Origin of the sequence: Klebsiella sp. SWET4, assembly GCF_024296565.1 — a bacterium.
GTDB classification, from domain to species: domain Bacteria; phylum Pseudomonadota; class Gammaproteobacteria; order Enterobacterales; family Enterobacteriaceae; genus Klebsiella; species Klebsiella variicola.
The window spans coordinates 1-57,671 of record NZ_JANCOB010000006.1 but is presented as its reverse complement, the minus strand read 5'-3'; the positions used below and the strand labels follow the sequence as shown (position 1 = coordinate 57,671).

At 52.5% G+C, this 57,671-nt stretch carries 43 protein-coding genes and 1 pseudogene (1 of these 44 running past the window's edge); 30 read left to right on the top strand and 14 right to left on the bottom strand.

What is annotated here, in order from left to right; translation table 11 throughout:
• The 8 genes from dalT to NKJ21_RS15115 all read left to right on the top strand — a co-directional run.
• Positions 1–764 carry the 3' portion of a D-arabinitol transporter gene (gene dalT / locus NKJ21_RS15150; protein ID WP_008804068.1) on the top strand. 514 nt of this gene lie to the left of the window's left edge, so 764 of the gene's 1,278 nt are visible here — the last part of the coding sequence; its start codon lies off the left edge, out of view; the stop codon is at positions 762–764.
• A gap of 48 nt (positions 765–812) precedes the next feature.
• Positions 813–1,475, top strand: coding sequence for an HAD family phosphatase (locus NKJ21_RS15145; protein ID WP_022065383.1), 663 nt, complete (start codon positions 813–815; stop codon positions 1,473–1,475).
• 297 nt (positions 1,476–1,772) lie between these two features.
• Positions 1,773–2,927, top strand: a complete 1,155-nt coding sequence (locus NKJ21_RS15140) for a mandelate racemase family protein (RefSeq protein ID WP_023340528.1) — start codon at positions 1,773–1,775, stop codon at positions 2,925–2,927.
• 119 nt (positions 2,928–3,046) lie between these two features.
• Positions 3,047–4,669: an ABC transporter substrate-binding protein gene (locus NKJ21_RS15135; protein WP_254732969.1), complete on the top strand. Its 1,623-nt coding sequence runs from the start codon at positions 3,047–3,049 to the stop codon at positions 4,667–4,669.
• Positions 4,666–5,703, top strand: coding sequence for an ABC transporter permease (locus NKJ21_RS15130; RefSeq protein ID WP_004149062.1), 1,038 nt, complete (start codon positions 4,666–4,668; stop codon positions 5,701–5,703). Before NKJ21_RS15135 ends, NKJ21_RS15130 begins: the two co-directional genes overlap by 4 nt.
• Positions 5,700–6,605, top strand: a complete 906-nt coding sequence (locus tag NKJ21_RS15125) for an ABC transporter permease (protein WP_002912641.1) — start codon at positions 5,700–5,702, stop codon at positions 6,603–6,605. The genes NKJ21_RS15130 and NKJ21_RS15125 overlap by 4 nt, the downstream gene beginning before the upstream one ends.
• A complete protein-coding gene (locus tag NKJ21_RS15120) occupies positions 6,577–7,440 on the top strand; it encodes an ABC transporter ATP-binding protein (RefSeq protein WP_032731033.1) in 864 nt (287 codons plus the stop codon). The genes NKJ21_RS15125 and NKJ21_RS15120 overlap by 29 nt, the downstream gene beginning before the upstream one ends.
• A gap of 10 nt (positions 7,441–7,450) precedes the next feature.
• A complete protein-coding gene (locus NKJ21_RS15115; RefSeq protein WP_016161506.1) occupies positions 7,451–8,224 on the top strand; it encodes an ABC transporter ATP-binding protein in 774 nt (257 codons plus the stop codon).
• A 239-nt stretch (positions 8,225–8,463) separates the two neighbouring features.
• Here the strand turns inward: NKJ21_RS15115 and yegS are convergent, their stop codons facing one another.
• The 8 genes from yegS to NKJ21_RS15075 form a co-directional block, all read right to left on the bottom strand.
• Positions 8,464–9,360: a lipid kinase YegS gene (yegS, locus tag NKJ21_RS15110; protein ID WP_008804075.1), complete on the bottom strand. Its 897-nt coding sequence runs from the start codon at positions 9,358–9,360 to the stop codon at positions 8,464–8,466.
• 242 nt (positions 9,361–9,602) lie between these two features.
• Complete coding sequence (gene yegQ, locus NKJ21_RS15105; protein WP_008804076.1) at positions 9,603–10,964, bottom strand: tRNA 5-hydroxyuridine modification protein YegQ; 1,362 nt, start codon at positions 10,962–10,964, stop codon at positions 9,603–9,605.
• Positions 10,965–11,280: 316 nt separating this feature from the next.
• Positions 11,281–12,003: a two-component system response regulator BaeR gene (gene baeR, locus NKJ21_RS15100; RefSeq protein WP_004201558.1), complete on the bottom strand. Its 723-nt coding sequence runs from the start codon at positions 12,001–12,003 to the stop codon at positions 11,281–11,283.
• A complete protein-coding gene (baeS, locus tag NKJ21_RS15095) occupies positions 12,000–13,502 on the bottom strand; it encodes a two-component system sensor histidine kinase BaeS (protein ID WP_008804077.1) in 1,503 nt (500 codons plus the stop codon). Before baeS ends, baeR begins: the two co-directional genes overlap by 4 nt.
• Positions 13,499–14,914, bottom strand: a complete 1,416-nt coding sequence (locus NKJ21_RS15090; RefSeq protein ID WP_109849204.1) for an MFS transporter — start codon at positions 14,912–14,914, stop codon at positions 13,499–13,501. The genes baeS and NKJ21_RS15090 overlap by 4 nt, the downstream gene beginning before the upstream one ends.
• Before the next feature lies 1 nt (position 14,915).
• Complete coding sequence (mdtC, locus tag NKJ21_RS15085) at positions 14,916–17,993, bottom strand: multidrug efflux RND transporter permease subunit MdtC (protein WP_008804079.1); 3,078 nt, start codon at positions 17,991–17,993, stop codon at positions 14,916–14,918.
• Entirely contained in the window at positions 17,994–21,116 is a 3,123-nt protein-coding gene (locus NKJ21_RS15080; RefSeq protein ID WP_022065378.1) for an MdtB/MuxB family multidrug efflux RND transporter permease subunit, read from the bottom strand.
• On the bottom strand, positions 21,116–22,354 hold the full coding sequence (locus NKJ21_RS15075; RefSeq protein ID WP_012541067.1) for an MdtA/MuxA family multidrug efflux RND transporter periplasmic adaptor subunit: 1,239 nt from the start codon (positions 22,352–22,354) through the stop codon (positions 21,116–21,118). Before NKJ21_RS15075 ends, NKJ21_RS15080 begins: the two co-directional genes overlap by 1 nt.
• Positions 22,355–22,654: 300 nt before the next feature.
• On the opposite strand from NKJ21_RS15075, the gene NKJ21_RS15070 reads away from it, so the two are divergent.
• A complete protein-coding gene (locus tag NKJ21_RS15070; protein ID WP_047666799.1) occupies positions 22,655–23,929 on the top strand; it encodes a dicarboxylate/amino acid:cation symporter in 1,275 nt (424 codons plus the stop codon).
• A 274-nt stretch (positions 23,930–24,203) separates the two neighbouring features.
• Here the strand turns inward: NKJ21_RS15070 and NKJ21_RS15065 are convergent, their stop codons facing one another.
• The 5 genes from NKJ21_RS15065 to yegD all read right to left on the bottom strand — a co-directional run bounded on the left by NKJ21_RS15065 (position 24,204) and on the right by yegD (position 29,523).
• The gene (locus NKJ21_RS15065) at positions 24,204–24,815 is read right to left on the bottom strand and encodes a response regulator transcription factor (RefSeq protein ID WP_008804083.1); all 612 of its coding nucleotides are present in this window, start codon (positions 24,813–24,815) and stop codon (positions 24,204–24,206) included.
• 115 nt (positions 24,816–24,930) lie between these two features.
• A complete protein-coding gene (locus NKJ21_RS15060; protein WP_046621842.1) occupies positions 24,931–25,071 on the bottom strand; it encodes a small membrane protein in 141 nt (46 codons plus the stop codon).
• A 237-nt stretch (positions 25,072–25,308) separates the two neighbouring features.
• Positions 25,309–26,010 carry a response regulator transcription factor gene (locus NKJ21_RS15055; protein ID WP_012541069.1) on the bottom strand — a complete coding sequence of 234 codons (702 nt, stop codon included), beginning with the start codon at positions 26,008–26,010 and terminating at the stop codon, positions 25,309–25,311.
• A 14-nt stretch (positions 26,011–26,024) separates the two neighbouring features.
• Complete coding sequence (locus NKJ21_RS15050) at positions 26,025–27,881, bottom strand: sensor histidine kinase (RefSeq protein WP_254733009.1); 1,857 nt, start codon at positions 27,879–27,881, stop codon at positions 26,025–26,027.
• Between the two features lie 289 nt (positions 27,882–28,170).
• Positions 28,171–29,523: a molecular chaperone gene (gene yegD, locus NKJ21_RS15045; RefSeq protein WP_254732967.1), complete on the bottom strand. Its 1,353-nt coding sequence runs from the start codon at positions 29,521–29,523 to the stop codon at positions 28,171–28,173.
• A 137-nt stretch (positions 29,524–29,660) separates the two neighbouring features.
• Between yegD and alkA the strand changes: the two genes are divergently transcribed.
• The 4 genes from alkA (at position 29,661) to asmA (ending at position 33,815) form a co-directional block, all read left to right on the top strand.
• Complete coding sequence (alkA, locus tag NKJ21_RS15040; RefSeq protein WP_094955086.1) at positions 29,661–30,509, top strand: DNA-3-methyladenine glycosylase 2; 849 nt, start codon at positions 29,661–29,663, stop codon at positions 30,507–30,509.
• A gap of 114 nt (positions 30,510–30,623) precedes the next feature.
• Positions 30,624–31,265 (top strand): uridine kinase, encoded by a 642-nt coding sequence (udk, locus tag NKJ21_RS15035; RefSeq protein WP_002912442.1) that lies wholly within the window; start codon positions 30,624–30,626, stop codon positions 31,263–31,265.
• A 90-nt stretch (positions 31,266–31,355) separates the two neighbouring features.
• On the top strand, positions 31,356–31,937 hold the full coding sequence (gene dcd, locus NKJ21_RS15030) for a dCTP deaminase (RefSeq protein ID WP_004151145.1): 582 nt from the start codon (positions 31,356–31,358) through the stop codon (positions 31,935–31,937).
• Between the two features lie 30 nt (positions 31,938–31,967).
• The gene (asmA, locus tag NKJ21_RS15025; RefSeq protein WP_023322981.1) at positions 31,968–33,815 is read left to right on the top strand and encodes an outer membrane assembly protein AsmA; all 1,848 of its coding nucleotides are present in this window, start codon (positions 31,968–31,970) and stop codon (positions 33,813–33,815) included.
• A 397-nt stretch (positions 33,816–34,212) separates the two neighbouring features.
• Here the strand turns inward: asmA and NKJ21_RS15020 are convergent, their stop codons facing one another.
• Positions 34,213–35,796, bottom strand: coding sequence for a TerC family protein (locus NKJ21_RS15020; protein WP_012967582.1), 1,584 nt, complete (start codon positions 35,794–35,796; stop codon positions 34,213–34,215).
• 770 nt (positions 35,797–36,566) lie between these two features.
• Here NKJ21_RS15020 and galF point away from each other — a divergent pair.
• The 17 genes and pseudogenes from galF to NKJ21_RS14935 all read left to right on the top strand — a co-directional run.
• A pseudogene (gene galF, locus NKJ21_RS15015) lies at positions 36,567–37,541 on the top strand (GalU regulator GalF).
• A 315-nt stretch (positions 37,542–37,856) separates the two neighbouring features.
• Positions 37,857–38,486 (top strand): phosphatase PAP2 family protein, encoded by a 630-nt coding sequence (locus tag NKJ21_RS15010; protein ID WP_023322980.1) that lies wholly within the window; start codon positions 37,857–37,859, stop codon positions 38,484–38,486.
• A 958-nt stretch (positions 38,487–39,444) separates the two neighbouring features.
• Positions 39,445–40,878 (top strand): capsule assembly Wzi family protein, encoded by a 1,434-nt coding sequence (locus NKJ21_RS15005; protein ID WP_085163561.1) that lies wholly within the window; start codon positions 39,445–39,447, stop codon positions 40,876–40,878.
• Between the two features lie 145 nt (positions 40,879–41,023).
• On the top strand, positions 41,024–42,157 hold the full coding sequence (locus tag NKJ21_RS15000) for a polysaccharide export protein (protein ID WP_083565395.1): 1,134 nt from the start codon (positions 41,024–41,026) through the stop codon (positions 42,155–42,157).
• 5 nt (positions 42,158–42,162) lie between these two features.
• A complete protein-coding gene (locus NKJ21_RS14995; RefSeq protein WP_085448395.1) occupies positions 42,163–42,597 on the top strand; it encodes a protein tyrosine phosphatase in 435 nt (144 codons plus the stop codon).
• 18 nt (positions 42,598–42,615) lie between these two features.
• Positions 42,616–44,772, top strand: coding sequence for a polysaccharide biosynthesis tyrosine autokinase (locus tag NKJ21_RS14990; protein ID WP_130055765.1), 2,157 nt, complete (start codon positions 42,616–42,618; stop codon positions 44,770–44,772).
• Between the two features lie 71 nt (positions 44,773–44,843).
• The gene (gene wbaP, locus NKJ21_RS14985; protein WP_083565695.1) at positions 44,844–46,271 is read left to right on the top strand and encodes an undecaprenyl-phosphate galactose phosphotransferase WbaP; all 1,428 of its coding nucleotides are present in this window, start codon (positions 44,844–44,846) and stop codon (positions 46,269–46,271) included.
• Between the two features lie 67 nt (positions 46,272–46,338).
• Positions 46,339–47,667, top strand: coding sequence for an O-antigen polymerase (locus NKJ21_RS14980; protein ID WP_083565392.1), 1,329 nt, complete (start codon positions 46,339–46,341; stop codon positions 47,665–47,667).
• Positions 47,664–48,710 (top strand): glycosyltransferase family 1 protein, encoded by a 1,047-nt coding sequence (locus NKJ21_RS14975; RefSeq protein WP_254732965.1) that lies wholly within the window; start codon positions 47,664–47,666, stop codon positions 48,708–48,710. The genes NKJ21_RS14980 and NKJ21_RS14975 overlap by 4 nt, the downstream gene beginning before the upstream one ends.
• A gap of 1 nt (position 48,711) precedes the next feature.
• The gene (locus NKJ21_RS14970; RefSeq protein ID WP_162822630.1) at positions 48,712–49,791 is read left to right on the top strand and encodes a glycosyltransferase; all 1,080 of its coding nucleotides are present in this window, start codon (positions 48,712–48,714) and stop codon (positions 49,789–49,791) included.
• Positions 49,792–49,798: 7 nt separating this feature from the next.
• Positions 49,799–50,848, top strand: a complete 1,050-nt coding sequence (locus NKJ21_RS14965; protein WP_165369424.1) for an acyltransferase — start codon at positions 49,799–49,801, stop codon at positions 50,846–50,848.
• Complete coding sequence (locus NKJ21_RS14960) at positions 50,845–51,912, top strand: glycosyltransferase (RefSeq protein WP_083565383.1); 1,068 nt, start codon at positions 50,845–50,847, stop codon at positions 51,910–51,912. The genes NKJ21_RS14965 and NKJ21_RS14960 overlap by 4 nt, the downstream gene beginning before the upstream one ends.
• Positions 51,913–51,954: 42 nt before the next feature.
• On the top strand, positions 51,955–53,253 hold the full coding sequence (locus NKJ21_RS14955) for a flippase (RefSeq protein ID WP_083565382.1): 1,299 nt from the start codon (positions 51,955–51,957) through the stop codon (positions 53,251–53,253).
• A gap of 5 nt (positions 53,254–53,258) precedes the next feature.
• A complete protein-coding gene (locus NKJ21_RS14950) occupies positions 53,259–53,729 on the top strand; it encodes a serine O-acetyltransferase (protein WP_085448390.1) in 471 nt (156 codons plus the stop codon).
• 86 nt (positions 53,730–53,815) lie between these two features.
• Positions 53,816–55,477: a hypothetical protein gene (locus NKJ21_RS14945; RefSeq protein WP_139792135.1), complete on the top strand. Its 1,662-nt coding sequence runs from the start codon at positions 53,816–53,818 to the stop codon at positions 55,475–55,477.
• A gap of 191 nt (positions 55,478–55,668) precedes the next feature.
• Entirely contained in the window at positions 55,669–57,075 is a 1,407-nt protein-coding gene (gndA, locus tag NKJ21_RS14940) for an NADP-dependent phosphogluconate dehydrogenase (RefSeq protein ID WP_143887340.1), read from the top strand.
• A gap of 238 nt (positions 57,076–57,313) precedes the next feature.
• Positions 57,314–57,671: sugar phosphate nucleotidyltransferase (locus tag NKJ21_RS14935; RefSeq protein WP_254732963.1), on the top strand; the 358-nt coding region annotated here is incomplete at its 3' end.

Genomic DNA, 57,671 nt, shown 5'->3' with positions numbered 1-57,671 from the left:
TGGGGACTTTATGGCTGGCGCTGGCCTTCTGCGTCACCGGGGGCGTGATTGCCCTGGCTTCCCTGCGCCATATTCAAACGCCGCAGCATATGCAGAATCTCACCACTCGCCAGAAATTTTCCGAGCTGGGACGCGCCGCGACGCTGCTCTATACCAACCGCAATATTCTGCTGTCGAGCATGGTCAGGATTATCAATACCCTCTCGCTGTTCGGTTTTGCGGTCATTATGCCGATGATGTTTGTCGATGAGCTGGGCTTCACCACTTCAGAATGGCTCCAGGTATGGGCAGTCTTCTTCTTCACCACCATTTTCTCTAACGTGCTGTGGGGGATCCTGGGGGAAAAACTGGGCTGGATGAAGGTGGTGCGCTGGTTCGGCTGCATCGGGATGGCGCTCTCCAGCCTGGCGTTTTACTACATCCCTCAGCACTTTGGCCATAGCTTTGCGATGGCGCTGATCCCCGCCATCGCCCTCGGGATCTTTGTCGCCGCCTTCGTGCCGCTGGCCGCCGTGTTCCCGGCGCTGGAGCCGAAGCACAAAGGCGCGGCGATTTCGGTCTATAACCTGTCGGCGGGGATGTCGAACTTTCTCGCGCCGGCGATTGCCGTGGTGTTGCTGCCGTTCTTCAGCACCATCGGGGTGGTGATCGCCTACACCGCATTGTACGTGGTGGCCTTTTTCCTCTGCGCCTTTATCCGCGTGGAGCAGCCGGGGTTCTCCCACAAGGAAGCAACCGCCCGCGAGCAGGTTGAATTCTCTTAGGTGATGCGGCTGGCATGAAGCGCATGCCAGCCTTAATGAGGTGAACGAATGAGTATGCAGGCGGTTATTTTTGACATGGATGGCGTGATTATTGATTCCGAGGCGCTGTGGCGCCAGGCGCAGATTGACGCCCTCGCGCAGTGGGGGGCAACGGCGAGCGTGGATGAGTGTGAAACCCTCACCAAAGGCAAACGCCTCGACGAAATCGCCGGCACCTGGTGCCGCTATTTTCAGCTTGATCTCGACCCGCAGCGGCTTGAAGCCGCGATATTGCAGCGTATTACCGGCCTGATCGCCACCGAAGGCGAGCCGATGCACGGCGTGCATGAGGCGTTACGCTATTTTCGCGAGGCGGGCTATCAAATTGCGCTCGCCACGTCATCATCCCGCCAGGTTATTGCCGCTGTGCTGAACAAGCTCTCGCTCTGGCACTTTTTCGACGTGGTTTGCAGCGCAGATGATGAACCACGCGGCAAACCGCACCCGGCGGTGTACCTGACGACGCTGCGCAAGCTCAATCTCAACGCCAGCCAGTGTCTGGTGATTGAGGATAGTTACAACGGTTTTTGCGCGGCTCAGGCCGCTGGCATTCCCACGGCGGTGGTTGCCGAAGATAGCCGACAGGGGCGCTATCAGGCCGCTGTCGGCCGCTATCAAACCTTACCTGAACTGCTGGAAGCGCTTAACGCCGAGCCAGCGACGGTCGCATAACTTACGCTTTCGTGAGCGCAGAAAATCCCGGGATGTACACGGTCGGTCACTCTCTTTTCTGCGCTCACGCCCTTTTTTCTCCATGCCGATCCGCCTCACATTTCGCTCATCTTTTGTGAAAACAGTCACGTCTTGTTGTGCCAATGCCCAAATTTATGGCCTTGCTTAGCGGTGTTTGTCCGAGGCACTGCTACGTAATTGTGCTTAGATTATATATTGAAACGTATTTTCAATAATGTGAAACCGCTTTGCCGATTTACCTCTGTCGATCGGATTTGGCCGTGATAAGGATTGAGCATGAAAATTGAATCTGTGAATGTCACCGTTTTCCAGTATCCCACTCGTCGGGTTTCCGACAGCGCCGGGCACTCCCATCCGGGGGCTGAAAGCATGGCCAAAATGGCGATGCTGACCATCACCGCTGATGATGGGGCGCAGGGTTTTTCGTTTGCGCCTCCGGAAGTCGTGCGCCCGTTCGTGGTGAATACTTTTTTTCGCAAAGTGCTGGTGGGGCAGGACCCGTTTAACCGCGAGCGTATCTGGCAGGATCTTAACCACTGGCAGCGCGGCAGCGCACATCAGCTAACGGAACGCGCGCTGTCGTTTGTTGAACAAGCGCTGTGGGACCTGATTGGCCGCAGCCTCAGGATGCCGGTCTACAAGCTGCTCGGCGGCTATCGCGACACCGTCCCGGCTTACGGTAGCACCATGTGCGGCGACGATCTACCGGGCGGCCTGTCGACCCCGGAAGAGTATGCCGCCTTTGCCGAAAAGCTGGTCGCCCGCGGCTACAAGGCCATCAAACTGCACACCTGGATGCCGCCAATCTCTTTTGCGCCCAATCCCAAAATGGATATTAAAGCCTGCGCGGCGGTGCGCGAAGCGGTAGGGCCGGATATTGACCTGATGATTGATGGCTATCACTGGTACAGCCGCGCCGAGGCGCTGTGGATCGGCAAAGCGCTGGAAAAACTCAATTTCGCCTGGTTTGAAGAGCCGATGGAGGAGGATTCGCTGTCCTCGTACGCGTGGCTGGCGGAAAACTTGTCGATTCCCATCGTCGGGCCGGAGAGCTTCGGCGGCAAGCACCACATGCGCGCCGAATGGGTGAAAGCCGGAGCCTGCGACATTCTGCGCGCCGGCGCTAACGGCGTGGGGGGCATTACCCCGACCATGAAGGTGGCGGCGCTGGCGGAATCTTTCGGCATGGATTGCGAAGTCCACGGCAACGGCGCGGCAAGCCTGGCGGTGGTCGGCGCGATCCGTAACTGCCGTTGGTATGAGCGCGGCCTGCTGCATCCGTTCCTCGACTACGATGAACCGGCGGCCTATCTCAACAGCATTGTCGACCCGATGGATGATCAGGGATTTGTGCATTTATCACAACGTCCGGGTCTCGGCGAAGACATTAATTTTGCGTATATCGAAGCCAATACCGTTAGCCACGACTGATTTAAAAAAATAAATGCCCGATGGCGCTGCGCTTATCGGGTCTGCGGCCCGGTAGGCCGGATAAGGCGAAAATGCCGCCATCCGGCAACATGTACCCTACAGTACAGGCAAACAGAGATATGAAAAAAACCTCCTTACTGGCAGCGTGTATTCTCGCGCTCGCCATGTCGATGGGGAGCGGAGAGGCGGTGGCGAAAACCCCGCCCGACCAGCTGATCATCGGGATGAATATGAATAACCTGCTCACCCTTGACCCGGCGGCGATGACCGGTAACGAAGTGGTGGGGATCGTGGTCAACCTCTACGACTCGCTGGTGAAGCTTGACCCTGAGCAGCTCACCACCGTTAAGCCCGCGCTGGCGAAATCCTGGGATATCAGCCCCGACGGCAAAACCCTGACCTTTCATCTGCGCGACGATGTCAAGTTTCACTCCGGCAACCCGCTGACCGCCGCCGACGTCGTGTGGTCGATGCGGCGCATCCTGCACCTCAACCTGGCCCAGGCCTCGGTATGGAAATCCTATGGCTTCAGTAAGAAAAATATCGACAGCCAGGTCAGCGCGCCGGACCGCTTCACGGTGCAAATCGTATTACCCAAAGATAACGATCCGCAGCTGGTGATTTACTCGCTGGCGGCGCTGGGCAACCTCGGGGTGCTGGACAGTAAAACGGTGCAAAGCCACCAGCAGGATAACGATTGGGGCAACCGCTGGCTAACCACCCATGAAGCCGGTTCCGGGCCGTTTACGCTGGAAACCTGGCAGGCAAAAGAGGTGCTGCGCATGAAGCGCAATCCTGACTACTGGCGCGGCGAGGCGAAAATGAGCCGCGTGGTGCTGCGCCATTTCCAGGAGTCGCAAACCTTGCGTCTGATGATCGAAAAAGGCGACCTTGATATTGCCAACAACATGGCGGTTTCCGATATCAACGCCCTGCGCAGCGACCCGCAGCTGACCGTCGATGCGGTGCAGCGCGGCACCATGTACTACGTGGCGATGAGCATGAAAGAGGCGCACTTCGCCAATCCGAAAGTGCGCGAGGCGGTGCGCTATCTGATTGATTATCAGGGTATCAATAAAGCGCTGATGCCGGGCTACGGCGTGCTGCACCAGCGGCCTATCAAAGCGGGAATGCCGTCCACGCTGCCCGACCCTGGCTATAAGCTGGACGTGCCGCGGGCGAAAAAGCTGCTGGCGGAAGCGGGATATCCCAACGGCTTTGATACCACGCTGCGGGTACTCTCCGATCAGCCATTTCTTAACATCGCTATCGCCGTGCAGTCGACGCTGATGCAGGCGGGGATTAACGCCAAAATCATCACCGGCACCGGTAACCAGATCTACGGCGCAATGCGCGAGCGTAAATTTGACCTGCTGGTAGGTCGCGGCGGCAGCGGGATGGAGCCGCATCCGCACTCCAGCCTGCGCGCGCTGGTCTATAACCCGGATAACAGCGATAAGGCGCGCCTGACCAACTTCCAGGGCTGGCGTACCGGTTTTTACGACCCGCAGCTTAATACGATGATTGACCAGGCCCTGCTGGAACGCGATCCGCAAAAACAGGTGGCTGACTACCAGGCCATCCAGACACGCTACGACCAGCTGGTTCCGGCTTTAATTCCGCTTTCGCAGATGGTTGATTCGGTCGTCGTGCGCAACGAGGTACGGGAGTATCAGCCGCACCCCTCCGCCACCACTTTTCTGCGTGACGTCTATAAAGTCCGCGAAGGAGATAAAGGATGAGTACCGCAATCCTTGCGCCCGGCTCACGCGGCCGGCGCTTATCCAAACGGCTGCTGCAGGTGGTGATTACGCTGTTCGGCCTGCTGCTGCTGACCTTTACCATTGGCCGCGTCATGCCCATCGACCCGGTGCTGGCGATTGTCGGCCCGGATGCTGACCAGAGTACCTATCAGCAGGTTTACCAGCAGCTGGGGTTTGATAAATCGCTGACCACCCAGTTTGGCATCTATTTCGTCAACCTGTTGCACGGCGATCTGGGCAACGCGCTGCTGACCGGGAAACCGGTGGTGGACGATATTATCCGCGTCTTCCCGGCCACCATGGAGCTGGCAACGATGGCGATTATTGTCGGCGCGGGTCTTGGTATTCCGCTGGGCGTGTTGGCGGCGGCGCGGCGCAATAGCGTCTCCGATTATGTGGTGCGCATTATCAGCCTGGCGGGCTACTCGACGCCGATCTTCTGGGTCGGAATGATGGGACTGCTGGTGTTCTATGCCTGGCTTGGCTGGGTAGGCGGCGCCGGGAGGGTAGATCTCGGGCTGGATGGTGTGGTGCCGCGCCGCACCGGCCTGATGACCGTTGATGCGCTGCTGGCAGGCAACGGCCAGGTGTTCTGGAACGCTATTAATCATCTGATTCTTCCCGCCTCGCTGCTGGGTTTTCACTCGCTGGCTTATATCAGCCGTATGACCCGCAGCTTTATGCTGGCCCAGCTGTCGCAGGAGTTCATTATTACCGCGCGGGTGAAAGGGCTGACCGAGCGTCAGGTTATCTGGAACCATGCGTTTCGTAACATCCTCGTGCAGCTGCTGACGGTAGTGGCGCTGGCCTACGGCGCGCTGCTGGAAGGCGCGGTGCTGATTGAAACCGTCTTCTCATGGCCGGGTTTCGGCTCCTACCTTACCGGTAGCCTGCTGCTGGGCGATATGAATGCGGTGATGGGCTGCGTGCTGCTGGTGGGCGTGATCTTCGTGATGCTCAACCTGCTCTCCGACATGCTGTATCAATTCTTTGACCCGAGGACAAAATCATGACCGTTTCTCTGGATTCGCCGCTTTCGGGCGGTGCGGGCGAAGGCCGTCAGCGGCTGCAACGCGCGGCGGCGCGGGCCGTCGGGTTTATCGGCAAAATGGCGCGCAATCCGCTCACGGCCATCGGCGGAGGCATTATCTTTCTGCTGCTGGTGGTGGCGATTTTCGCGCCGCTGATTGCGCCTTATAACCCGCTGGTACAGGACCTGAATAGTGCGCTGGTCGCGCCGAATGCACAGCACTGGTTCGGCACCGATGAGTTTGGCCGGGATATCTTTAGTCGTCTGGTGTACGGCTCCCGCATCACGCTCTATATCGTGCTGCTGGTCTCGGTGACCGTCGGTCCGCTCGGGCTGCTGCTGGGCGTCAGCGCCGGCTATTTCGGCGGTAAAGTCGATATGGTACTGATGCGCGTCACCGATATTTTCATCTCCTTCCCGAGTCTGGTCCTCGCGCTGGCGTTTGTCGCCGCTTTAGGACCGGGGCTGGAGCACGTGGTTATCGCTATCACGCTGACCGCCTGGCCGCCGATTGCCCGTCTGGCGCGCGCCGAAACGCTCTCTCTGCGCCAGGCCGATTTTATCTCCGCCGTGCGTCTGCAGGGCGCTTCATCGGCCCGCGTCCTCTGGCGCCATATCGTGCCGCTGTGTCTGCCCTCGGTCATTATCCGTATCACCATGAATATGGCCGGGATCATTCTGACCGCGGCCGGCCTCGGCTTTCTCGGCCTCGGCGCGCAGCCGCCAGAGCCGGAGTGGGGAGCGATGATCTCCAGCGGGCGCACTTATATGATGGAGTGCTGGTGGGTCGTAACCATTCCGGGGCTGGCGATTCTGATCAATAGCTTAGCGTTCAACTTCTTAGGAGATGGCCTACGTGACATCCTCGATCCCCGCAGTGAATAATGTACCGCTGCTCGACGTGCGCGATCTGTGCGTCGACTTTGTTAACGGTAGCGCGGTGACCCACGCCGTGCGCGGCGTCTCCTTCCAGCTGGGGCATGAGAAGCTGGCCATTGTCGGCGAGTCCGGTTCGGGTAAGTCCACCGTTGGGCGCGCGCTGCTGCAGCTGCATCCGAAAAAGGCCCGCGTCAGCGCCAGCCGGATGCAGTTTGCCGACCTCGATCTGCAGCATCTTAGCGAAGCGCAGATGCGCGGCGTACGCGGCAAACGTATCTCTATGATTATGCAGGACCCGAAATATTCGCTTAATCCGGTGGTCTGCGTGGGTAAGCAAATCGCCGAGGCCTGGCTTACTCATCATCCCGGGCGCAAAGATGAGGCGAAAGCCAGGGCACTGGAGATGCTGGAGGTGGTGCGTATTCGCCAGCCGGAGCGCGTTTATCAGCTTTATCCGCATGAAATATCCGGCGGACAGGGGCAGCGCATCATGATCGCCATGATGCTGATTACCGACCCGGAACTGATCATTGCCGATGAGCCCACCTCCGCGCTGGACGTGTCGGTGCGCCTGCAGGTGCTGGGCCTGTTGGATGACCTGGTTCAGTCGCGCGGGCTGGGGCTGATTTTTATCAGCCACGATATCAACCTGGTGCGCAGCTTCTGCGACCGCGTACTGGTGATGTACGCCGGACGGGTAGTGGAGTCCATCGCCGCTAAAGATCTCGATAACGCCCGTCACCCCTACACTCAGGGATTGATTAACTCGCTGCCGGATATGCAGCATCGTCGCCCGATACTGCCGGTGCTGCAGCGTCAGGCCAGCTGGTTAACGGATTAAGGAGCGGATAATGATTGAAGTTCAACATCTCAACCTCGCGTTTGGCGAGGGGGAGAAGCGTAACCAGGTGCTGTATGACGTCAGTTTCCACGTTAAGCCCGGCGAGATCTACGGTCTGGTAGGAGAGTCCGGTTCCGGTAAAACGACGGTGCTCAAGTGCCTGGCGGGGCTGTTTACCCACTGGCAGGGGGAACTGACCATCGATGCTCAGCCCTTAGGGCATGAAATTAGCCGCGAGCGCTGCCGTCAGGTGCAGATGGTATTTCAGGACCCCTACGGATCGCTGCATCCCCGTCACACCATTGGCGATATCCTCGAAGAGCCGCTGCAGATCCATCGTTTCAATGACCGCGACCGGCGGATCAATGCGCTGCTGGATAAAGTTGGCCTCAACCGCGCTTTTCGTGAGCGCTATCCGCATCAGCTCTCCGGCGGGCAGCGGCAGCGCGTGGCGATAGCCAGAGCGCTGATTCTTGAGCCTCAGGTGCTGCTGCTGGATGAGCCGACGTCGGCGCTGGATGTGTCGGTGCAGGCTGAGATCCTTAACCTGCTGGCGGAATTGCAGCGGGAGGCGAAGCTCACTTACCTGATGGTCACCCACGATCTCGGGGTTATTGCCCACTTATGCCAGAAAGTGGCGGTGATGCAGTACGGGAAGATCCTCGAAACCCTGACGGTCGATGCGTTGGTCAGCGGCGAGGCGCGGACGGCCTATACGCAGATGCTGGTTAACGCCAGTCGGCAATATACGCGCGAAATGGCGCGCGAGGTGGCGGACTACTAAGCTTGATGGCGCATTGTCTCACGGCAGATGCGCCCATTTTAATGGGTAATTATTTGATATTATAGGAGTTTGAGGTTGTAGATATCGTCTATTAATGTAAGTGCGGTGTTTGGATCGATATCCTGCCCAGGTTTTTCCTGCAGCCGCAGGTGCCGTTTTACCTTAACATTCAGAGGCTCAATCAACGAACCCGGCTGCTGTATACCAGCCGGGCGCCGTCTTTGCTTTGCGAAGCCTGATCAACGTAGCAGCGGGCAGTCGGGCGGCAGCCGGCAGCGCAGGGCCGCCGGTAACAGCTCCATGCGGAAGGTTTTGCCGCTGAGCGGCTCGCCGTCGAGGTTAAACGTCATCTCATGGGGGGCGGTGATCTCAAACCATGAGGAGACACCGTCAACAATATTCGGCGAGTTTTCCGGATTCGCCAGGGTGCTGAACAGGGCAGGGATCAGCTCTTCGCCGGTGAAAATGCGCAGATGCAGCAGACCATCGTTAATCAACGCCTCCGGGCATAGCTGCTGGCCGCCACCGGCCTGGCGGCCGTTGCCGATGCCGATGACCAGCGCATCGCCCTGCCAGTGAAAGTTCTCCCCGCGGATCTCGCAGCGGTCCGGCTTCAGAGTATCCATACGCATCAGACCATGGATTAAATAAGAGACACCGCCGAGCGCGGCTTTGAGTTTTTCCGGCGTTTCGGTGGTGATTCGGGTGCCGAACCCGCCGGTCGCCATATTAATAAAGCCGGTTTTATCATTCACCCGGGCGATATCTATCGGCACATCGCGGCCGACGATCGCCAGCTTGAGGGCGCTGGCCAGATCCTGCGGAATGCCGACGCTGGTGGCAAAGTCGTTGGCCGTGCCCAGCGGTAAAATCCCCAGCGCCATCTTGCTACCGCGCTCCACCAGCGCGGTCGCCACTTCATTAATGGTGCCGTCGCCGCCGCCGGCGATCACCGTTTCAACGTTCAGCTGCAGGGCTTCATCGATAAACCGCACGGCATCGCCCTTTTCCCAGGTGACGCGGACGTGAATATCGATCCCTTCGTCGCGTAACAGGTTAACCGCCTCGCGTAACTGCGGTTCATTGGCACCTTTGCCGTTAAGGATCAGTAAGCTGGCAGGAAACGTAGACATCATCAAGGGAACCTTTATTGCTTAATGTTGCATAAAGTGTACCGCATGACGAAAGCGAAGACCGGAGGAGAGGCAAAAAAATAAGCCCGCGTAAGGGAGATTACGCAGGCTAAGGAGGTGGTTCCTGGTACAACTAGCATTTATGGGTTATGTTTTTCAGCGAAATGGATGATACCTGTTTCGATCGAAACGGTATGTGATCCGATTCTAATATCCTTACATCATGAAAAAATAACGCAAATTAACTAGTTACCGTGCGGATTTCTGGTTGTCTGACCAGTGAAGTTGCGCATCAGCAGCGCATACTGCAGGGGCAGGTCGTCCGGCACAGGCAACCATACGGTATAGCCGTCGCCCGGGGCCACCGGCATGGCTTCGCCTTTGCCATTTTCCATATGCTCGAGGGTGAAGTTGACGTTACCTTGCGGGGTCATCAGCTCGAGGCTGTCGCCGACGCTGAACTTATTTTTGACCGCCACGGCCGCCAGCGGGCCGTTACGCTCCCCGGTGAATTCGCCGACAAACTGCTGGCGTTCGGAGAGGGAGTAGCCGTACTCGTAGTTCTGGTAATCGTCATGGGTATGGCGGCGCAGGAAGCCTTCGGTGTACCCGCGGTGGGCCAGTCCTTCCAGGGTCTCCAGCAGGCTGGTATCGAACGGTTTGCCGGCGGCGGCATCGTCGATGGCCTTGCGGTAAACCTGAGCGGTGCGCGCGCAGTAGTAGAAGGATTTGGTGCGGCCTTCGATCTTCAGCGAGTGAACGCCCATCTGGGTCAGACGCTCAACATGGGCGATAGCCCGCAGATCTTTCGAGTTCATGATGTAGGTGCCGTGCTCGTCCTCAAAGGCGGTCATGTACTCGCCTGGACGTTTGGCTTCCTCAATCATAAAGACTTTATCGGTCGGCGCGCCGATGCCGAGAGTGGGCTCCACGGTCTGCACCGGGATCGGCTCATATTTGTGGACGATGTTGCCGACGTCGTCCTCTTTGCCTTCCGCCACGTTGTATTCCCAGCGGCAGGCGTTGGTGCAGGTCCCCTGATTCGGGTCGCGCTTGTTGATATACCCGGAGAGCAGGCAGCGGCCGGAGTAGGCCATGCACAGCGCGCCGTGGACGAAAATCTCGATCTCCATCTCCGGCACCTGGCGGCGAATCTCTTCGATTTCATCCAGCGACAGTTCACGCGACAGGATCACGCGGGTGAGCCCCATCTGCTGCCAGAATTTGACCGTCGCCCAGTTGACAGCGTTGGCCTGCACTGAAAGATGGATCGGCATCTCCGGGAAGTGTTCCCGCACCAGCATGATTAAACCCGGATCGGACATGATCAGCGCGTCCGGCCCCATCTCCACCACCGGCTTCAGATCGCGAATAAACGTTTTCAGCTTGGCGTTATGCGGGGCGATGTTGACCACCACATAGAATTTTTTACCCAGCGCGTGGGCTTCATTGATGCCGAGCTGCAGATTTTCGTGATTGAATTCGTTGTTACGCACGCGCAGCGAGTAGCGCGGCTGGCCGGCATAAACGGCATCGGCGCCATAGGCGAAAGCGTAGCGCATATTCTTCAGTGTTCCCGCCGGGGAGAGGAGTTCTGGTTTAAACATGGTGTTCTCGTTCTGATGACAGGTCAGATTCGCCGCACCTGGTGCGGCGAGTTGGGGAGTGTCCCCACATTAAGGGCGGGCATTGTAGCGCCGCGGCGAAGGGGAGTAAATATCAGATGGGTATCTTTCAGTATGGCTAATTTGTTTGCCATTTTGAACCTGGGCAGTGCTCACACTGACAGCACTCATAACGCCTGGGGGGATAGGCTCTGGAGTTCCCCGGGTTGCGGCGTAAACGCCTTACCCGGGCTACGGTGTGCAGATGGCGGTGAACGTGTAGCCCGGCTAAGCGCAGCGCGAGCCGGGAAAAGGCTAACTACGCCAGTCGGCAGGCGTCTGCTTCCCAGCGATAGCCAACGCCATACACCGCGCGAATAAACGACTGCTCGGCGTCCAGCGCCTCCAGCTTGCGCCGCAGGTTTTTGATGTGGCTGTCGATGGTGCGGTCGGTGACTACCCGATAATCGTCATACAGATGGTTGAGCAACTGTTCGCGGGAGAAGACCTTGCCCGGCTCCTGGGAGAGGGTTTTCAGCAGCCGGAACTCGGCGGGAGTGAGGTCCAGCAGCTTGTCGCGCCAGGAGGCCTGAAAACGACCTTCGTCGACAATCAGCGGGCTCTGGGCGTCCAGCGCCTGCAGATCGCGCTGCGGCTTGCAGCGGCGAAGAATGGTTTTCACCCGGGCGACCACTTCCCGCGGGCTGTAGGGCTTGCAGATATAGTCGTCGGCGCCAATTTCCAGCCCCAGCAGTCGGTCGATCTCTTCGATTTTCGCCGTCACCATTACCACCGGAACATCGGAGAAGCGGCGAATTTCCCGGCACAGCGTTAAACCGTCGGTGCCGGGCAGCATCAGGTCCAGCAGGATCAGGTGCGGCGGCGTCTGCCGAACGTAGGGCAGGACCTTGTCGCCGTGGTTAATCAGCGTAGGCGCATAGCCGGCGGCTTGCAGATAATCAATCAGCAGCTGGCCGAGCTTCGGTTCATCTTCCACGATAAGAATGCGTGGGGTGTTTTCATCTACAGGCAATTCAGTCATACGTCTCTCGGTAAATCATGTTCCAGAGGTAACTCAACTTTAATGCTAACCCCGCCAAAAGGCGAATGGTCGGCACGCAGGGTGCCGCCGTGGGCCGCGACAATATTGAGGCAAATCGCCAGTCCGAGGCCGGAGCCGCCGCTGGCGCGGTTGCGCGATCCTTCCGCCCGGTAAAAGCGCTCGCACAGACGGGCCAGCTGCTCATCGCTGACGCCGGGGGCGCTGTCGGCGAAGTCAATCACCAGCATCCGGCCGCTGCGGCGGGCGGTGATGTGCAGGCTGCCGCCGCTGTCGGTATAGCGCAGGCTGTTCTCCAGCAGATTGTTGAAGAGCTGCATCAGGCGGTCGCGGTCGCCGAAGATCATCGCCTGCTCGGGGAGCGACACCTGAATGCTCAGCTGCCGGCTGGCGAAGCGCTCGCGAAAAGCGCCCGCGGCCACCTCCAGCAGGGTGATGATATCCAGCGACGTTTTCTGGTAGGCCAGCGCCCCCTCGTCGGACATCGACAGCTGATGGAGGTCGTCCACCAGCTTGGTGAGGGTAGCCACCTCGGCCTGCAGGGAGGGGATGGACTCGGGGGTGAAGCGCCGGACTCCGTCCTGAATCGCCTCCAGCTCGCCGCGCAGCACCGCCAGCGGAGTACGCAGCTCATGGGAGATATCGGCCATCAGATCGCGACGCATCTGCTGGTTGCGCTCCAGGGTGCTGGCGAGCTGGTTGAAATCCTGCGCCAGGCGGCCGAGCTCGTCGCCGCCGGTCACCGTCACGCGGGTGGAAAAGTCGCCCGCCGCCAGCTTATGGGTGCCTTCCACCAGCCGCTTCACCGGCGCCAGCAGGCCGCGGGCCAGCGGGAAAGTGGCCAGCGCGGCAAGCAGGGTGGCAAGGGCGACAATCAGCCAGCTGGTGCGCTTTTGCTGCCGGTCGAAGTTAATATCGGTATTGCGCGTCAGCCGCTCTACCGGCGAGGCGATCACTTTGCCTACCTCCACGCCGTTGACCACAATGCTGCGCTGGGTGCCGTCCTCCGGTACGCGCTCACGGGGCCCCACCAGCACGCGGCCCGACTGATCGACCACCCAGAACATGGTGCGCCAGCCGTGGGGCGGCATTTCCGGCCTCGGCGGCGGGGTGTCGCTGGAGCCGTCGGGCGGCCCATCCGGCGGCGGCCCATCCGGCCCCTGACCCTCCATCGGACCCGGCTTCATGCCGTGTCCCGGTGGCGAACGGTCGTCGTTATCCCGTTCGAAGGTGCGCAGCAGCTGGAAGATAAAGCGGTCGTTGTTGCGCAGAAACGCCCAGCTGCCGTGCTGGGCATACTGCTCGCTCAGCGCGTCGCTGAGCATGGTTAACCGCTGCTCATTACCGCGCTTGATGTAGTCGATAAACCCACGTTCGAAACTGATACGCACCGCCCAGTGCATGCTGATCAGCAGCACGATGCAGGTGGCGAAAATAGCGAGGAACAGCTTACCGGTAATGCCCGGGCGCCAAAATTTCACGATCCACTCCTGTTGCGTCGACGGATGACGGTATTACTGCCGACGTCATCCGGTACCCGGGAAAAAATGAGCGCCGGGAGGGCGATGATCGCCGCCATGCTCAGATAGGTATAGAGAAAGACCTGATGGGTGCTGGCGGCGTCGAGGCTCATATGCTGCTGGCCATACAGCCCCAGCAGCAGCCCGGCGATGGTCACGCCGATACTCATCGACAGCTGCATCACCATCGACAGCAGGCTGTTGCCGCTGCTGGCCAGATCGTCCGGGAGATCTTTCAGCGTCAGGGTATTCATTGAGGAGAAGCGGCTGGAGTTGATCATCCCCTGCAGAAACAGGACCAGCGGCAACGCGTAATACCAGCCGGCCAGGGCGCTAAACATAAACAACAGGCTGACCGCCGCCAGGCCCAGGGTGCTGGCGACCAGCACCCGACGGTAGCCAAAGCGGTTGACCACCTGGACCACGATCCGCTTCATGCCCATGCTGCCGAGCACCATCGGGATCATCATCAGCCCGGCGTGAAAGGGGGAGAAGCCGAGGCCGATCTGCAGAAACACCGGAGTCATAAACGGCAGCATGCCGCTGCCGATGCGTCCGGCGAAGCTGCCGCCGAGGCCGAGGGAGAAGGTGCGGTTACGAAACAGGTTGAGGCTGAACAGCGCCCGGGCGTTACCGCGGGCGTGCCACAGGTACAGCAGCAGGGCGGCGAGGCCGACGGCCACCAGCCCCGCCAGCCAGCGTGACGATATACCGAGCCCTCGCTGACCGTCCAGCGCCAGGGTCAGGGTCGCCATCCCGGCGGCCAGCAGCAGAAAGCCGGAGAGATCGAAGCGCCGGGTCTGCAGGGTGTAGTTGGGCATCAGGCAGAGGGTGGCGATGGCGCCGACGATCCCCACCGGGATATTGATGAGGAAGATCCAGTGCCAGGAGGCATACTCCACCAGCACCCCGCCCAGCGCCGGGCCGAGCAGCGGGCCAACCTGGCCCGGCAGGGTGACGAAAGTCATCGCCGCCATGTACTGATCGCGTGGGACGATCTTCATTACCGTCAGGCGACCAACCGGCACCATCATCGCGCCGCCGATCCCCTGCAGCACCCGCGCCATCACCAGCTGGTCAAGGGTGCTGGCCTGGGCGCAAAACAGCGACCCGGCGGTAAACAGCACGATGGCGGTGAAGAAGATATTGCGCACCCCGACCCTGTCGGCCAGCCAGCCGCTGGCCGGCAGCATGACCGCCACCGTCAGGACATAGGAGACGATGATCATATGCATATGCAGCGGGCTCTCCCCGAGGCTTTTGGCCATCGAGGGGAGGGCGGTGTTAACGATGGTGGTGTCCAGCGACTGCATAAAGAAGCCGAACGCCACTATCCATAGCTGCCAGCGCACGCTGGCCGGGAGGTCTGTCATGTTATTCGCTTACCGGTTGAGAGGAGTGACGCGAAAAACGCAACCGCAGACGGTCAAAGAAAAGATAGACCACCGGCGTGGTGTAGAGCGTTAACAGCTGGCTCATCACCAGACCGCCGACGATGGTGATCCCCAGCGGCTGGCGCAGCTCAGAGCCATCGCCCCCGGAGAGCACCAGCGGCAGGGCGCCGAACAGCGCCGCCAGGGTGGTCATCATAATCGGCCGGAAACGCAGCAGGCAGGCCTGGAAAATCGCCTCTTCCGGCGCCAGATTGCCGGTGCGCTGCGCCTCAAGGGCAAAATCGACCATCATGATGGCGTTTTTCTTCACGATGCCAATTAATAACATGATCCCGATAAGGGCGATTAGGCTGAACGGGGCATCGAATATCTCCAGCGCCAGCAGGGCGCCCACCCCGGCGGAGGGCAGCGTCGAGAGGATGGTCAACGGATGCACATAGCTCTCGTAAAGCATCCCCAGCACGATATAGACCGTGGCGATGGCCGCGAGGATCAGGATCACCTGCGCGTTCATGGTCTGCTGAAACACCTGAGCGGTACCGGCAAAGGAGCCGCGCACGCTCGACGGCACCCCGAGCTGGGTCATCGTGCGGTTAATGGCGTCGCTGGCTTCCGACAGCGAGCGGCCGGTGGGGAGGTTAAAGGAGATAGTGGACGCCGCCGACAGCCCCTGGTGGTTCACCGACAGCGGGGCGTTGGCCGGCTGCCATTTGGCGAAATAAGCCAGCGGGATCGGCTTGCCCTCGCTATTGATAACAAACATCTTGTCGAGGGCGCTGACGTCCTGGGTGTAGGCCGGATCCACCTCCATCACCACCTTATATTGATTGAGCGGCTGGTAGATGGTGGAGATCTGCCGCTGGCCGAAGGCGTTGTTCAGCAGGTTGTTGGCGTCCTGGACGCTGATGCCGAGGCGCGACATCGTATCCCGGTCATAGACCAGGTCCATTTCGGCGCCATTGTCCTGCTGATCCGAGTTGACGTCCGCCAGCTCAGGCAGCGCCGCCAGTGCTTTGCGGATCTTCGGCTCCCACTCGCGCAGCGCCGACAGGTCGTCGGACAGCAGGGTGTACTGATAGCTGGCGTTCGACTGCCGGCCGCCGACGCGAATATCCTGCACCGCCATCAGGAACAGGTTGGCCCCGGGCTCGTTGGCCAGCTTTTTGCGCAGCCGGTCGATCACCTGCTGCGCCGTCTCGTGGCGCTGGTCGCGCGACTTGAGGGTGATAAACATCATCCCGCTGTTGACCCGCGAGCCGCCGGTAAAGCCGGTGACGTTATCCACCGCCGGATCTTCACGAATGATCTTCATAAAGTCCTGCAGCTTGCCGCGCATCGCCTGGAAGGAGATGCTCTGGTCGGCCTGAATGCCGCCCATCAGCACCCCGGTGTCCTGCTCCGGAAAGAAGGTTTTCGGGATCGAAATGTAGAGCCAGACGCTGAGGGCGATGGTGCCGAGCACCACCAGGCCGGTCAGCCGGCTGTGCCTGAGCACCCATTTTAACGATTTCCCATAGCCGCCCTGCACGGCCACCAGCAGGCGGCCAAAGCCGCGGTTGCGCGTCGGCTGGTGGGGCTTACCGCTTTTCAGCAGCCAGCCGCACATCATCGGTGTCAGGGTGAGGGACACCGCCAGCGAGATGCCGATCGCCACCGACAGGGTGACGGCGAACTCGCGCAGCAGGCGGCCGGGCAGGCCGCCCATCAGCAGCAGCGGCAGAAACACCGCCACCAGCGACAGGCTCATCGACAGCACGGTAAAGCCGACCTCGCGGCTCCCCTGCAGCGCCGCCTGCAGGGGTTTCATCCCCGCTTCCAGATGGCGGGAGATATTCTCCAGCACCACGATAGCGTCATCCACCACGAAGCCGGTGGCGATGGTCAGAGCCATCAGCGACAGGTTATTGAGGCTGAAGCCGCACAAATACATCGCGGCGAAGGTGCCGATTAAGGAAACCGGGACGGCGACGGCCGGGATCAGCGTGGCGCGCCCCGAGCGCAGGAACAGGAACACCACGAGGATCACCAGCGCCACCGAAATCACCAGCGTCTGCTCCACCTCCTCCAGCGAAGCACGGATGGTCGGCGAGCGGTCCTGGGCGATCTGCAGGTCGATAGCCGCCGGAATGGTCTGCTGCAGCTCCGGCAAGCGGGCACGGATGCTGTCCACTGTCTGGATAATATTGGCTTCCGGCAGTTTGCGGATCATCAGCAGGATCGCCGGTTTGGCGTTGGTCATCCCGGCGTTGCGCACGTCCTGCACCGAATCCGAGACGGTGGCGACATCCCCCAGTCGCACTGCGGCGCCATTCTGGTAGTGGACGATCAGCGGCTGATAGTCGGCGGCGGTCTTCAGCTCATCGTTGGTCTGCACCTGCCAGCGGTGCGCGCTGTCCTCCAGCGCCCCCTGCGGTTTGCGCACGTTAGCGTCGCTGATGGCGGTGCGCACCGCGTCCAGCGACACGCCCTGGTTGAACAGCGCCTGCGGGTTGAGGTCGACGCGCACCGCCGGCAGGGAGCTACCGCCGACGTCGACATCACCCACGCCGTCGATCTGCGCGATGGTCTGCGCCAGCTGGGTGGAGGCGAAATCATACAGCTCACCCTGGGAGTAGGTGTCCGAGGTCAGCGTCAGGATCATGATCGGCGCATCCGACGGGTTGGCTTTGCGGTAGGTCGGCCGGCTGGGCATCCCGCTCGGCAGCAGGCTTTGCGCGGCGTTGATCGCCGCCTGAACGTCGCGCGCCGCGCCGTTGATATCGCGGTCGAAGTTAAACTCAAGAATGATGCGCGTACTGCCCAGCGAACTGGAGGAGGTCATCTCATTGACCCCGGCAATCCGTCCCAGGGAGCGTTCCAGCGGGGTGGCCACCGATGAGGCCATGGTTTCCGGGGAGGCCCCCGGCAGCGAGGCGCTAACCATGATCACCGGGAAGTCCACCTGCGGCAGCGGGGCTACCGGCAGCAGCCGGAAGCCGAGAATGCCGCACAGGGTGATGGCCAGCGAGATGAGGATTGTCGCCACCGGGCGGTAAATGAAGAGGGCGAAAAACTTCACTTACGCCTCCTCTTCCTGACGCGGGAAGCGGCGCTTCAGGTGCAGCGACAGGCGGTCGAACAGCAGATAGATCACCGGGGTGGTGAACAGGGTCAGCACCTGGCTGAGCATCAGACCGCCGACCATGCCGATCCCCAGCGGACGCCGCAGCTCCGCGCCGACGCCGGTGCTCAGCATCAGCGGCAGGGCGCCGAGCAGGGCGGCGAGGGTCGTCATCAGGATCGGCCGAAAACGCAGCAGGCAGGCCTGGTAGATCGCTTCCCGCGGCGGCATGCCCTGTTCGCGTTCGGCGGCCAGCGCGAAGTCGATCATCATGATGGCGTTCTTCTTCACGATGCCGATCAGCAGAATGATGCCGATGATGGCGATCACGTCCAGCTCGCTGCCCGCCAGCCACAGCGCCAGCAGCGCCCCGACCCCGGCGGTGGGCAGGGTGGAGAGGATCGTGATCGGATGGATAAAGCTTTCATACAGCACCCCCAGCACGATATACATCGCCACCACCGCGGCGACCACCAGCCAGACAGTGCTGCCGAGCGCCGACTGGAAGGCCAGCGAGCTACCCTGGAACTGGGTGCGGATATCGGTCGGGAAATCCAGCGACTGTTCGGCGGCGAGGATCGCGTCCACCGCTTCGCCCAGCGAATAGTTGTCCGGGACGTTAAACGAGATGGTGGTCACCGGGAACTGATCGAGGTGGTTCACCGACAGCGGGGTAAAACGCTGCTCCACCGTGGCGATGGCGGTCAGCGGCACGATGCCGCCGTCGCTGCTGGTCAGGCGGATATTATCCAGCGCCGCCAGGCCCGGCGTCGCCTCGGTATCCTGCTCGAGCACCACGCGATACTGATTCGCCTGAGTGTAAATGGTGGAGATCAGCCGCTGGCCGAAGGCGTTGTACAGCGCGTTATCGACATCGGCCATTGAGATGCCGAGGCGGCTGGCGCTGTCGCGATCCACCTTGATATAGGCGGCCAGGCCTTTGTCCTGCCAGTCGCTGCTGACGTCGGCCAGCTGCGGCTGGGCCTGCAGGCGGCTGAGCAGCGGCGGCACCCAGGTGCTCAGCGCCTCGAGGGAGTTTGCCTGCAGGGTGAACTGGTACTGGGTGCGGCTCACCGTGGTGTCGATGGTCAGATCCTGGGTCGGCTGCAGGTAGAGCGCCACGCCCGGGACGCCGTCCACCGCCTGCTGCAGGCGGCTGATCACCGTCTGGACGCGGTCATCGCGTTCATCCAGCGGCTTGAGGTTGATCTGCAGACGGGCGCTGTTCAGCGCCGGGTTGGTGCCGTCGACGCCGACGAACGAGGTCAGGCTCTCCACGGCCGGATCCTTAAGGATAATGCTGGCCACCTGCCGCTGGCGCTCGGCCATGCTGGCGAAAGAGACCGACTGCGGCGCCTGGAGGGTGCCCTGAATAATGCCGTTATCCTGGATCGGGAAGAAGCCTTTCGGGATAAAGACCCACAGGATTATCGACAGCGCCAGGGTGCTCAGCGCGACGCCGAGCGTCAGCCACGGATGGTTCAGCACCCGGCTCAGCCAGCGGCCATAGACGGCGATCACTCGGTCGAAGAAGCGCTCGCTGGCCCGGGAGAAACGGTTCTGCTTGCGCAGCGATTCGTGGCTTAACATACGGGCGCACATCATCGGCGTCAGGGTCAGGGAGACCACCGCCGAGATAAGAATAGCGACGGCAAGGGTGACGGCGAATTCGCGGAACAGACGGCCGACGATATCGCCCATAAAGAGCAGCGGGATCAGCACCGCGATCAGCGAGAAGGTGAGGGAGATAATGGTGAAGCCGATTTCCCCGGCGCCTTTCAGCGCGGCGGCCAGCGGCTTCTCGCCTTTTTCGATATAGCGCGAGATGTTCTCGATCACCACGATGGCGTCATCCACCACAAAGCCGGTGGCGATGGTCAGGGCCATCAGCGTCAGGTTATTGATCGAGAAGTCGAGGAACACCATCACCGCGAAAGTGCCCACCAGCGACAGCGGCACCGCGACGCCGGGAATAATGGTCGCCGGGACGTTGCGCAGGAACAGATAGATGATCATCACCACCAGGGCGATGGCCAGCATCAGCTCAAACTGGGTGTCGCGCACCGAGGCGCGAATGTTGGTGGTCCGGTCGGAGAGGACCTGCACCTTCACCGATTTCGGCAGGCTCTCGGTGAGCTGCGGCAGCATCTGGCGAATGCTGTCGGCGGTGTCGATGATGTTGGCCCCCGGCTGGCGCTGGACGTTCATCACGATGGCCCGCTGCTGGTTGGCCCACGCCCCGAGCCAGCTGTTTTCGGCCCCTTGTTCGACGCTGGCGACATCGCCGAGACGGATCGGCGCCCCGTTCTGATAAGCGATGATCAGCCGGCGATAATCCTCAGCGGACTGCATCTGATCGTTAGCGGAAAGCGTCACCGCGCGGGCCGGGCCGTCGAGGCTGCCTTTCGCCGAGTTAACGTTGGCGCTGGTGATAGCGGTACGCACGGTTTCGCTGGTCAGGCCGAGGGCGGCGATGGCCTGGGCGTTAAGCTTCACCCGCACCGCCGGGCGCTGGCCGCCGGCGAGGGTCACCAGACCGACGCCGGAAACCTGGGAGATCTTCTGCGCCACCCGGGTCTCCACCATGTCCTCTACCTGGGTCATCGGGATCGCGGAGGAGGTGACGGCGAGGGTCATGATCGGCGGATCCGCCGGGTTCACCTTGCTGTACACCGGCGGGTTGGGCAGATCGCTCGGCAGCAGGTTGGTGGCGGCGTTAATGGCCGCCTGCACTTCCTGCTCGGCGACGTCCAGCGGCAGGGTCAGCTGGAACTGCAGCGTGACGACCGAGGCGCCGCCAGAGCTTTGCGACGACATCTGCTTAAGGCCGGACATCTGGCCGAACTGGCGCTCCAGCGGGGCGGTGATAGCGGAGGTCACCACGTCCGGGCTGGCGCCCGGATAGAGGGTAACCACCTGGATGGTCGGGTAATCGACCTCCGGCAGGGCGGAGACCGGCAGGAAGCGGTAGCCGATGATCCCGGCTAACAGGATCGCCACCATCAGCAAAGTGGTGGCGACCGGACGCATAATAAACAGCCGGGACGGGCCGCCGGTGCGGCCTGGGGGTAACACCTGCATCAGGAACGCGCTCCGTGTTTACCGCTCTGGCGCGGAGCGGGCTGCGCCTGCTCGCTGCCGCTGGCGGTGACAACTTCCACCTTCGCCCCCTCGGTCAAGCGGTCAATCCCGTCGGTGACCACGCGATCCCCGGCAGAAAGCCCGGCGCTGATGACCACTTTCTGGCTGTCCTGGATGCCGGGCGTCACGCTGTGTTTGCTGACCTTGTTCTCGTCGTTCAGCACCCACACAAAATGCCCTTCGTTGCCCATCTGCAGGGCGGCGGCGGGGATCACCACCGCGTTCTCTTCGGTATCCACCAGCAGGCGGGCGTTAACGAACTGGTTGGGGAACAGCGCGTCGTCCAGATTGCTGAAGCGCGCCTTCAGCTTGATGGTCCCGGTGGTGGCATCGATCTGGTTGTCGAGACTCAGCAGCTCGCCGACGCTGATTTTCTGCTTATTGGTGCGATCCCAGGCTTCGACGCTGAGCGCTTTGCCCGCTTTCTGCGCCTGCACCACCGTGGCGATGCTGTTTTCCGGCAGGGTGAAGACCACATCGATCGGGTGCGTCTGGGTGAGAACCACAATCCCGGTGGTATCTCCGCTGGAGATCTGGTTGCCAATATCCACCTGCTTTAAGCCGACGCGGCCATCAATCGGCGCGGTGATGCGGGTCCAGTCGAGCTGCAGCTGGGCGCTGGCGACGGCGGCTTCATCGGCCTTTACGGTGCCAGCGGATTCCACCACCAGCGACTGCTGGGTGTCGAGCTCCTGGCGGGAGACGAGGTTGGTTTTCACCAGCTGCTGGTAACGGGCGAGATCGCGGCGGGCGTTCGCCAGGGTGGCGTTATCTTTCGCCAGCTGACCCTGCGCCTGGGCGAGGGCGACTTTAAACTGGCTGGGGTCGATCTGCGCCAGCAGGTCGCCGGCTTTGACCTGCTGTCCCTCCTGGAAGTGAAGGCTCAGTAGCTGGCCGTCGACCCGGCTGCGCACGGTCACGGTATTGGCCGCCGTCACGGTACCCAGCCCGGTGAGATAGCGTGGCACCGCTTGTTCGGTCGCGGTCGCCGCCTGCACCGGCGCCAGCGCGCCGCCGAAACGGCCATGACGCGCGCCGCCCGGCCCCTGCGGGCCTTGTCCTGCTGCGGGAGCGCTGCTGCCGCTCGTGCCACGATCGTGCCAGAACCAGTAGGCGGCTCCGGCGATAATCACTACCGCCAGCGCGGCGCCCCAACGACGTATGTTACTGCCTTTCATTAGTTTACGGTCTCATCCTGAAGCGTTTCGCTGAATGATACTAGTTTAGTGAGGGAAGGGGCCGTAAAAATGGAGGAATTATGAAAAGAAGGTTGAGAAATGTCTGGATAACCGCCGCGACGCCGGGCGGTCTCGTTGGAGATTTCCGGGGTGATATCAACTTTTAGTTTAAAAAAGTAAAAAATAGTTGTATCCGGGAGGGCTTTAATTAGATTTATGCGGTGAATAAATCAGTGCATTTTCATAATAATAACATATGCACTTAAAAATCAACGTGTTAAATAATCAGGGGTCATTGCTGTGGCAAACGCAAACAAACTCACGCTCTTCATCGTCATTTTTATGCTGATGGGGATCCTCTCCGGCGCGGCTATCCATGCCTACGCGACGCCGACCACCATCTCCGCCTGGGCGGACAACATTACGCTGCTGACCGATCTGTTTCTGCGGTTGATCAAAATGGTCATCGCGCCGTTGGTGTTCAGCACCCTGACGGTCGGCATTATGCGTCTCGGTGAGACGGCGACCATTGGCCGGGTAGGCGGGAAGGCGATGGTGTGGTTCATCACCTCCTCGGTATTATCCATTCTCGTCGGGCTGGTGATCGTCACCTTCCAGCACCCGGGCGCCGGGTTAAACCTGGCGGTGCCGAAAGAGGCGGTGGATACCGGCCTGGCGGTCAGCGGCATGAGCCTGAAAGGATTCCTGTCGCACACTATCCCCACCAGCATCACCGAGGCGATGGCCAACAACGAGATCCTGCAGATTGTGGTGTTCTCGATGTTCTTTGGCATCGCCGGCGCGTCGCTGGGCGAGAAGTTTAATGCCCCGCTGGTGGCGGCCCTCAATGTGGTGTCGCACATTATGCTGAAGGTGACGGGCTATGTGATGTACGTTGCGCCGCTGGCTATCTTTGCCGCCATTTCGTCGGTGATTGCCTCCCAGGGGCTGGGGATCCTGCTCAACTATGCTTCGTTCATCGGCGGTTACTACCTGGCGGTGCTGTTGACCAGCGCGGTACTGATCGCCGTTGGCTATATGGTGCTGAAAAAAGAGGTCTTCCGTCTGCTGAACATGCTGAAGGACCCGGTGCTGGTCGCGTTTACCACCAGCAGCTCCGAAGCGGCCTATCCGAAGACCCTTGAGCGGCTGGTGAAGTTTGGCTGCTCGCGCAATATCGTCTCGTTCGTCCTGCCCATTGGCTACTCGTTCAACCTCGTGGGCTCGATGGTCTACTGCTCCTTCGCCGCGATGTTTATCGCTCAGGCCTATAACGTACCGCTGAGCTTTAGCGAGATTACGGTCATGATGCTGACGCTGATGCTGGCCTCGAAAGGCATCGCCGGGGTGCCGCGCTCGGCGCTGGTGGTGCTGGCGGCCACGATCCCCAGCTTCAATATTCCGGTTGCCGGGATCCTGCTGCTGATGGGTATCGACCATTTCCTCGACATGGGGCGCTCCGCCATCAACGTGTTGGGTAACGGCATTGCCACCGCCATGCTGTCGAAAAACGAAGGTCTGCTGACCGACCAGGAAGCACAGCCGGACTGGGAAGCCGAGAAAGCGGAAGCCTGATCCTGCCGCGCCCTTTCACAGAGGGCGCCATTCCGCACGGAAAAAAAGACCCCTGACAGGCACGTCAGGGGTAATGTGACGAAGTATCAGTTTTCCTCGTAACTAGTCTTTTTTCTTATATAAAAACGCGCGGTAACGTTTTTATACCGAGGAAGCGTCAGAGTTTAACGTTATGTTCGGCAGCGCTGGCGCTTTTTTAGCATCCTGCGGCTATTTTCGGATTCCAGACAATATCACTACGGGAATATCTTATTCTCTTCTGTTCGCTATTTGCCTACCAGCGCTCACGTAACAGATTCATAAACTGGAAAAAGTCGTGATTATTATTCAGGCTGTATTTTTCCATAATCTTATTCTTATGGTAAGCGGCGGTGCGGGGACTGACGCGCTGCAGGGCAGCGATTTTACTCATGTCCAGCCCTTCAAGAATACCGTGCACCACAGCGGTCTGCGACCGCGACAGGACACGATGCGGGCAGCTGGCGCAGCTCAGTTCCCGGCTCGTGGCGTCAGTGGCCGACGGGTCCATACAATGCTGTAGTTCGCTTTTAATGATCGCCAGCAGTTGTGGAATACTGGCCGTTTTCAGCGAGACAAAAATGACTCCTTTCAGGCAATTAATCATGAAATCGTCTTCCGGCAGCTGGTCGTAGCTGTGGAGGATAATCAGGGAGCTGCCTTTTTTTCTGTTTTTAATCAGGGTATTGCACAGATAGATTTCACCAGGGATCACTTCGCATATAATAATATCTTCGTCTGACAGGTCGTTATTGCGCCAGGAGAAACGGGCCCGCATATCGTCCCGGGAGAGATCATTAACCATGGCGACCAGCGATTCACGTACAAAGGTGTTGCGGGTATTGATGGTGACATTAATGTTTCTCATGGCGTTATTTCCTTATGCAAAACATAACGCCATGCTGTGACAAATCCTCCGGGCGTATGCGGTGTGTTGATTTTATAAACGTACCTGTAATCGTTTTTAATTATTATAAAGTGAATTATTTACGACGCGTCGAACGCTTATCGTTAAACGTAAACTTCTGCCGTCTCCTGTCTTTTAGATAGGAAATAAAACTGTATACAGAGATGCTGAAGAAAAATATGCATAGCAATAATATTAACCACGTTTGCATGGCCATCGTTTTTACCTTATTTGTGCTGCATGGTGTCAGAATTTACCGCGAACGGCTATTACGTTTTGTTATATGTTTTCCTGTCCACTGAAAATCATACGACATCATCCTGATGTGCTAGCACTATAAGAAAGTTCTTAAGCGCGTCGTCAGTCTCATTCCTCTCATTTCTCTCAGAAAATGAGAAAAATTAACACTTGCGAGTTATTCACCCCCCGCGCAGCGGCCAGATCGCGCTTTCGATCAGGAAATAAACGCCAGTCCTTTGCCAAAGATCGCTCGTACGGGCAGGTGGATCCCTTGCTGGCGCGCCTTATGGCGCAGGCGGCTAATCACCACGTCGATGCGGTGCAGGTCAGGCTCGCTGTCGTGGGAAAACAGGCAGGCATGGAGGTCCAGCTTGCTGCACACCTCGTTGCGATTGCGCATTAACAGCTCCACCAGACGGTACTCCTGCTGGGTTAACTCCAGCGTCCGGGCATCGGGAGAAATCAGTTTATCCTCATGCAGACGCCACAGTCCGGTGGCGGCGGATGACGCGGTGCCGGGCGCCTCCGATGGAAGGGCGGCGGGTCGATCCTGCTGCAGGCGGGCGCCAAGGGCGGTGAGGGTCTCCGCAAGGTGGGCGAAGTTAACCGGCTTAATCAGGTAAGCATCGGCCCCAAGACTGAGCGCCTGCAGTTTATCCTGCTGCTGGCCGCGGGCGCTGACCACCACCAGACCGTAATGCCCCAGCTCATGCAGGTAGCTCAGCACGCTGAAGCCATCTTCCCCGGGCAGGCCGATATCAATCAGCACGATGTCCACCGGATGGCTGTGCAGTTGTCGCCAGAAGGCTTCGGCGCTGCGCGAGCCCCACACCTCGAAGCCGCGATAGCCCAGCCAGGCCAGCAGTTCATCCAGCAGATCGGCGTTATCTTCAATTATCGCCAGCCGTAAAGCCATACGTCGTTCTCCTCTTAAGCAACTGTCGGGAGGGTGAGAATAAAGGTGCAGCCGTCCGGGCCATGCTCGGCCAGCCACAGTTTGCCATCATGAGCCTGCACGATCTGACGCGCAACATACAGTCCGAGACCGGTGCCGCCCGGCACCGGCGACGTGTGCTCGCCGCGACGATAGCGCTCAAAGATCAGTTCCGCTTGCCCGTCGGGCAGGCCCGGGCCGTGGTCGCGAATGCGCAGCTCGGTATGCCCGGCTTCGGAGCGGATATCGATGGCGATTTCACCGGGGGGCGAATACTTCACCGCGTTATCCAGCAGATTGGCGATGGCGATGCACAGCAGGCCGGCATCGGCCTGCAGTTGCGGGCTTTCCACCGCGCCGTGATGGCGGATGTTCAGGTAATGGTCGTGGGAGATGGCCACCACCGAGGCGGCCATGTTGATCACCGACAGCAGGGCGGTCTGCTGGCGATCGACGTGCAGGTCGTGTGAGGCGAGCCGGGCGTCGGCAAGGCAGTTATCGGTGAGCTGCACCAGACGGGTGGCGGCGCGCCCGATGCGATCGAAGCGCGCCTCCTGGCTGGCCGAGGCGGCCGAGAGGCGGAGATTTTCCAGCGCTGCCTGGATCACCGCCAGCGGCGTGCGGAATTCGTGCGCTACCATGCCCATAAACTGTCGCTGATGGAAGCTGGCTTCACGTTCAATCTGCAGCTCACGCGCCAGGCGCTGCTTCTGCTCCAGCTGGCGGTTTTCAGCGCGCACCCGCAGGATGGCAATGATCAGCACCGTAATGATGTGGACGATCAGCGCATACTGCCAGAGGGAATAGATCGCCATATGGAACGGGATTATCCCGTGGATAGACAACTGCACCAGCACCGCGGCGGCGACGTAGAACGGCGGCAGCAGACCCAGCAGCAGAGTGTTACGGTCGATGGCTTTTTTGCGCCACAGCCACCAGGAGGTGAACAGCAGCACCGGGGTGATAATGATGAAGATCACCCCTTCAATCTGCATCGCGAAGCCGTAAAACCCGAGCGGAATACTGACCTGCAGCACCAGGTTGAGCACCACCGCAGCGATCAGTAGCTGATGAAGCCGCGGCATATTCTTCTTCAAATCAAAAATCTCGCTGTGCAGCCAGAGGGCGGTGGCATAGCTGAACAGGGAGAGGCTGCTGATCATGAAGTCCTGGAACGGCAGCGCCGCGTGGCCGAAAAACCACTCCGGGAAGCCGTGCAGGGCAGCCACCAGCGGATAATTGAGCGAGAAAAGACAGATGCCCCACAGCAGACGCCGGCGCAGGGCCAGCGCCAGCCACAGCGCCACGCCGCTGGCGACGGCGGCCAGGCCGAAATAGAAGCTCCAGAAAGCGGTGTCGGCGGTCGCCCGTTGTACAAATTCCTGCGGCGAAGAGAGCGAGGCCAGCAGGATCAGAGTGCTGGTGCTCTGCAGGCGAAAGACCACCTCATAGCCGGCGGCGGTTGGCGGCGGGGGGATAATCAGCACGCTTTCCCGGTAGTGCAGGTCGCTCTCGCGGGCGACGTCGCGGTCGCCAAAGGTGCGCTGTTCCCAGGGGGCATCGCTGCCCACAGGTCGGTAGTAAATGGTCAGATGGTCGACAAAAGAGGGGCCCAGCTGCAGCCAGCGCGGCTCCCCGGCAAACCACGTTCCCGGCAGCTCGCTGCGCAGCCACCAGGTTTTTCGCGAATAACCAAAGGAGGGGATCTGCCGGGTGGTGGCGAGCTGGTCTGTGGGCAGGGCGGCGAAGCGATCGATGGTCATCTGGCCGCTGGCGTCCGCGTACCACTGGACCGGAATATCAATGCCCACCTGGCGCGTCGCCGCCTGCGCCTGTGGGGCGACCAGCAGCAAGAATAATCCACAGCTGAGCAGCCAGCCTGCCAGGAACTGCGGCCGGCAACGCCGGACCGCTGCGAAGATCGCAGACACCCTTTTCAATCACGCCCCCTTGCGGCATGCCAACGATACAGACCGCAGACATCTGGCTACGGTATGGATAATACGCCCCCGGAAGTGGGGAAGAGTGGACAGGCCTGTCCGGACGAACAGGCCATTTTGCGTGGGAGACCAGGAATATTCCAGCGTAATCTGCATCGGCAGGATCAGGACAGACCTGCTGCGCGGCGACGGTGGGCTGGGGTTAGCGGAAAACCACCTGCGCCCAGCGGGCCAGCCCGGCGGTTACCGAGCCAAAATCATCGCCACCGGCCAGCGGAATACCCGGCAGCTGGGCGGCCAGCGCCTTTTTGATCAGCGGCGAGCGGGCGCTGCCGCCGGTAAGATAGATCACGTCCGGGGTGGTCTGGCTGCTGTCGAGCGCGAGCTGCACCTGTTCCATAATGCGGGTCAACGGTTGATCCAGCTCGGCTTCCAGACCCTGCTGGGCGATGGCGGTGGCCAGCTCGTCCTGAATAAACGGCAGCGCGGTTTCGACGCTGGCGGCGCTGGAGAGGGCGATTTTGCTCTCTTCGGCGCTGCGCACCAGACGATAGCTGAGACGCTGGCGCCAGACCTTCAGCAGCAGAGCCACCTTGTCGGCATCCCGGGCGCTGCGCAGCAGATCGTTAAGCAGACGGCCGTTGGCGGTGCTGTAGAAATCGCTCTGCGCTGGCACGTCGTTGATGGCCACCGCGTTCCACCACGGGAGGATCGGCAGCGCGGTGCCTTTCTCCGTTTCGCCGCCCATACCGAGAAGGGGCATCAGGCATTTGAAGGCCAGGGCAATGTCGAGGTCGTTGCCGCCGATGCGGCAGCCGCTGTGGCCGAGCAGGCTCTGCTGGCGGTCGGCGCGCTCCCGCCACTGCGGGCCCATCAATAGCAAGGAACAGTCGGTGGTCCCACCGCCGATATCGACGACCAGCACCCGTTTTTCTTCATTGAGGGTGGCTTCGAAATCGAGCCCGGCGGCAACCGGTTCAAACTGGAAGACCACATCGCGGAAACCGGCACGGAGAGCCGCCCGCTCAAGGATCCCCTGCGCCTGGGCGTTCGCGTCGTCGCCGCCGAGGCCCTGGAAGTTAATCGGTCGGCCAATCACCGCCTGGTCGATCTGCTCGGGCAGCTGGCTTTCGGCCTGCAGTTTGATGTGCAGCATCATGGCGCAGACCAGGTCTTCAAACAGGGCCACCTGCTGCGGCTTCAGCCCGCTGGCGCCGAGGAAGGATTTTGGCGATTTAACGAAGTAGACCTCTTCCGGATCTTCAACATACTGATGCAGCGAGGCGAGACCGAACTGCACGCTGTTGCGCAGCACCTCGATGTCTTCGTCGCGGTTGGCGGCAATGGCCCGGCGCAGCAGCGCCTGGTTTTCATCGCTGTGGGTGGGGACGTCATGATGGCGATAGAGCCACTCGCTGACCGCTTCGCGCGTTGGCGCGCAGAGCATCGAGGGCAGCAGCGCGCTGCCGTTTTCCAGTGTCAACAGCTGAGGGGTGTTTTCCCGCATCACGGCCACCGAACAGTTGGCGGTGCCGTAGTCAAAACCAATAAACATCGTATGCAAAATCCCCATGCCGGTGAAGAAGGGGGGCGACTTTAGCGGATCGTCGCCAAGCCGACAACTGGAATTTAAAAGCAAGGCGCTGACGGTCAAGGGCGACTATCATTGAAACGCTATATAAAGGAGAGCTTATGGAGCTGTTACCCTGGACCCCGCCTTACGACTGGGCGTGGATGGTTGGTTTTCTGCAGGCGCGTGCCGTCGCCGGTGTCGAGCGCTTTGATGAAGGAGGCTATAGTCGCAGCTTTGGCGTTGAAGGGCATCGCGGGCTGATTCATCTGGCGCCGGACGAAGAGGCGCAGGGCCTGCGGGTGACCCTCTCCCCGGGGCTGCAACCGGTGGCGGAGATCTGCTATGCGCGAATTGGCCAGCTGTTTGATTTAGCCTGCGACCCGCGGCAGGTCGCCGGGGCGTTGGGCTCTCTGGCCCAGGCGCGGCCGGGGCTGCGCCTGCCGGGGGCGCTGGATGCCTTCGAACAGGCGGTGCGGGCGGTGCTGGGCCAGCTGGTGAGCGTGGCGATGGCCGCCCGGCTCACCGCCAAAGTGGCGGCTGGCTGGGGCGAACCGCTGACGGAGGCGCCCGGCTATGTGTTATTCCCGACGCCAGAGGCGCTGTCCCGGGCCGACCCGCAGGCGCTGAAGGCGCTGGGAATGCCGCTTCGGCGTGCGGAGGCGCTGATCCACCTCGCCCGGGCGGCGCTCAGCGGCGAGCTGCCCCTGACGGCGCCAGCGGACATCGACGCCGGGCTGCGTCAACTGCAGAGCCTGCCCGGGATTGGCCGCTGGACGGCAAACTACTTTGCTCTGCGCGGCTGGCAGGCGAAAGATATCTTTTTGCCGGATGATTACCTGATTAAACAGCGCTTTCCGGGAATGACCCCGGCCGCCATCGCTCGCTATGCCCGTCGCTGGCAGCCGATGCGATCGTATGCGCTGTTGCATATCTGGTATACCGACGACTGGATCCCGGCGGCGGAATAGCCGTCCGGGGCGCATACCACTGGTATCGGGACGCTGAAATCCCTATAATTGCCGCGTTTGGCGGTCCGCCGCCACCCTCCATCTCTATCCAGGTTAATCAGGTCGCAAAAATTTATGACTGATATGTCCCATCAGTGCGTCATTGTAGGTATCGCCGGCGCATCGGCTTCTGGCAAAAGTCTTATTGCCAGTACTCTTTATCGCGAATTGCGTGAACAAGTTGGCGACGAACATATTGGCGTCATTCCGGAAGACAGCTATTACAAAGATCAAAGTCATCTGTCGATGGAAGAGCGCGTCAAAACCAACTATGACCACCCGAGCTCAATGGACCACAGTCTGTTGTTCCAGCACCTGCAGATGCTGAAAAGCGGCCAGCCGATTGAACTGCCGGTCTATAGCTACGTCGAGCATACCCGCACGCCGAACACCATTCACGTCGAGCCGAAGAAGGTGATCATTCTTGAAGGGATCCTGCTGCTGACCGACGCGCGCCTGCGTAACGAGCTTAACTTCTCTATTTTCGTCGACACCCCGCTCGATATTTGCCTGATGCGCCGTATTAAGCGCGACGTTAACGAGCGCGGCCGCTCCATGGACTCGGTGATGGCCCAGTACCAGAAGACTGTGCGCCCGATGTTCCTGCAGTTTATTGAACCGTCGAAGCAGTATGCCGACATCATCGTGCCGCGCGGCGGCAAAAACCGCATCGCGATTGATATTCTGAAGGCCAAAATCAGTCAGTTCTTTGAATAACCTGGCCGAATTGTGTAACGTGCAAAGAGTAGCCCTGTTGCCCTCTCCGCCGCGAAGCGTGCGGGAAGCAGCCTTATAAGGAGAAAGCCCATGCGTCTGTGTGACCGAGATATCGAAGCCTGGTTGGATGAAGGGCGACTCGCCATCAATCCGCGCCCACCCGTTGAGCGTATTAATGGCGCGACGGTTGATGTACGGCTGGGTAATAAATTCCGCACCTTCCGCGGCCACACGGCGCCGTTTATCGATTTAAGCGGTCCGAAGGCCGAGGTCAGCGCCGCGCTGGACCGCGTGATGAGCGAAGAGATTGTCCTGCCGGAAGGGGAGGCCTTTTTCCTGCATCCGGGCGAACTGGCGCTGGCGGTGACCTATGAGTCAGTCACCCTGCCTGCCGATCTGGTGGGCTGGCTGGACGGACGCTCCTCACTGGCGCGGCTGGGGCTGATGGTGCACGTTACCGCGCACCGCATCGACCCGGGCTGGTCCGGCTGCATCGTGCTTGAGTTCTACAACTCCGGCAAACTGCCGCTGGCGCTGCGCCCGGGAATGCCTATCGGCGCGCTGAGCTTTGAGCCATTATCGGGCCCGGCGGCCCGGCCGTATAACCGCCGTGAAGACGCCAAATATCGCGACCAGCAGGGCGCGGTGGCGAGCCGAATCGACAAGGATTGATAACGTCAACGGGGTGTTGCTGAGGGTGCCATGAGACGAATACTGACAACGCTGATGATCCTGCTGGCGGTCATTGTCGCCGGGCTTACCTCGTTGGTATTGCTGGTCAATCCCAACGATTTTCGCGCCTATATGGTGCATGAGGTGGCAGAGCGCAGCGGTTATCAGCTTGAACTCGATGGCCCGCTGCGCTGGCATGTCTGGCCGCAGCTCAGCATTCTCAGCGGACGCATGACGCTGACCGCCCGGGGCGCCGAAGAGCCGGTGATCCGCGCCGACAACATGCGCCTCGACGTGGCGCTGCTGCCGTTGCTGTCGCACCAGCTGCAGGTGAAGCAGGTGATGCTCAAGGGCGCGGTGATCCAGCTGACCCCGAAAACCGAGGCGGTTCGCGATAGCGCTGCGCCGGTGGTGCCGCATGACAACACCCTGCCGCAGGCTCCGGAGGACCGCGGGTGGTCCTACGACGTGCGCCAGCTGCAGGTGGCCGACAGCGTGCTCTTCTTCCAGCATGAGAACGGCGAGCAGGTCACTGTGCGTGATATCCGCCTGCAAATGGAGCAGGATGAGAATCACCGGGCCACCGTCGACTTCTCCGGCCGGATCAACCGCGACCAGCGCGACCTGGCGCTGAGCTTCTCCGCTACCGTGCAGGGCGGCGACTATCCCCACTCCTTAAAAGCCGACTTTAGCCAGCTAAGCTGGCAGCTGCGCGGCGCCGAGCTGCCCCCTGATGGCATTAATGGCCAGGGCAGTCTGCAGGCCAGCTGGCAGGAAGATGGCAAAACTCTGCGCTTTGACAACCTGAATCTGATGGCCAGCGGCAGCACCCTTACCGGCAACGGCAGCGTGGTGCTGGGGGATCGCCCGGACTGGTCGCTGGATCTCCACGCGACCACCCTGAATCTCGACAGCCTGCTGGCGCCCTCCTCGCCAGCGACCGACAGCAGCGCCAGCCAGCAGGGCCAGAGCCAGACGCGACCGCTGCGTCCGGTGATCGCCGACAGCGATGAGCGCGAAGATTACCAGAGCCTGCGCGGCTTTAACGGCCGGATGGCCCTGAGCGCCGACCAGTTGCAGTGGCGCGGCCTGAACTTCACCCAGGTGCAGAGTGAAATCAGCAACCAGCAGGGGCTGCTGACGGTCAGCAAAATGCAGGGCAACCTCGACGGCGGGCAGCTCTCTCTCCCCGGCACTCTGGATGCCCGTGGCGACACGCCGCAGGCGGCGTTCCAGCCGGCGCTGCAGAATGTGGAGATCGGTTCGCTGATCAAAGCCTTTAACTATTCATTAAACCTGACCGGCAAGCTGTCGCTGACCGGCGAGTTTTCCGGAACGCGCATTGACGCGGATGATTTCCGCCGTCACTGGCAGGGGCAGGCCCAGCTGCAGATGGCCGATACCCGTACCGAGGGGCTGAATTTCCAGCAGCTGGTGCAGCAGGCTGTGGAGCGCAGCACCAACGTGCGGGCGCAGGAGAATTACGACAATGCCACCCGCCTGGATTCCGTGAGCAGCCAGCTGACGCTGGATAACGGGGTGGTGACGCTGAACCGCCTGCAGGGGCAGTCCGACGTGATGGCGATGACCGGCGAAGGTCAGCTTGATCTGCAGAAAGAGAACTGCGATATGCGCTTTAACGTGCGCGTGCTCGGCGGCTGGAAAGGGGAGGGCAAACTTATCGACCGCCTGAAACAGACCGCCATCCCGCTGCGCATCTACGGCGACTGGCAGTCGCTGAGCTACAGCCTGCAGGTCGATCAGATCCTGCGCAAACAGCTACAGGATGAAGCGAAGCAGCGTCTCAACGACTGGGTTGAGCGTAATAAAGGCAGCAAAGAGAGCAAAGACGCCAAAAAGCTGCTTGATAAGCTGTAATCTCCACCCCCGCGGCCCGGGCCTTCCGGGCTGCGAGATTGTCGTCAGAGGGTGTGCCACGTTGATGCCGGGTGGCGGCTACGCCTGACCCGGCCTGGGTTGTGCGCAAAATCATCAGCTTGAGTCGCTATCCATGTAGGCCTGATAAGCGAAGCGCCATCAGGCAGTGTGGCTGCTGTAGAGCATCAATTCCCCGTGATGAGAGAATGTCGTCAAAGTGTGATGTCACGATGATGTCGGGTGGCGGCTACGCCTGACCCGGCCTGGGTTGTGCGGTGGGGTTATTCCCCGGTTTATGTCGCCATCCCGTAGGCCTGATAAGCGAAGCGCCATCAGGCATGGGTTTGATTATCCATCCCACCGCCCGGGATACCCCGGGCCGTTTTATGCCTGACGATTACACCTCATAATCCAGCTCATCCTGTTTTACCGGCGGGACGATCTGCACCTTCTGCACCCGATGGCTGTCGACCTGCAGCGTGCGCAGGGTATAGCCGTCAATCTCAATGGTCTCCCCCACCTGCGGCACATGCTGCAGATACTCCATCAGCAGACCGGCAACGGTGTGATACTCACGTTTATCATCCAGCGGCAGCGGAACGTACTGCACCAGGTCCTCCAGCGGCATATGGCCGTTAACCGTCCACGAACCGTCCTGATGATGCTGAATATCATGCCGGGCATCGATCTCCTCCACCTCATTAGGCAGATTACCGGCGATAGTCTCCATCACGTCGCTCAGGGTCACAATCCCCTCGACGGAACCAAACTCATCGACCACAAAGGCGAAGTGGGTGCGGGCCTGACGGAACTGCTCAAGCGCGGAGAGGAGCGGTAACCCCTCCGGAAAGACCAACGGCTGCCGCACCAGCACCTGCAGATCCAGCGGCTCCTGGCGCAGGGACTGCTGGAGCAGGTCAATAACGTGAACCACTCCCAGCAGGTCTTCATTATCTTTCCCGCCGGTCACCACCAGCCGGGTGTGCTGATTTTTCTCCACCAGGCTGCGGATCTCTTCCTCCGGTGCGCTGAGGTTGATGCGCTCGATATCATGGCGCGACGTCATAATACTGCTGACGCTGCGCTGATTAAGGTTCAGCACCCGCTCAATCATCAACCGTTCCTGCGGATTAAACAAAGGATGATGGTCCTGATCGGCCACCAGCGACGCCGTGTCAGCATCCAGTTCAGCTTTTTCCTTCTGGCCGCTCAGCAGGTTCATTACCGCCTCGGTGGTGCGCTGACGCAACGTCATATTGGCCGACAGGAAGCGACGGCGGTTAAACAGCGCCAGCTGATTAAGGGCTTCAATCATGACCGAGAAGCCAATCGCCGCGTACAGATAGCCTTTCGGAATAATAAAGCTGAAGCCTTCAGCAATCAGGCTGAAGCCGATCATCAGCAGGAAGCTCAGACAGAGGATGACAATGGTCGGGTGGCTGTTAACGAAGCGCGTCAGGGCCTTGCTGGCCATCAGCATCAGGCTGATGGCGATGATCACCGCGGCCATCATCACCGCCAGGTGGTCGACCATGCCGACGGCAGTGATCACCGAGTCGAGCGAAAAGATGGCGTCGAGCACCACGATCTGCGCCACCACGGCCCAGAATTTCGCCCCTCTGCGCTGGGTGGGATTATCGCTGTCCTTCCCCTCCAGCCGTTCGTTGAGTTCGACGGTGGCTTTAAACAGCAGGAATAAGCCGCCGAACAGCATAATTAAATCGCGGGCGCTGAAGCTGAAGTCGTGAAAAACAATCAGCGGTTTGGTCAGGGTCACCAGCCAGGAGATAGAGGCCAGCAGCAGCAGACGCATGACCATTGCCAGCAGCAGACCGGTGATACGAGCGCGGTCGCGCTGGGCGGGCGGCAGCTTTTCGGCGAGGATAGCGATGAAAACCAGGTTATCGATACCCAACACCAGTTCGATAACCACCAGCGTGACGAGACCTGCCCAGATTGACGGATCGGCAATCCATTCCATATGTATTAAAACCTGTACGACTGCGGTATGTGTTACCACGATCATGGATAAGATGAGTCTAAAATGCAATAACGACGCGGATATCACTCCGCCAGGGGTGGATATATTTCCAGCAAATTAAGAGAACAGAAAAGAATTATGTTCCAGAAAAGATCAGCGGAAAAATAACAATATGGCGGAACGCGCTGGAATAAGCTTGCTGATATCAGAACCATAACCCGCTGCGTTCTGCCCGGCGCAAAAGCGTGGGCAGTCCCGTCGTTCTCCACGGTAGGCACCCTTCCTCATCCCCGGGTGAAGTGCGAAGCCCGCTCACAAAATCGGCATAATTCACATCATGAAGTGAGCGCAGAATAGCGCCGATCGCAGTTCTCTGCCGTGGTTTACGGTTATTATCCTGCCATATCTGGCTGTTTGTGCTGAAATATATTGCCTGGTGAAATTAATTATCTATATCTATTCTTTCCGGACACATGGGCGCCGCAGCCTGCAGCTGGCAGGGGCTGCGTACCAAAGGCCGCGATGTACGGGCCTCGCGGCGGCATCGCGCTGTGCAGGGAAGCGGGCCGCTGAATATCCTGATGGAGAATAAGATTATTCTCACTTCAAACTGTTGGTAAAAGGAAGTTGTGTGTATTCTTTTAGGGGACAGTGAATTTAAGAATTTGGCGGGCAGATGCCCGGGCAGTATCCGTGTATTATCAGTTCCAATGGATTTGTGACATGTACAATTTTGCAAAACTGCGTGTTTTGCAACCAAACAGGTGAAGATGAATATGGCGAATTTGAAAGCGGTTATTCCGGTCGCAGGACTAGGCATGCATATGCTGCCGGCCACAAAGGCAATTCCAAAGGAGATGCTGCCGATCGTTGATAAGCCAATGATTCAGTACATTGTTGACGAAATCGTCGCCGCCGGGATCAAAGAGATTGTCCTGGTGACGCACTCCTCGAAGAATGCGGTGGAAAACCACTTTGATACCTCCTACGAGCTGGAAGCCCTGCTCGAGCAGCGCGTGAAGCGCCAACTGCTGGCGGAAGTCCAGGCCATTTGCCCGCCGGGCGTAACCATCATGAACGTGCGCCAGGCACAGCCGCTGGGTCTGGGCCACTCCATCCTCTGCGCCCGCCCGGTAGTCGGGGACAACCCGTTTGTCGTAGTGCTGCCGGATATCATTCTCGACGGCGGCACCGCTGACCCGCTGCGCTATAACCTCGCTGCCATGGTCGCCCGTTTTAACGAGACCGGCCGCAGCCAGGTGCTGGCGAAACGCATGCCGGGGGATCTCTCCGAATACTCCGTTATCCAGACCAAAGAGCCCATGGTGGCGGAAGGGCAGGTGGCGCGTATCGTTGAGTTCATTGAAAAACCGGACGAACCGCAGACCCTGGACTCCGACCTGATGGCAGTGGGCCGCTACGTGCTGTCGGCAGATATCTGGGCTGAACTTGAACGAACCCAGCCGGGTGCCTGGGGCCGTATCCAGCTAACCGACGCCATTGCCGAACTGGCGAAGAAGCAGTCCGTTGACGCAATGCTGATGACCGGCGAAAGCTATGACTGCGGTAAAAAAATGGGCTACATGCAGGCCTTCGTCACCTACGGGATGCGTAACCTGAAAGAAGGTACCAAATTCCGCGAAAGCATTAAAAAATTGCTGGCCTGAGTGCCGGCGTAAGAGTGAGCGGCAGGGCAGGGGTATTTTGCCACGCCGCTCATAACGTTATGCAGAAATTATTCATAACGTGAATGTTATAACGATTGTAAAGAAACGTATGGCTTCGGAGACTTCTGGTAGTTTGTCTCTGGCCTCTGTGGTGCAATGGTCGGAGTAGCGGCAATAATGCTTTGTGAATAGTCACTTAGTGCGACAATTCCTAAAGCGCAGGGAAAGCGGTCAACGTCAGCCAAAAATAAAACTTGACTGCGATCATGTTTCCGCTTTAAACATCTCACTTGCATGCATAAAAATGTGAAATGAATTGGCATGCGAGCTGGTACAGACATTACGGATAATCCCTGAGCACGGCAGTGGACATCATCGAAGGATCACAGGTATATGAACTGGCAACTCATCTCATTTTTTGGCGATAGCACCGTTTTGCTGCCCAGCGCAGCGGCGCTGTTTATTGTCCTGATGCTGCGTAAAACGTCACGGTTGCTGGCGTGGCAGTGGAGTTTGCTGTTCGGCATCACCGGCGCCATCGTCTGCGCCTCCAAACTGGCCTTTATGGGCTGGGGGCTGGGTATTCGCGAGCTGGATTATACCGGCTTCAGCGGCCACTCCGCGCTCTCCGCGGCCTTCTGGCCTATCTTCCTGTGGCTGCTTAGCGCTCGTTTTTCCGCGGGTTTGCAAAAAGCAGCCGTCGCCACCGGCTATATTCTGGCCGCTGTGGTGGGTTATTCACGGCTGGTCATCCATGCGCATTCCGTCTCAGAAGTGATCGCTGGCCTGCTGCTCGGCGCTGCTGGCAGCGCTTTGTTCCTGTTGCTGCAAAAACGTACCACCCATTCGGAAAGCCTGAGTATTTCCTGGGGCGGCGTCGCGTGCCTGGTGATGGTCCCGCTTATCCTGTTGCATAGCGGCAATAAAGCGCCGACTCAGTCCCTGCTGGGGCAAATTGCCACCGCAGTAGGGCCGCTGGATAAACCCTTTACGCGTACCGATCTGCATAAGCAGGCCTGGTAATTGCCATTTGTTTTACAGGGGAAATTAAGTTTTCGCCGGTTAATTAGACAAATAAGAAAATAATCTACTATATGCCAGTCAATTGATAATTCATATTTATGAAATAATGCAGTGCTACTACATTGTAATTGTCAATTTGCGTGGATATAGCCGTGGTCAGACGTTTCTTAAATGCGTTCAGAAAGCACCTGTTCCACGTTGGATGAATAATCCTGTATCGAGAAACTATTAGAAATTGTAGTTGACTGTCGCGTCATCATCTGATTTTGGAATGACGTAAGCATGATGGAAAAGTTCTTTTTTTACAAAGAGTTACTTGTATCTGTGCCAGCATGGTTGCGCCAGGCAGATGTTAGGTAGTTAAGAGCAATAAATAATCTTTATTGGCGAACCGCTTATTTTTCGCCAATAAAACAGCGGATGGGATTAATTGGCAGATATTCGGCAGTAAGACTCCCAATTGTGACCGAAATCCCGTAGACTTAACGCCGCAAAAAATAAAGGCCTGACCAATTTATCACCCACAGGCCGATTAAATACGCCGTTCATGTAGTCAGTGCGCTGGTAGCTGTTAAGCCAGGGGCGGTAGCGTCGCTGAAACCACCTGTTGCTGCACAAATATCTTCTCTGAACGGCTATAAAAATCGATGCACTTTGGGTGATTGACGCCATAAGATATCTATCAAGCTCATCAGATATCCTCATAAATGGGTCAGGAGCAGCTGCTGATATCGCCTGTACACCAACTTTCCCGTCTCATCGATAGCCTGTACGGTAAAATTCGCCTACATTGTGAGCTGGGTGGATGTGATAAGGGTTACAAGCAGCTTAGGGTAACTGTACTTGCCTCGCCGGTGTTGCACAGCGAAGTCAGCTGGTGCCGCGAGCGCTTTCTATCTTGGTATTCCCCTCATTCTCATTGAGATACGACAGCGGGGCTGAAAATGGATCTTGTACAATGATAAAAATTGCGCGCATTGCCGTGACGCTGGGCTTGCTTTCCTCACTGGGAGCCCAGGCTTACGCGGCCGGGTTAGTAGTAAATGATAACGATCTACGTAACGACCTTGCCTGGCTTTCCGATCGCGGGGTCATCCATCTGAGCCTGTCGACCTGGCCGCTGAGCCAGGAAGAGATCGCCCGGGCGCTAAAAAAGGCCAAACCTTCCTATTCTTCCGAGCAAGTGGTTCTGGCTCGAATTAACCAGCGACTGTCTGCTTTAAAAGCCGATTTCCGGGTCACCGGCTACACTTCAACCGATCAGCCGGGCACTCCGCAGGGGTTTGGTCAGACACAGCCGGCAGATAACTCGTTAGGCCTGGCGTTTAACAACAGCGGAGAATGGTGGGATGTCCACCTCCAGGGTAACGTCGAAGGGGGGGAGCGGATCAGTAACGGATCGCGCTTCAACGCCAACGGCGCCTACGGCGCGGTGAAGTTCTGGAACCAGTGGCTCTCCTTTGGCCAGGTACCCCAGTGGTGGGGGCCCGGGTATGAAGGCAGCCTGATCCGTGGGGATGCAATGCGGCCGATGACCGGCTTCCTGATGCAGCGGGCAGAGCAGGCGGCGCCAGAGACCTGGTGGTTACGCTGGGTGGGGCCATGGCAGTACCAGATCTCCGCCAGCCAGATGAATCAATATACCGCTGTGCCGCATGCCAAAATTATTGGTGGCCGCTTTACCTTCTCTCCTTTCCAGTCACTTGAACTAGGCGCATCGCGCATTATGCAGTGGGGAGGGGAAGGGCGACCGCAATCCTTCAGCAGCTTCTGGGATGGCTTTACAGGGAAAGACAATACTGGAACGGATAACGAGCCGGGGAACCAACTGGCCGGATTTGACTTTAAATTCAAACTGGAGCCAACCCTCGGCTGGCCGGTGAGTTTCTACGGTCAAATGATCGGTGAGGATGAATCTGGTTACCTGCCATCGGCAAACATGTTCCTGGGAGGTGTTGAAGGCCACCACGGCTGGGGTAAAGATGCGATAAACTGGTATCTTGAAGCACATGATACGCGCACCAATATGAGTCGAACCAATTACAGCTACCGTCACCATATTTATAAAGATGGATATTATCAGCAAGGCTATCCGCTCGGCGATGCGATGGGCGGGGATGGTCAACTCGTTGCCGGTAAGGTTGAGCTTATTACTGAGGATAACCAGCGCTGGAGCACGCGCTTGGTATACGCGAAGGTTAACCCTGAGAATCAGTCGATCAACAAAGCGTTCCCTCATGCGGATACGCTAAAAGGTGTACAGCTGGGCTGGAGCGGCGATGTTTATCAGTCGGTCCGTTTGAATACTTCACTGTGGTACACCAACGCTAACAACAGCGACAGCGACGACGTTGGGGCCAGCGCAGGGATAGAAATACCGTTTAGTTTATAAGGCTGAATGCTGAAAACAGGGGAGAGAGGGTGGTAGCGCTGCAGGACGCAGTCAGCTTTTATCTCTCCACAAGCCGGCAGGGAAGCAACGGCGATGACAGCTGCTCAGGAATTGGCAAATTTTGATTTACTGACGATGTGACATTATGAAGAAAAAAATTGTTAGATTTTCGGCATTAGCGTTGGCAATTGGTTTTTTATCGGGTTGCACGATTATTCCGGGTCAGGGATTAAACAGTCTGCGGAAGAACGTAGTGGAACTTCCGGATAGTGACTACGATCTGGATAAACTGGTCAATGTATATCCGTTGACACCGGGTCTGGTCGATCAACTTCGTCCGGAAACTGTTCTGGCTCGTCCAAATCCTCAGCTGGATAATTTACTGCGTAGTTATGAATATCGCATTGGGGTTGGCGATGTGTTGATGGTTACGGTATGGGATCACCCGGAGTTGACAACGCCTGCAGGGCAGTACCGTAGCGCCAGCGACACTGGTAACTGGGTCAACTCCGATGGCACAATTTTCTATCCTTATATCGGTAAAGTGCAGGTGGCGGGCAAAACCCTGAGCCAGGTACGCCAGGATATCGCCAGTCGTTTGACAACATATATCGAAAGTCCTCAGGTTGACGTCAGTATTGCTGCTTTTAGATCTCAAAAAACTTACATTACAGGCGAAGTTATGAAGTCAGGCCAGCAGCCAATTACGAATATCCCACTAACAGTGATGGATGCGATAAATAATGCTGGTGGTCTGGCACCTGATGCTGACTGGCGAAATGTTGTATTAACGCATAACGGTAAAGATACTAAAATTTCACTATATGCCCTAATGCAAAAAGGCGATCTGTCACAAAACCACCTTTTATATCCTGGTGATATTTTGTTTATACCCCGCAATGATGATTTGAAAGTATTTGTTATGGGTGAAGTTGGTAAACAAAGTACATTGAAGATGGATCGTAGCGGTATGACCCTTGCCGAGGCCCTTGGATCATCTGAGGGAATATTACAAGCGACAAGTGATGCAACAGGCGTATTTGTTATTCGTCAACTGAAAGGCGATAAACAAGGGAAAATTGCAAATATTTATCAATTGAATGCACAAGATGCCTCTGCAATGGTGTTGGGCACTGAATTTCAATTACAACCATATGATATTGTTTATGTGACAACAGCTCCTATTGTTCGTTGGAATCGAGTCGTATCACAACTTGTGCCAACAATCACTGGTGTACATGATATGACTGAAACTACACGTTACATACGGAATTGGTAACAATTATGTTTGATTCTATTCTTGTTATTTGCACTGGTAATATTTGTCGTTCCCCTATTGCAGAGCGAATGATGCGTCAGTTTTTGCCTTCTAAAAAAATTGATTCCGCTGGTGTAGGGGCAATGGTAGGCAAGCCGGCAGATGAAGCAGCATATCGTGTTTCAGAAAAACATGGTTTGTCATTAGATGGACATGTGGCAAGACAATTCACTGCTTCGATGGGGCGTAACTACCAGCTAATATTAGTCATGGAGCACGACCAACTTGAAATAGTTAGTCGGGTAGCTCCAGAAGTGCGTGGAAAGACAATGCTTCTCGGGCATTGGGTTGGCGGTAAAGATATTCCAGACCCATACCGTAAAAGTGATGAGGCTTTCGAGTCTGTTTATCAATTGCTTGAGTGCGCCTGTGCTAAGTGGGCAGAAAAGTTAGGCAGATAATATCCAGGAATAAACTGAATGACAGCAGAAATGACAAATAAAAATTCATCCCAAGAAGCGGATGAGATGGATTTAGGGCGTCTGATTGGTGAGCTAATTGACTATCGCAAATTAATATTTGCGATAACTGTCGGTTTCACTGGGATAGGTATTTTGTATGCGTTCTTTGCTACTCCTATATATCAAGCAAACGCACTTATTCAAGTAGAACAAAAACAAGGCAATGCAATTTTAAGCAGTCTAAGTCAGATGCTGCCTGATAGCCAACCTCAATCGGCACCTGAAATCGCTTTATTACAGTCTCGTATGATTTTAGGCAAGACTGTAGATGATTTAAATCTTCAGACGAAAATTGAACAAGATTACTTTCCACTGTTAGGAAAAGGTTTTTCAAGAATATTAGGCCACAAAGAAGGTAAGGTTTCGATAGGTAATATTTCTTTGCCAGAGAGCAATGAAGAAATTACTGAATTAGAACTGACTGTGGTTAACGACAAAACATATGAAATATCTGGTAATGATTTCTCTGCAATCGGAAAAGTTGGGGAAACATTACAAAAACAAGGCTATGAGATTCTTATAAATGAGATTAATGCAGAACCTGGCACTCGTTTTTCAATCTCATACTTATCTAGACTCAAAGCAATCAATAATCTCCAAGAAGCGTTTAATGTCGCAGACCAAGGGAAAGATACAGGCGTCTTAAATTTAACCTTGACAGGTGAAAATCCTATATTAGTTGCAAAAATCCTTGATAGTATTAGTCAAAATTATCTTGCTCAAAACGTTGCAAGGCAAGCCGCACAAGATGCAAAAAGTTTAGAATTTTTAGATCAACAATTACCAAAAGTTCGAAGCGATCTAGATATTGCTGAAGATAAGCTTAATGCTTATCGTAAGCAGAAAGATTCTGTTGATTTAACTATGGAAGCTAAAACTGTTCTTGATCAGATTGTTAATGTAGATAATCAACTTAATGAGCTAACTTTCAAAGAAGCTGAGATCTCACAGCTTTATACACAAGAGCATCCAACATACAAAGCTTTGATGGAGAAAAGGAAGACGCTGCAGCAAGAAAAATCAAAGTTAAATAAAAGAGTTAGTTCAATGCCTTCGACTCAACAAGAGGTATTGAGACTAAGTCGTGATGTTGAATCGGGACGTGCTGTTTATTTACAATTATTAAATAGACAACAAGAGCTCAATATAGCTAAATCTAGTGCAATTGGGAATGTTAGAATAATTGATGATGCAGTGCCTCAGCCTAAGCCAGTTAAACCTAAAAAAATAGTAGTTGTCCTTGTAAGTTTTATTCTTGGTTTATTCTTTTCATTATCATTTGTATTGTTACGTGTCTTCTTACGTCGTGGAATAGAGTCGCCGGAGCAGTTGGAAGATATAGGAATAAGTGTATACGCAGGTATTCCTGTATCGGAATCCTTAAGTAAGGATAACAAGCGCTCTGGCAGTAAGCGTAAACAAGAAAGTTCAGTCTTGCTTGCACTTGAAAACCCTGCTGATTTAGCAATTGAGGCAATAAGAAGTCTAAGGACAAGTCTGCATTTCGCTATGATGGAAGCCAAGAATAATGTATTAATGATTTCTGGTGCCAGTCCTAATGCAGGCAAGACTTTTGTGAGTAGCAATCTAGCTGTCATCATGGCTCATGCAGGAAGTAAAGTTCTGTATATTGATGCTGATATGAGAAAAGGATATGCGCACAAGCTCTTTGGATCAGAAAAAAACAAAGGCTTATCCGATATTCTCTCAGGAAAAAGTTCAGTGAAGGATGCTATTACCAACCTACCGAATGCTGGTTTCGATTATATTCCTCGTGGTCAAGTACCACCAAACCCAGCTGAACTATTAATGCACCCTCGGTTTGAAGCTCTGCTTGGTGAAGTATCAAAAAATTATGATTTAATAATTGTTGATACTCCTCCAATATTAGCGGTTACTGATGCTGCAGTCATTGGTCGCTACGCGGGTACAACACTCATTGTTGCTCGATTCGAAAAAGATACAGTAAAAGAGATATCAGTAAGTATGAAACGTTTCCAACAATCTGGCACTATTGTTAAAGGTTGCATACTGAATGGAATAGTTAAAAAAGCAAGTAGTTATTATGGGTATGGATACAACTATTATGGTTATTCATATTCTGACAAGAAATAGAAACTAATAATAGCATGGCTCTTAATTATAGAGCCATGCAAATGAAATCAAATAATGCATTAGAGGGTAATATGACCCATTTTACGAGAAATCTTATCTGCAGTGTAGCGCTAGGCTTAGCAGATTTTATTAGCTTTACAGCATCACTCTATATTGCGTTAGGTGTACTTAAATTTACTCTAACAAGTTTCGATATAAGAATTCCTGGTGATCAAATTGAAGGTTGGATTTATTTACACTGGATGTTAGGGATATGTAGTGTAGCTTGGTTTGGCGTACGATTACGACATTATTTTTATCGGAAGACGTTTTGGTTTGAATTAAAAGAAATACTAAGGACGCTGCTTATATTTGCCGTGTTTGAATTAGCAGTTATGGCGTTTGCCAAATGGAGTTTCTCAAGATATTTATGGTTGCTTACTTGGATATTCGCTCTCGTTTTAGTGCCACTAGCTCGAATGACGATAAAATGGGCTCTTGACTATTATGGTGTTTGGTCAAGAGATACGTGGATAATTGGAAGTGGGAAAAATGCTCGAGAAGCATATAAGGCTATCAATAGCGAAGCAAACATGGGCTTAAAAGTAATTGGTTTTGTTTCAACTGAACCAAGCGATGAGTTAACGACTTCTATCGATAATGTTCCAGTAATTAAGGTAGATGCTGATTGGCTAAGTACTATTAGTCAGCGAATGCAATTCATTGTCGCTGTTGAATCAGATCAAAGCAATATAAGAAATAATTGGTTACGTGAGTTTATGATTAGGGGGTTCAGATACGTATCCGTGATACCAACATTGAGAGGTATGCCTCTTGATAGTACTGACATGTCATACATTTTTAGTCATGAAGTAATGATATTTAGAGTACAACAGAATCTTGCGAAATGGTCATCAAGAATAATCAAAAGGATTTTTGATATTACTGCATCTTTAGGAATTATCATCTTGTTATCTCCAGTGCTAGTTTATATTAGCTTAAAAGTTAAAAAAGATGGAGGGCCAGCTATCTATGGTCATGAACGTGTAGGCAAAAATGGGAAACCATTTAAATGTCTAAAATTCAGATCGATGGTAATTAATTCTAAAGAAGTTCTTGAAGAGGTTCTGGCAAATGACCCTGAAGCCAAGGCTGAATGGGATGAAACATTTAAATTAAAAAATGATCCTCGCATTACTAAAATTGGTCAGTTCCTACGTCGTACCAGCTTAGATGAACTGCCACAATTATTTAATGTCGTCAAGGGTGAGATGAGTTTAGTGGGTCCTAGACCTATTATCACTGCAGAGCTTGAACGCTATAATGAACAAGTTGATTATTACCTTCTTAGCAAACCAGGTATGACTGGTTTATGGCAGGTAAGTGGACGAAGTGATGTTGATTACAACACGAGGGTTTATTTGGACGCATGGTATGTGAAAAACTGGTCAATGTGGAATGATGTGGCTATTTTATTCAAAACAGTCGGCGTGGTTTTAAAAAGAGATGGAGCTTATTAATCATTATGAGGACTGATTATTTTCCAGTATAAAGCCCTTCTAATTTACTCATTAATAGAACTTTAAAATGAATAACGACATTGGTTTTTCAGATATAGTTTTTAATACGAGAGTCGAGCTACTACCGTTAGGACTTTTTTTTCTAAACCTCATCATTATTTCAATTATGTTGGTAAGAAATTATAAGAGGTTTGGAATATTAAGTTTATCGGCCTACTGGATAATATTTTCATTTGTATTGTGTATCCAAGTACAGTTTTTCTCAGCATTCTCTTATATAAACTATACAGCAAGCCATGACATCTATAGATATAGTAGATTTACAAATATCACTTTTACTATATGTTCTATAGGTCTATATAGTTATTTTGTCGGTTGGCTTTTAGCCGACAAAGTAAAATTCGTGCCTATTGGATTTAATTTTGTACAAAGGGGGACTTACGGTTTTTTTTCAAGTAATGTTTTATATTTGATGTCTCTTGGGTTAATGGGTTTAATATTGGTTTTATATATTGCCATTGGGGTTCCATTTGGAGATTCGCGGATTTTTGCTTTATTGAATCCAGCCTTAAGGCCTATTATTAACTTCGGAACATCATTATTTAATTTTTTATTGTCGATTTATTTAATCTCGGCGATAATAACCCGGAAAAAAAAGTTTTATATTATAACTTTATTGGTTGTAATTTTATCATTATGGTCAGGTGCAAGGGGGTCTTTGTTAAATCCAATAGTCATGGCCGTAGCCATTATTTCAATGACCAACAAGAATAAAAAAATCTTCAAATACGTTTTTGGGGCGGTTATTATTTTTCTTATTCTTATGCTGATGAAAGCTATACGTGATGGTCAGTTGTTAGAAGAAGGCCTTGATTTTAATAATATGCTTTTTGAGACTTTTTTTGGAAATACTTTTTCCGATCTACGAGATTTTACGTGGATCTACTCATGGTGGAATGGTGAGTTTTTATATGGGAAAACTATATTTGCAGGCGTTATATCATTTGTACCATCTTTCATTTCTGAATATAGGGAGTTATGGGGATGGGGGCGGTGGTCAACTTCTCTTGTAAACCTTGATTCTAGTATACACGGAGGTTTAAGGCCTACAGTTTTTGGTGAAGCGTATTTTAACTTTGGAATAGTTGGTGTTATCGCCTTAGGTTTTTTTCTGGGGTTAAATATATCAAGGTTGGATAAAATAATTTATATTAAAAGAAATATTGACAGAGTAACCAAAAATGAACTTATTTGTTTGATTGGTTATTCATTTATATATTACTCTATAATTACTGCATTTGTTATATCATCTGGATATTTCAATATATATTTAAAAGTAATTCTGCTTTTAGTTGGTTCTTTATTTGTCAGAAAAATTAGCAAGGAGATAGCGTGATCTATATTAATGGGCGATTTCTGGAACAGAAACTTACTGGAGTTCAGCGTTTTGCAAAAGAAATATCCATCCACCTTAGCTCCATAAGGGAGGACGTTATAGTTCTTGTAAGTAATTTAGATAATATTGATGATAATACTATTTTTGAGAGATTAAAAGTTGAAGAATTAAGAGGTGGATCAGGTCACTTTTGGGAACAAATAACGCTACCGAAATTTTTGATAAGCAAAGGGAAACCTTTACTTATCAACTTAACAAGTACTGCGCCAGTTTTTTATAAAAATAAAATATCTACACACCATGACATTACTTATATTAGATACCCTCAAAGCTTTTCACTTTCTTTTAGGATGTTATATAAAATTTTGATACCTAAGATATTATTATCAAGTAAAGCAGTAATTACGGTAAGTGAGTTTTCTAAAAATGAAATATGTGAATATTATAAATTAAATGAAGATAAGGTAGATGTCATTTACAATGCCGTGAGTACTGTATTTTTAAATTCTACAAGCGAAAAAATGACTTCAAGGCCATACTTATTAGCGGTCTCTTCACCAAATTATCACAAAAACTTTGAGGGATTAATCGAGGCTTTCTCTGGATTAGAAATTGATATCGACTTAAAAATTATAGGCTCGTTATCTTCTAGCTTTAATAAAATTGAGTATGACATCAAAAATGACCCACGTGTGATGTTTATGGGCCGTGTAAATGACTCTGAGCTTGCTAATTTATATAAAAATGCCTTTTGTTTCGTTTTTCCCTCTTTTTACGAAGGTTTTGGAATACCGCCACTTGAAGCTCAAGCTCAGGGATGTCCGGTAATTTCTTCAAATGCCGCCTCTATGCCTGAAGTATTGGGTAACAGTGTTATCTATTTTAACCCTAATGATATAGAAGATATCAGGCAGAAGCTTCTAGACATTTTTGTTAATAAAGAAGGAAGAAAGCGACTTATTGAATTAGGATATAAAAATATCGAAAGATACTCATGGGCAAATTCTGCTGAGAAGTTAAATGATATAATTAATGAGATTTAAGATGAAAATTCTTCATGTTGCAGAGATTGTTAAAGGCGGTGTAGCGTCTGTTATGAATCAATTGATTGCAGGCCAAGAAAATGGTAATGATTTAAAGATCATTATTCCAAGTAATCAATTATCAGAAATACAAATTAATAATAAGAACAATATTATACCATTCTACAGTATAAAAAGAAGTATCTACTCTCACTTTAATCTTTTAAAAACATTCATAATATCAGTTATAAAATTTAAACCTGATGTCATACATATTCATAGCACTTTTGCTGGTGTTATTTGTAGGTTATCACTATTTTTACTCCCTTCTCGTAACATAAAAATAGTTTATTGCCCTCATGCGTTTTCTTTCATGATGGATAATCATAAGTATAAAAAAAATATTTATATTTTAATTGAACGTTTTTTATCACGAGTAACACAGAAAATAATATGCGTGAGCGATCATGAATATAATGAAGCGGTCACGCACGGATTTAAGAAAGATAAACTTGTAACCATATATAACGGAGTTCCAGATTTTGGAGAGCCTACCAGGAAAAAATGGCTTTTAAATGATAAACTGAACATTTTATTTGTTGGTCGGTTCGAAAGACAAAAAGGGTATGACCTATTACAAGAGGTCATTAAACACTTTTCGAATAGAGAAGATATTTACTTCCATCTTGTTGGTGATTTTGTTGATAATAAAGATAAAACATACATAAATACAAACAATACCGTGACATATGGCTGGATGCCTCATGAGAAAGTATTAGATTTATATCAGAATGCTGATCTTTTAATTATGCCATCAAGATGGGAGGGACTTCCAATGGCAGCATTAGAAGCGTTAAATGCGGGACTACCTATTTTAGCAAGTAATTGCTCGGCTTTTCCGGAACTAATTAAGCAAAATGAAAATGGTTTTCTTTTCGAGAACGAAAATGTTGATGATATTATCAATGTAATCCTTAATATACTAAATGATAGCGATGTATTAAATAAGCTCACGGCTATGTCAAACAAATGTAGGGAAATTTATCTTAATAAATATGATGCTCGTATAATGATAAATGAAACATACAAATTATATAATTGAGGATTACATGAGAGATCGTATTGATGGGTTGCAATCACTGCGTGCTGTAGCTTCAATGCTAGTTGTTATAGATCATATTATAACTCAATTACTATATTATAAAACATATGGTGAAGTATATGACAAGATTCTAGGTAATATTAAAATTCTAGGCGACATGGGGGTGTACGTTTTTTTTATCCTGAGCGGATATATAATGCTTTTTTCAACACAAAAAAAACGGGGACCATATGACGCAATGATTTTTCTAAAAAAACGATTTCTCAGAATATATCCAGTCTACTGGTTTTGGCTATCGTTTCTTTTAGTCTTGTGGGCAATAGGTCTTGCTTTAAAACAACATTACTTTGGCATCGAGCGAATTATTTCATCCTATCTATTGCTTCCATACTCACCCGGAAATGAAGAGAAAATTAATCCTATTCTATCTCAAGGATGGACATTAATATACGAAATGGCCTTTTATGTGGTTTTTTCACTCACTATTTTTTTCAAACGTAAAGAGAACATAGCCTTTTTTACGGTCGGGTTTGGGTTTATACTTATCAATTTGGTAGGTTACCTTTTCAAGGAAGTTTCAAGTAGTATTTATATATTTTTCTTTTCATGGTATTTTTATTTATTCCTATTAGGCATGGTTATATATCTCATTCAAGATAAAATTGCAATAGCGATAAATATACCCATAATACAGTTGTTATTGATAGTAATTATTGCTGTTCTGCTTGTAGATTTGCTGTTTCTTAATAATTTCAATAAAACCATTGAGGCAATTGTATTAGCGTTCTTTTTATTCTTGCTTTTTTTGATAAAGAACGTAACTTCAAAAATGTTAAGAGCCCTTGGAGATTCCTCATATTCTTTATATTTATCTCATGGGATAATTGCAATGTTTTATGGGATGTTGGTAAAAAAGATAATTGCAAATGATGTAATCGCTCTTATGTTAGTTATACCGTTTACAATTGCAAGTATAATATTTGGCCATATTGCATATTTGACTATTGAGAAAAAAATCAATAACTATACGACCTCAAAAAAGGATGCTTACAAATGAAAAAGAATGTTCTATTAGTTATACCTTTTTTAGGTTACACTGGAGCTGAAAGGGTTATATTTACATTATTAAATAATTTAGACCGTGCTAAGGTTAATCCTCATTTGTTAATCTATTCAGACAAAGATGAAAAAAATGCATTATTGAAGCATTTAAAAAATGATGTGAGTATTTCTGCCATAAACTTTAAAGGCCGTTTCAGATATAATGTGCATAACATAATCTTTGGTATTCACAAAGCTTGTAAAAGATACTCTATTGATACTGTTTTGATTAGTGATGGTTCTACGAATGCAAGTATAGCTCCTTTTTTAAAGTTAATTGGAAACAAAAATACAAGATTTATTGCTAGAGAATCAAATTTACCAAGCCTATTTGAAAAAAACCATATAGTTAAGATTTTATATCGCATTTTTTATAAAAACTATAATACAATAATTGCACAGAGCGATGATATGTTCACCGATTTAACAAAAAAAATAGGTATACCCGAATCCAAAATTGTAAAGATCAACAATCCAATTGATTTAACATTTATCAATCAACGCATTATAGAAACTCCGGAGTTTGCTCTTAAGAAGGATAAAATTAATTTACTAACTATTGGTAGATTAACTTATCAAAAAGGATATGATCTATTACTTAACGCTTTTTCAAAATTAGATAATATAGAAAATTATCACTTGACCATTATTGGTTCAGGGGAAGAAGAACATAACCTTAAGAAACAATGTACTGAATTAAACTTAATAGACTTTGTTACTTTCTATAATCAAGTTGACAACCCATACGCAATCATGAAGCAAGCTGATGTATATATATCCAGTTCGAGATGGGAAGGGTATCCTAATGTGGTAATTGAAGCGATTGCGTGTGGTATTCCAGTTCTTGCAAATAAATACCCTGGTGGCATTAATGAAATAATAAAACCTGAGAATGGTGTTATTTGTGATGTTTCTACCGAGTTGGAACCATCATTAGAACATATCTTAACGTTACAAAATATTGCATTAAGCGAAAGTTATAATAATGTTATTTTTAAAAAGTATATAGAGCTTTTATAGTGACAAAATAAGATAATAAAGCTTTTACTAAAGAGTAATTCCATGAAAAAATATTTAGTCAATTCAGTTTGGGTATTGCTTGAGAGAATAATAAGACTGGTTGTTATGTTTGTTTTTTTCTCACTCATTTCTAGAGAGTTATCTGTTTTTGATTTTGGTATATTTTCGCTTAGTCAAACAGTTTTCACTCTCTTGGCTGGCATTGTTGTATTTGGATTTGATAATGTATTAATTAAGGAATTTTCAACAAATTCTAATAATGAAAAGTTCTTTTCTACTGCTATAATTAGTAGACTCTTATTGTCTTTTTTTTGTGTTCTTATCTTTTGTATTGTAATATTTTTTATGGATTATTCTGATACTAATAAATTTGTCTTTATCGCTTCATCTTTAGGGCTTTTTTTTCAAATACAAACGATTTACTATTCGTACTATCAGGCAACATCTAGTTCTTTTATTATTACTAAAACAAGCGCACTCGCGTTAATTATCTCATCAATTATCAAAAGTATATTTATCTATTATAAGTTGGGTATTGTTTATTACGCACTCTCGTTTTCTCTGGATTACTTTTTTTCCTGTCTATTTATATATTATGTCTCCAGGAGAAATAATATTAAAGTTTTGTTTAAAAACTTTGATTGCAAAATATTAAAACTTCTATTTATTCAATCTTTTCCTATTCTTTTATCAACCTTAATAGTGATGATCTACACAAGGATAGATCAATTCATGATTGCCTCTATGTTAGGGGTGGAAGACGTTGCGAAATTTAGTGTTGCAGTTAGGATTTCTGACGCTTATATGTTCATACCCATGGCAATTAGTGTTTCTTTTTTGCCTATGGTTTCACGCGACCCTTCTGGTCAAAATATACAAAAATATTTCCATCTAACGCATTTTTTCACTTTCTTCTCTGGGGCTTTTGTCATCATCTTATCGCCAATAGTAATAAATTATTTTTTTGGCGTACGTTACCATGACTCAATAGCTGTTGTTAATATTATTGTTTTTGCAAATATTATTTCAGCGTTGGGGGCTGTTAGTTCAAATATTTTAATTCTAAGAGGAATTACATATTTGAGAATATATAGAGCAATAGCAGGATTAGTAGTAAATATTGGCCTTAATTTTTATTGTATACCTAAGTTTGGTATTCTTGGGGCTGCATATTCTTCATTATTAAGTCAGGTTATTGCCGCGTGGATATCAAATGGGTTTTCTAAAAAAACTGTCGACTGTTTTTACTTTCAGTCAAAGTCGCTTCTAACTTTTGGTATCCCCAGTGTTGCATATATATATAATGAGTTACGTTCTAAGCGAATAAAAGATGGGGAGTAGATGAAATGTTTTTACTTAAGTCATATCTAAAGAAATTCAAAATATTAGTTATGTTAAAATATTTATTATTCGGTTTTATATCATTATTCATTACAATCGGTAAATATATTTACTGCATCATTTTTTTCAATGATGGAAGAATGGCATTATATTGTGACCTGACAGTAGGATTGAAAGAGTTAAAAACAAAACGTACTATTCTACCTCATCCTATTGGCGTCGTTATTGGAAAAGGCGTTCAGTTGGGATATGATTGCAAAATCTATCAATGCGTTACTATTGGTTCAAAATTAGAGGATGGTGTTAGTTATCCGAAATTGGGTGATAACGTAACCATTTATGCTAATAGCGTCATTGTAGGAGGGGTTTCTGTGGGTAATAATGTTACAATCGGTGCTTCGACTTTGATATTAAAAGATATACCTGATAATTGCATTGCTATAGGTAACCCTGCCAAGATAATTCCTAAAATTTAAAAATAAAATTTCCTACTCCGGCTGATGTCTTAATGAACTTTTATTTCAAACATATTAATTTTTGATAGGACTCTAATGGTGAGGATATGTTAAATTACAAAAGACGTATTTTTTTTAGGAAAATTTTATCTCTACCATTAGTTTGTTATTTGGTAGGAGTAAAAACCACAAATGCTGAAGGTTTAAATAATTCTAAATTGGTAGACGAAAAAAAAGATCCAGAAAATATTTATTCCAAAATTTCAAATGAAGGTAAAGTACCTGCTTCATTGATTGAAAGCGAAATGCAAATAAATTTGCAGCGATGGATGAATAACGGAGTAATAACTCCAAATATGTTTTACAATAAATTTGATAAAGATTGGCATCCAGCTTTTTTAAAAGCATCGCATGCAGCACGGAAACTTGCACTTCCAGTAACTTTATTGCCAACAACATATACATTTCTAACCTCTATCGATTTGACCATGTTTTCATATGGTTTCAACTGTGTCGGTGATAGAAACAATAAAGTTGTTCTCAAAGCAATTGGTAATAAAGAAAATTCTCTAGTCTTTGTCAAATTTCAAAATGTTGACAGGCGACGAGTTGGTGGTTTTTTAATTGATGCTAATCAATTATATGATGTTGCATTTGATACATCTTGGACAATAAATGGTGGTCCATCACTGATGTTGGTTTGGGAGAAAATACAGATTCAAGGGTGGAGGAAAATAGGTTGGATTGCAAATAATAACAATGATGTGTGGAATAAGAATATAACTATTCTTGGCTCTTCTACTGAAAGTTCTGGGATTTCGTATTTTAATCACAGCCCAGGTGGACCTGTTTCTTTTGAAGGTTGTAGCTTTTCTGGTGGACGAGTAAAAATTACAGCTCAGCATATTAGTGCTTCTTTTTGTGTTTTTAGAGGTATTGAAATAAAACAGGGCGGTAGTTCATGGAATGTTTTCTCTTCCATTGGATGTCATTTTTTTAAAGATCACAAGTTCAACTCTTGCTTTATTATCTCAGGTACTGTTCAGGGATTTACTGTAACAGGTGGTTTGGTCGAACCTACAGATGGTGGAACTGTACTCTTGGGGGTTGATGATGCTGTCAACAATAGTGGGGCATTTATTTTCCAAGGGGTAAGGATAAGTTCTTATAATAAATTTAAACCTGCAATTTTAGCGGGTGGTGTTTTACGAAATGATTATGGAAAAAATGTTATTAAAATTACTGGAGGTATTATTGAGTTATCAACATTAGAACCCAGTGAGCTAGCGTGGGTTGATATTTTGACTTTAGATTCAGTTCTCGTGAATCAAGAGAAACCACTAGTAATGTCAAGGAATCTATCAAAAGTTAATTGGTCTTATTCGGATTCTTATGTTGAAAATGTAATTGTTCCTTCAAAAAAATCTTCTTCGTGTTTTGTACGTAATTATAATTTGAAACTGAGTTCTTCAAGTTCTGATTTTGGTATAATCGAATTTCTTGATCTCTCTAAAACCAGATATAGTCATGGTGTTTTAAATATAGTATATGAGGATTGTGCAGGATTTGCTGAATTTTCATATAAAAGAGTCAATGATGAAGTAACTGTTACCGAAAATGGTTCTTATTTTCCAGAAGCTGAAAGAAATGTTCATATTGCTATATTGAAGCAATCAATTTCGGTTCGCAATTCTCGACAGAACAACTCAAATAATAACTCTTGGGTTATATTTGTTACTTTTTCAGGTTATCTTGACTATCTACCGTAATTAATAACGATCTAGTGTTTCGCTAAATGGTTTTTAACAATAAAACTATTAAGTACACTAATTTTATATTGCGGTTATTATATATATTGAAATCATTTTTTGCTATCAGCATTCAGTTCTTTAAGCTATGATAAACCTAATAATGAACATGTGATCTATCACATGTAGTTCACACCTGACAGGAGTATGTAATGTCCAAGCAACAGATCGGAGTTGTCGGAATGGCTGTGATGGGGCGTAACCTTGCGCTGAACATCGAAAGCCGTGGTTATACCGTCTCCGTTTTCAACCGCTCCCGTGAAAAGACCGAAGAAGTGATTGCCGAAAACCCAGGCAAGAAACTGGTTCCTTACTACACAGTACAAGAGTTTGTTGAATCCCTCGAAACACCACGTCGTATCCTGTTGATGGTGAAGGCCGGGGCTGGCACCGATAGCGCTATCGATTCGCTGAAGCCTTACCTTGACAAAGGTGACATCATCATTGATGGCGGCAACACCTTCTTCCAGGACACCATCCGTCGTAACCGTGAACTGTCTGCCGAAGGTTTTAACTTTATCGGTACCGGTGTTTCCGGTGGTGAAGAGGGGGCTCTGAAAGGGCCTTCCATTATGCCTGGTGGCCAGAAAGAAGCCTATGAGCTGGTTGCTCCAATTCTGAAGCAGATTGCTGCGGTTGCAGAAGACGGTGAGCCATGTGTGACCTATATCGGTGCTGACGGTGCTGGCCATTATGTGAAGATGGTTCATAACGGCATCGAGTATGGGGACATGCAGCTGATTGCTGAAGCTTATGCGCTGTTGAAAGGCGGTCTGGCACTTTCTAACGAAGAGCTGGCGCTGACCTTCACCGAATGGAACGAAGGTGAGCTAAGCAGCTACCTGATCGACATTACCAAAGATATCTTCACCAAGAAGGATGAAGAAGGTAAGTACCTCGTCGATGTAATCCTTGATGAAGCTGCAAACAAAGGTACCGGTAAGTGGACCAGCCAGAGCTCACTGGATCTCGGCGAACCTCTGTCTCTGATCACCGAGTCCGTGTTTGCTCGCTATATTTCTTCGCTTAAAGACCAGCGTGTAGCCGCTTCGAAAGTGCTGAGTGGTCCGCAGGCTCAGCCGGCCGGTGATAAAGCTGAATTTATCGAAAAAGTGCGTCGCGCGTTGTACCTCGGTAAAATCGTTTCCTATGCTCAGGGCTTCTCCCAGCTGCGTGCTGCTTCCGATGAATACAACTGGGATCTTAACTACGGCGAGATCGCTAAGATTTTCCGCGCTGGCTGTATCATTCGTGCGCAGTTCCTGCAGAAGATCACCGATGCTTATGCGCAAAACGCTGGCATTGCTAACCTCCTGCTGGCGCCGTACTTCAAACAGATCGCTGATGACTATCAGCAAGCGCTGCGTGATGTCGTGGCTTATGCCGTGCAGAATGGTATTCCGGTACCGACTTTCTCTGCGGCAATTGCCTACTACGACAGCTACCGTTCCGCAGTTCTGCCAGCTAACCTGATCCAGGCTCAGCGTGATTACTTTGGTGCGCACACCTATAAACGTACTGATAAAGAAGGTGTATTCCATACCGAGTGGTTGGAATAATCTTTATATGCCACAGTCAGGCCAATTGGCCTGACTGTTATCTATTGTTTTTTTCTACAATAAACTGCTCAAAGTCATCTTATTTGTACGTCTTCATTATTTTTAGCTCTAATAGACCAAGTGTTTATCTTTTAAGAATTTGCCATATTTATACTTCTGTATATCTATAATAATCTGCTTCTGGCCTCAGAATATATCTGGGTGTTTAATAACAGGGTTTTAATTAAAGGATATTAATATGTTGCTTCCTGTGATCATGGCTGGTGGTACCGGCAGTCGTCTCTGGCCGATGTCTCGCGAGCTTTACCCGAAACAGTTCCTCCGGCTGTACGGGCAGAACTCCATGCTGCAGGAAACCATCACCCGACTCTCGGGCCTTGAAATCCATGAACCGATGGTCATCTGTAACGAAGAGCACCGCTTCCTGGTGGCCGAACAGCTGCGCCAGCTCAACAAGCTGTCCAACAACATTATTCTTGAGCCGGTCGGGCGCAACACCGCCCCGGCCATCGCCCTGGCGGCCCTCCAGGCCACCCGCCACGGCGACGACCCGCTGATGCTGGTCCTCGCCGCCGACCATATCATCAATAACCAGC

What these genes read in the sequence shown, in the direction of transcription:
- NKJ21_RS15145 (WP_022065383.1), top strand. Translation starts at nt 813, where the DNA reads ATGAGTATGCAGGCGGTTATTTTTGACATGGATGGCGTGATTATTGAT.
- NKJ21_RS15140 (WP_023340528.1), top strand. Translation starts at nt 1,773, where the DNA reads ATGAAAATTGAATCTGTGAATGTCACCGTTTTCCAGTATCCCACTCGT.
- NKJ21_RS15135 (WP_254732969.1), top strand. Translation starts at nt 3,047, where the DNA reads ATGAAAAAAACCTCCTTACTGGCAGCGTGTATTCTCGCGCTCGCCATG.
- NKJ21_RS15130 (WP_004149062.1), top strand. Translation starts at nt 4,666, where the DNA reads ATGAGTACCGCAATCCTTGCGCCCGGCTCACGCGGCCGGCGCTTATCC.
- NKJ21_RS15125 (WP_002912641.1), top strand. Translation starts at nt 5,700, where the DNA reads ATGACCGTTTCTCTGGATTCGCCGCTTTCGGGCGGTGCGGGCGAAGGC.
- NKJ21_RS15115 (WP_016161506.1), top strand. Translation starts at nt 7,451, where the DNA reads ATGATTGAAGTTCAACATCTCAACCTCGCGTTTGGCGAGGGGGAGAAG.
- yegS (WP_008804075.1), bottom strand. Translation starts at nt 9,360, where the DNA reads ATGATGTCTACGTTTCCTGCCAGCTTACTGATCCTTAACGGCAAAGGT.
- yegQ (WP_008804076.1), bottom strand. Translation starts at nt 10,964, where the DNA reads ATGTTTAAACCAGAACTCCTCTCCCCGGCGGGAACACTGAAGAATATG.
- baeR (WP_004201558.1), bottom strand. Translation starts at nt 12,003, where the DNA reads ATGACTGAATTGCCTGTAGATGAAAACACCCCACGCATTCTTATCGTG.
- NKJ21_RS15090 (WP_109849204.1), bottom strand. Translation starts at nt 14,914, where the DNA reads ATGACAGACCTCCCGGCCAGCGTGCGCTGGCAGCTATGGATAGTGGCG.
- NKJ21_RS15080 (WP_022065378.1), bottom strand. Translation starts at nt 21,116, where the DNA reads ATGCAGGTGTTACCCCCAGGCCGCACCGGCGGCCCGTCCCGGCTGTTT.
- NKJ21_RS15075 (WP_012541067.1), bottom strand. Translation starts at nt 22,354, where the DNA reads ATGAAAGGCAGTAACATACGTCGTTGGGGCGCCGCGCTGGCGGTAGTG.
- NKJ21_RS15065 (WP_008804083.1), bottom strand. Translation starts at nt 24,815, where the DNA reads ATGAGAAACATTAATGTCACCATCAATACCCGCAACACCTTTGTACGT.
- NKJ21_RS15060 (WP_046621842.1), bottom strand. Translation starts at nt 25,071, where the DNA reads ATGGCCATGCAAACGTGGTTAATATTATTGCTATGCATATTTTTCTTC.
- NKJ21_RS15055 (WP_012541069.1), bottom strand. Translation starts at nt 26,010, where the DNA reads ATGGCTTTACGGCTGGCGATAATTGAAGATAACGCCGATCTGCTGGAT.
- yegD (WP_254732967.1), bottom strand. Translation starts at nt 29,523, where the DNA reads ATGTTTATTGGTTTTGACTACGGCACCGCCAACTGTTCGGTGGCCGTG.
- alkA (WP_094955086.1), top strand. Translation starts at nt 29,661, where the DNA reads ATGGAGCTGTTACCCTGGACCCCGCCTTACGACTGGGCGTGGATGGTT.
- udk (WP_002912442.1), top strand. Translation starts at nt 30,624, where the DNA reads ATGACTGATATGTCCCATCAGTGCGTCATTGTAGGTATCGCCGGCGCA.
- dcd (WP_004151145.1), top strand. Translation starts at nt 31,356, where the DNA reads ATGCGTCTGTGTGACCGAGATATCGAAGCCTGGTTGGATGAAGGGCGA.
- asmA (WP_023322981.1), top strand. Translation starts at nt 31,968, where the DNA reads ATGAGACGAATACTGACAACGCTGATGATCCTGCTGGCGGTCATTGTC.
- NKJ21_RS15020 (WP_012967582.1), bottom strand. Translation starts at nt 35,796, where the DNA reads ATGGAATGGATTGCCGATCCGTCAATCTGGGCAGGTCTCGTCACGCTG.
- NKJ21_RS15010 (WP_023322980.1), top strand. Translation starts at nt 37,857, where the DNA reads ATGAACTGGCAACTCATCTCATTTTTTGGCGATAGCACCGTTTTGCTG.
- NKJ21_RS15005 (WP_085163561.1), top strand. Translation starts at nt 39,445, where the DNA reads ATGATAAAAATTGCGCGCATTGCCGTGACGCTGGGCTTGCTTTCCTCA.
- NKJ21_RS15000 (WP_083565395.1), top strand. Translation starts at nt 41,024, where the DNA reads ATGAAGAAAAAAATTGTTAGATTTTCGGCATTAGCGTTGGCAATTGGT.
- NKJ21_RS14995 (WP_085448395.1), top strand. Translation starts at nt 42,163, where the DNA reads ATGTTTGATTCTATTCTTGTTATTTGCACTGGTAATATTTGTCGTTCC.
- NKJ21_RS14990 (WP_130055765.1), top strand. Translation starts at nt 42,616, where the DNA reads ATGACAGCAGAAATGACAAATAAAAATTCATCCCAAGAAGCGGATGAG.
- wbaP (WP_083565695.1), top strand. Translation starts at nt 44,844, where the DNA reads ATGACCCATTTTACGAGAAATCTTATCTGCAGTGTAGCGCTAGGCTTA.
- NKJ21_RS14980 (WP_083565392.1), top strand. Translation starts at nt 46,339, where the DNA reads ATGAATAACGACATTGGTTTTTCAGATATAGTTTTTAATACGAGAGTC.
- NKJ21_RS14970 (WP_162822630.1), top strand. Translation starts at nt 48,712, where the DNA reads ATGAAAATTCTTCATGTTGCAGAGATTGTTAAAGGCGGTGTAGCGTCT.
- NKJ21_RS14965 (WP_165369424.1), top strand. Translation starts at nt 49,799, where the DNA reads ATGAGAGATCGTATTGATGGGTTGCAATCACTGCGTGCTGTAGCTTCA.
- NKJ21_RS14960 (WP_083565383.1), top strand. Translation starts at nt 50,845, where the DNA reads ATGAAAAAGAATGTTCTATTAGTTATACCTTTTTTAGGTTACACTGGA.
- NKJ21_RS14955 (WP_083565382.1), top strand. Translation starts at nt 51,955, where the DNA reads ATGAAAAAATATTTAGTCAATTCAGTTTGGGTATTGCTTGAGAGAATA.
- NKJ21_RS14950 (WP_085448390.1), top strand. Translation starts at nt 53,259, where the DNA reads ATGTTTTTACTTAAGTCATATCTAAAGAAATTCAAAATATTAGTTATG.
- NKJ21_RS14945 (WP_139792135.1), top strand. Translation starts at nt 53,816, where the DNA reads ATGTTAAATTACAAAAGACGTATTTTTTTTAGGAAAATTTTATCTCTA.
- gndA (WP_143887340.1), top strand. Translation starts at nt 55,669, where the DNA reads ATGTCCAAGCAACAGATCGGAGTTGTCGGAATGGCTGTGATGGGGCGT.